Genomic DNA, 57,671 nt, shown 5'->3' on the forward strand with positions numbered 1-57,671 from the left:
GGCTCCCACAGTGGAATGCATTCCAAATGTGGGAGCCGGGCTTGCCCGCTATGGCGATCGCCTTGCTTACAAAGCTTCCAAAGCCATGTTCAAGGCCAGTACGTTTACTACAGGCGGGCCTACCAGAGGGCTTTCGATGTGCTCATCCAGCAACCGCTGCAAGGTCGACACCGGCATATTTCGCGCCGCCGCCACTCGCGCCAGTTGATAGGCAATCGCCTGCGGTGGCAAGTGTGGATCAAGGCCGCTGCCGGAGGTTGTCAGCGAGGCCAGTGGCACCGGGCCCTGGCCAGGCACTGACTGTTTGCCGGCATCCTCGAATATGCGTGTCGCCAAGGCCGGATTGCTGGGCCCCAGGTTACTGGCACTGCTGGACACTGTGGCAAAAGCACCGGCTGACGGGCGTGGGTGAAACCAGCTGTCGCCGGTAAAGTCCTGGGCGATCAGGCTGGAGCCGCGCACCTTGCCGCTGGCGTCGCGCACCAGGCTGCCATTGGCTTGATCGGGGAAGGCCACTTGGGCCACGCCAGTGACTACCAGCGGGTAGGCCACGCCGGTGATCAGGGTCATGAGTACCAGCAGGCTCAGGGCTGGGCGGATGATGTTGGACATTTCAGACTCCTCAATTCAGTGGTGCGGTGGGACGCGGAGCGTCCGGGGTGGCATTCCCACGCGGAGCGTGGGAACGATCAGCGGCCAGATCAAACCAGGTGCAGCGCGGTCAGCAACATGTCGATGGCCTTGATCCCCACGAACGGCACCAACAATCCGCCCAGCCCGTAGATCAGCAGATTGCGCCGCAACAACGCCGCCGCACTCGCGGCCTGCACGCGCACGCCGCGCAGGGCCAACGGGATCAGCACCACGATAATCAGCGCGTTGAACACGATAGCCGAGAGGATCGCGCTCTGTGGGCTCTGCAAGTGCATGATGTTGAGCACGCCCAGTTGCGGGTAGATCGAGGCGAACAACGCCGGCAGGATCGCGAAGTACTTGGCCACGTCGTTGGCGATGGAAAAGGTCGTCAGCGCGCCACGGGTCACCAGCAGTTCCTTGCCGATCTGCACCACGTCCAGCAGCTTGGTCGGGTCGCTGTCGAGGTCGACCATGTTGGCGGCTTCGCGCGCGGCCTGGGTGCCGTCGTTCATCGCCATGCCGACGTCAGCCTGGGCCAGCGCCGGGGCATCGTTGGCGCCATCGCCACACATGGCAACCAGGCGTCCATCGTTCTGCTCATGGCGAATACGCGCGAGTTTCTTCTCTGGCGTGGCTTCGGCCAGCACATCGTCCACCCCCGCTTCAGCGGCAATCGCGGCGGCGGTCAGCGGGTTGTCGCCTGTGACCATCACGGTACGAATCCCCAGCTTGCGCAACTCGGCAAACCGTTCGCGGATACCGGGCTTGACCACGTCCTTGAGATGGATCGCCCCCAGCAACTTGCCATCGGCGCACACCAGCAAGGGCGTGCCGCCGCTCTGGGCGATCTTGTCGATTTCCCGCGACAGCGCAGGCAGCAGATCGCTGCGTTGCTGGCCGATAAACGCCAGTAGCGAGTCCACCGCGCCTTTACGGAACACACGGCCCTGATAGTCGACACCGGACAAACGGGTCTCGGCGCTGAAGGGCACGGCGGTCAACGCCTCCAGGCTCGGCTCGGCCTGGGGGTGCAAGGCGCGCAGGTATTCAACGATGGACTTGCCTTCCGCCGTGTCATCCGCCAGGGACGCCAGCAGCGCGCCTTCGGCCAATTCCCGGCCACTGACGCCAGGTGCGGACACCACGGCCGAGCAACGGCGGTTACCAAAGGTGATGGTGCCGGTCTTATCCAGCAGCAACACATGCACATCCCCCGCCGCTTCTACCGCGCGGCCAGACTTGGCGATCACGTTGAGACGCACCAGGCGGTCCATGCCGGCAATCCCGATGGCCGACAACAAGCCGCCAATGGTGGTGGGAATCAGCGTCACCAGCAGTGCGACCAGGAACACCAGCGGCAAGCTGCCATTGGCAAAGTGGGCGAACGGCTGCAGGGTCACGACCACCAGCAGAAAGATCAGGGTCAGTCCGATCAGCAGAATATCCAGCGCGACTTCGTTGGGGGTTTTCTGGCGTTTGGCGCCTTCCACCAGCGCGATCATACGGTCCAGGGTGGACTCGCCCGGGTTGGCGGTGATGCGGATGAGCAGCCAGTCCGACACCAGCCGCGTGTTGCCGGTGACGGCCGAACGGTCGCCGCCAGACTCGCGGATCACCGGGGCAGATTCGCCGGTAATCGCCGCTTCGTTGACCGCCGCAATCCCTTCGACGACCTCGCCGTCACCGGGGATCATTTCCCCGGCGGCAACACGTACCACATCGCCCTTGCGCAGGCTGGTGGCCGGCACCACCTTGAAGCTGCCATCGGCTTCCTGGCGTCGGGCGCTCAAGCCTTCGCTGCCAGCCTTGAGGCTGTCGGCGCGGGCCTTGCCGCGGCCTTCGGCCAGGGCTTCGGCGAAGTTGGCGAACAGCACGGTGAACCACAGCCACACCGCGATTTGCACCGCAACAAAGGTGGGCACGGTGGTATCGGGCACGAAGCACAACACGGTGGTGAGGATGGCGGTCAGTTCGACCACCAGCATCACTGGCGAGCGTTGCAGTTGGCGTGGGTCGAGCTTGACGAACGCCTGGACCAGCGCCGGACGCCACAGCGCAGAGATGGCGGTTTTGGCAGGCTCCTGGGGTTTGACCGGGGCCGCGTTTTTTGCAGGCATATTCATTTTCATATCCCTTAACTAGAAGCCCATGCTCAAGTGTTCAGCGATGGGACCCAACGCCAGCGTCGGCAGGAAAGTCAGGCCGCCCACCAGCAAAATGGTCACGGTCAACAGGGTCACAAACAGCGCACCATGGGTGGGGAAGCTGTTCTGGCCAATCGGTGCGGCTTTCTTCATCGCCAGGCTGCCGGCCAGGGCCAGTACCGGGAGAATGTAGCCGAATCGGCCGATCAACATGCCCAGGCCCAGCATCAGGTTATGGAACGGGGTGTTAGCGCCGAGGCCAGCAAACGCCGAACCGTTGTTGGCACTGGCCGAGGTGTAGGCGTACAGCAATTGGCTGAAGCCGTGGGGGCCTGGGTTACTGATGGCGCCTGCCGGGCCGGGCAAGCTGGCGGCGATGGCACTCAACACCAATACGCCGACCGGCATCACCAGCAGGGTTACCACCAGCAATTGCACTTCCTTGGCCTGGAGTTTCTTGCCCAGATATTCCGGGGTGCGGCCGATCATCAGGCCGGCGAGGAACACCGCGATCAACACGTTAAGCAACATGCCGTACATACCGGCACCGACACCGCCGAAGATCACTTCGCCGACCATCATGTTGACCAATGCCACCATCCCGCTCAGCGGGCTGAGGCTGTCCTGCATACCGTTGACCGAACCGTTGGAGGCCGCAGTAGTGGTCACCGACCACAGCACGGTACCGGTGGTGCCGAAGCGTATTTCCTTGCCTTCCAACGGTGCGGTTTGCTCCACCGCCGGGTTGTTCAGGGTTGGATTGGGCTGGTACTCGGACCACAGCGACGTCGCGCCGCCGATCAAGAACAACGCCAGCATGCACGCGAGGATCGCCCGGCTCTGGCGCAGGTCCTTGACGTAATGGCCGAAGGTAAACACCAGTGCCACCGGGATCAGAATGATCGAGGCCACTTCAAACAGGTTGGCCCAGGCTGTCGGATCTTCAAACGGATGCGCCGAGTTCACGCCGAAGAAGCCACCGCCGTTGGTGCCCAGTTGCTTGATCGCAATCTGACTGGCGGCCGGCCCCAGGGGAATCACCTGATCCACGCCTTGCAGCGTGACCGCATCAACATAGTGGGCGAAGGTTTGCGGTACGCCCTGCCACACCAGAAACAGCGCGAGCACCAGGCACAACGGCAGTAGGCCGTAGAGGGTGGCGCGGGTCATGTCGACCCAGAAGTTGCCCAGGGTCTGGGCAGATTTGCGCCCGATCCCACGGCACAAGGCGACCAGGACGGCGAGACCGGTCGCCGCACTGACGAAGTTCTGCACGGTCAGGCCGGCCATCTGGCTCAGGTAGCTGAGAGACGCCTCACCGCTGTAGTTCTGCCAGTTGGTATTGGTCATGAAACTGACGGCGGTATTAAACGCCAAGGTCCATTCCTGGCCCGGCAGGTTTTGCGGGTTCAGCGGGAGGGAGCCTTGAAACAACAGAATAGAGAACAGCAGCAGGAAGCCTGCGAGGTTGAATGCGAGCAAGGCCAGCATGTACTTCTGCCAGCTTTGTTCCTGCTGTGCGTCCACACCCGACAGGCGATAACAGGCGTTTTCCACCGGCCCCAGCACCGGGCTGAGCCAGGTGCGCTGGCCCTCCATCACCTTGTAGTAGAACCGCCCCAGGAACGGAGCCGGCACCAGTACCACGGCAAAGAAGGCGATGATCAGCCAATAGTCATAACTGTGCATAGCCCGCTCCTAGTTCCGATCCGCGCGTAACAGCGCAACCAGCAGATAAATGAACAGCGCCACGGCCAATAGCAGTGACACTCCGTCCAAAACGCTCATGGAAATTTCCCCGTCTTGCGGCGATTGCCGCGTGTGGGGGCATTGTCCGCAGGAGCGGTGTAAAGGAACGAGAGCGAGGCACCGGGTGGGGCGTAAAGATGGCGTAAAGAGTGGGTTTATGCGGGGTTTGCCGTGGCTGGGAGGGCCTCTTCGCGGGCAAGCCCGGCTCCCACAGTGAAATGCATTCCAAATGTGGGAGCCGGGCTTGCCCGCGATGGCGGCAGGTCAGACACCATCGCCCTTATCTGGTGCACACCAAGCCACATTCAAACGCCAAACCGTCCCGCAGACGACACAAGCACTGCTTTGCGACAGGGTTTCGTAGCCTGGCATAGGCACTGCAACACCTTGAATCATTCCAAACAGTTCAAGGAGCGCAGCACAATGAACACACAACTCAAACCCACCTTGGGTACCTTGCATCTATGGGGCATTGCCGTGGGGCTGGTGATCTCCGGCGAGTATTTCGGCTGGAGCTACGGTTGGGGCGTCGCCGGTACCTTGGGCTTTCTGGTGACCTCATTAATGGTCGCCGCGATGTACACCTGCTTTATCTTCAGCTTCACCGAACTGACCACTGCGATTCCCCACGCAGGAGGCCCCTTTGCCTACAGCCGTCGCGCCTTCGGTGAGAAAGGCGGCTTGATTGCCGGCTTGGCCACCTTGATCGAATTCGTCTTCGCCCCGCCCGCGATTGCCCTGGCCATTGGCGCGTACCTGAACGTGCAATTCCCGGCACTCGACCCCAAGCACGCCGCCGTCGGCGCCTATATCGTGTTCATGGGCCTGAATATCCTCGGGGTGAAACTCGCCGCCACCTTTGAGTTGGTGGTCTGCGTGCTGGCCGTCGCCGAACTGCTGGTGTTCATGGGCGTAGTCGCCCCGGCGTTCAGCTTCAGCCACTTCGCCCTCAACGGCTGGGCCGGCTCCGACACCTTCGGCGCCCCGGCGATTGCCGGGATGTTTGCCGCCATTCCCTTCGCCATCTGGTTCTTCCTCGCCATTGAAGGCGCTGCCATGGCCGCCGAAGAAGCCAAGGACCCCAAGCGCACCATTCCGAAGGCCTACATCAGCGGCATCCTCACCCTGGTGATCCTGGCCATGGGCGTGATGTTCTTCGCCGGTGGTGTGGGTGACTGGCGCACCCTCTCGAACATCAACGACCCACTGCCCCAAGCGATGAAAACCGTGGTGGGCGACAGCTCCGGCTGGTTGCACATGCTGGTATGGATTGGCCTGTTCGGCCTGGTGGCAAGCTTCCACGGCATCATCCTCGGCTACTCGCGCCAGTTCTTCGCCCTGGCCCGTGCAGGTTACCTGCCGTCTTTCCTGGCCAAACTCTCACGTTTCCAGACACCGCACCGGGCCATCCTCGCCGGCGGCGTGGTGGGCATCGCCGCCATCTACAGCGACGGCCTGATCAACCTGGGCGGCATGACCCTGACCGCCGCGATGATCACCATGGCGGTGTTCGGTGCCATCGTCATGTACATCATGAGCATGCTCAGCCTGTTCAAACTGCGTAAGACCGAGCCGTTGCTGGAACGTACTTTCCGCGCGCCGGGCTACCCCATCGTGCCAGGCATTGCGCTGGTGCTGGCGGTGGTATGCCTGGTGGCGATGGCCTGGTTCAATGCCTTGATCGGGCTGATCTTCCTGGGCTTCATGGCGGTGGGCTTCATCTACTTCCAGCTGACCGCACAAGACCGTGTCGATGCGCCGGCAGATGCGAGGTTGACCGGACAATAGCGCCTATGAGGCAGAACGGGCCTACACTGAACTACTCAGAAAGCCCGTGACTCAAAGCAGTCATTACCGTGGGAAGCTTTCCCACGGACATCTGCCTCAAGGAGAGCCTTATGCCGTGGTATGCATGGTTGATTATGGTAGTAGCGATCGGGTCGATCGTCGGTGGCCTGATGATGCTGCGTGACAGCGCCAACAAAGTCGAACTCACCGACGAACAACGCAAACGCGTGGCCGAGCGAAATGCGCAGGCGGACGCCAAGGATGCGCAAGACAGATAAAACGCGTGTAACCCGGTGGCGAGGGAGCTTGCTCCCGCTGGGCTGCGAAGCAGCCCACCCTACTCCCATTCCGCCTTGGCAATATGCAACCCATGTTGCCCCTTATAGGCCGCACGCTCCGGCTGGCTCCAGCCACTGAGCAACTCATCCTTCAGCCTATAGATCTCAACCCCTAACGGACGACAAACCGTCAACGGGTCCTGCGCCTCCGGCCCCCACATCGGCAGCGACAGATCCCCGCCAGGGCACGTCGACAGCGCACACAGCAGATCAATCTCGGCAAAGAACTCCAGGTAATCGCCCTTCTGCGCCGGACAGGCCTTCATAAAGTACATGTCATCGTGATTGAGCCCGGTGCACTGGAAAATATTCAACACGTCATGCACATCGAACTCCGTCAGCCCATGGGGCAATACCGCACGGGTCAGGTTCGAGTGGCAATGGTGATGAAAGTCCTCCCCCGTCAGCATACGGTTCACATAGGGGTCACAGCGCGTGCCCAACAAATCGTGCAAACGCCCACCGTGTTCATCAATGCCGTAGCTGGCCAGGCTGTCATCGGTAATAGTGACCAAGGGCCTTAGAAAAGGCAGGTTCGACCACAACCGATCATGGGTGCTGACATGGGCGCCTTGAAGCTGCCGAGTGCGCGCGGCCCACAAACGTTCGCGCGGGTCGTTGGCGTTCCACACATTGAAATCCCCCACTTGAGGCCCCACCGGCGTGGTCACACGAAACACATGCCCGGCCGGTACCTTCCACGCCCTTCCCGTGCGGATCGGCACCTCGAACTGTTCGATCAACGTGCGCTGGCTTTTCTGATCACGAATACGCTCATAGAACGCCGTATCCACCTGCAATGCTGAGCCTTTGCTGACCTGGTACGCGGCCGGGTAGTCTTTGTACATGGGGCATGTCCTCTATCAAGGGTGATCAAACAGGGCGAGGGAAAGGTGTTCTGAATCGTCCAGGTACAGGCTCATCGCCTCGCTGGCGGCCTGCGTTTGGTTGCGGGTTAGCAGTGTGTATATCTCATGGTCACGCTCCAGCCAGGGTGATTGGAAACGTTGCTCGTCAGGCGCGGCGCAGAACGCCAAGCGCAACTGGGCAATGACCTGGGCGAAAAACTCATCGAATAGCGGGCTGCCCATCAACGCGACGATCTGTTGGTGGAACATAAGACTGTGGGTGGCCACCGCTCGCCAGTCTTCGCGCTCCCTGGCCAGGGTGGTGGCGTCGATGGCGTTTTGCATATGTGTCGATTGAGCGTCCGTCAGCGGGCCGCTCTGGGCTATGGCCTGCAATTCCAGGGTGCGGCGGACTACGAAGAGGTCGCGTACTTCTGCTCGCTCCAGGCGCCGAACCATCACGCCCTTATTGCGGATATAGCGAGTAAGGCCCTCCTGGCCGAGACGATGCAGCGCCTCGCGAATCGTATTGCGTGATGCGTTGTAAGCCTTGACCAGATCAACCTCGACCAGCGGCATGCCTGGCAATAGCCGTCCACCGATAATGTCGGCGCGAAGCTCCAGGGCGATCTGATCGGCTAAAGACAAAGTGAGTGTCATCGTTACCTCAAGATTGTTGAACAATCACTAAGTAAGAGGTAACCACGTTTCGTGCCAATGCTGCCTGCGAATTACCAGGCGCTAGGTCCGATAAAGAAAAGGCCGGTCAATGACCGGCCTTCTGCGCTTTTATTACATCTTCAATCAATAACCAACCTGTCGCGATTCTTCTCCAGCAACGCCTTGCCGATGCCTTTTACTTCCAGTAACTCATCCACCGCGGTGAACGGGCCGTTGCTTTCGCGATAGGTGATGATTGCCTTCGCCTTGGAAGCACCAATGCCGAATAGATCGCGGCGCAGGGTCTCGGCGTCGGCGGCGTTGAGTTTGACCTTGGTGGACTGCTCGGTCTTGGTCATCTGGGTGGAGATAGGAGTTGGGGGTTCCGGCTTGATGGACGGCGCGGCGGTGGTGGCGACGGAGAGGCTGGTGAGGAAGGCGAAGATGAGGGAGGAAATGTAAAGGTTTTGCATTGGTGACGCTCCATGATATCGGTAAGAGAAAAAAGCAGCTTTTCCGAAGCTGCTTTTCTAACTTAGGTGATTGCTAGAGACTGTCAAAAACTGATAAGTAACTGGGTGTGTTTAAAAATCAGGTCATAAAATTGCACTGGGCCGATCAAACTAGAATTAGTGAGAGAATCACCCAAGCGCTGCGAATCAAATCAATGCCCCCCAACCTCTCGACAATCCCAAGAGATCGAAGAGGTTGGAGGAGAGTTAACTCTAAGCAAACAAAAACTTTTACTTATGAAGTCACCACGAACGCCTGAATTAGAGGAAAAATCAGGGATCAAGTCGTCGTTGCTGATATATCCAATCGACGATTTCACCGTCAGGAGAGTAACCACTGACCGTTTCACGTAGAAGCTGACGTACGCGGCTGTAATCGTCCTTCTCAACAGCATTAAGCAATTCTGTCAGACGTGCCTTCAATATGTCCCAAGACAAATAGTCCTCACTAGCACTCATAATCATCGGGTGCGACGTCATTACAACATTGTCACCAATTAAAAGTTCTTCATAGAGCTTCTCGCCCGGTCGCAGCCCAGTAAACTCGATGGAGATATCACCTTGAGGGGCCTTCTCAGAACGAATACTCAGACCCGATAAATGAACCATTTTTTCTGCCAGCTCAACGATCTTCACTGGCTCGCCCATATCCAGAACAAATACGTCCCCGCCCTGTCCCATTGAGCCGGCCTGGATAACCAATTGAGCGGCTTCGGGAATACTCATGAAATAACGAGTGATTTTTGGATGTGTAACTGTTATTGGTCCACCCGACTTGATTTGCTTGTGAAACAACGGAATCACTGACCCGGAAGAACCCAAAACGTTCCCAAACCGCACCATTGTAAAGCGGGTTTTATTAATATAGGAAACATTGGCTTTATCACCAAACAAGACCGGAGCCATCTCCTTGCTCAATGCCTGCAGCGTCATTTCAGCAAGACGCTTGGTACTCCCCATTACATTGGTTGGACGCACAGCCTTATCAGTAGAAATAAGCACAAAATTCGCTACTTTCGCTCTTAAAGCCGCCTGCGCAGTGCTCAATGTGCCTATCAGATTATTCATTACGCCTTCAGCAATATTGTGCTCAACCATAGGTACATGCTTATAGGCTGCTGCATGATATACCGTATCAACATGCCAAGTATTCATGACATCCAAGAGTTTTTCCTGATTACGGACAGACCCTAGGATAGGTAATAATCTTACAGTCAAAGACTCGCGCAAAACCCGCTGTTCCAACTCTTGCAAAATGCTGTAGAGATTGAACTCACTATGTTCATAAAGCAGTAATGTTGTCGGCTGAAGAGCAAGAATTTGTCGACAGAGTTCCGATCCTATTGAACCGCCGGCCCCGGTTATAAGGACCGACTTCCCCTTGATACAATGTTCCAACAAATCATCTTGCGGGGGCACGGAGTCTCGACCCAGCAAGTCGGCAATATCAACTTCCTGAATATCATCAACCTTCACTCGCCCACTGGCCAGATCCATAAAGCCAGGTACGCTTTGTACGTGAAGGGAAAAACCCTCAAGAAAACTCAATATTTCTCGGCGGCGCCCACGATTGGCAGAAGGGATTGCAAGAAGTATTTGCTGAGCGCCAGTCATATCAACCATCTGTTGGATATGCTTGGGTTTATAAACATGCAGCCCCGAAATGACCCGATCAGCAATACTGCTATCATCATCAATAAACGCGACAGGACGCATGAGTCTACCCATTCGTAAGGCCGCAACCAATTGATTACCCGCTGCGCCAGCCCCATAAATAGCCACCCTCGGTAATCCATCGTCTCGGCTAGTGAACGGAACATGCTGTGCAGCAGCGAACCAATCGCCTAGAAAATATTGACGCATCGCAAGACGTAGGCCGCCAATCATAATCATGCTCAATCCCCAGTAATTGAAGATGACCGAGCGCGGAACGAAGGCTTGTTGATTGTTGTTCCAATAAACTATCAGAGCGAGAATTAATGCTGACAAACTCACAGCTTTAATAATAGCAATTAATGCGTCGTTGCCGAAGTAGCGCATTACCGCGCGGTACATGCCAAAACGCACAAACAGAGGAATAGCAACGATTGTGGCGCTCAAGAACAACCAAAGGTACTCCTTGAACGGATTGATCAACTCATCAACCCCTAAGCGAACAACAAAGGCCATCCACAGAGCAAACCAGACGAGAAAAACGTCGGTCACTACTTGAAAGGCGCGTTTTTGCCGTCGCGTCAGCCCCAATAAAAAGACTCTTAACTTATCCATAACACCCTGAAACACCTCTGCTACTCCTAAGATCACACCTGCGCCTTGTTGGGTAACGGCAAGAAAACTTTTGAAGGATTCTCGTTGACCAAGACGTTAAGAAAATCCTTAAGCATTGGAAAAACACACGCCACCCATGTACTAACCGATTACTCCTCGGTAGCTAGCTGCATGACCGCTTTTAGGACCGAACATGTTTTTTCAACTTCAGACCGCGTCAGCGTTGGATGCACAAGAAACATCATACTCGTTTCGCCGAGTTCCCTCGCCACCGGCAACCGGCTCGCTGGCCGCCAGCCAGTATTGTCAAACGCCTTCTCGAGATAGACCTCGGAGCAGGACCCAGAAAATACCGGAACTTCTCGTGCCGAAATCTCCGCCAGAATACGATCACGATCCCACCCGGCCTTGAGTGCCTGAGGCTCGACAAACACGTAGCACTTATACGCCGCGTGAACACTACCCTCAGGCGCGATTGGCACACGCAAACCCTTGAGTTGGCTGGCGCACTCCCATATCTGACCCGCATTCGCAAGCCGACTGGCTTGCCAATCTGTCATGCGTTTGAGTTGAATCCGACCGATTACGGCCTGAACCTCTAGCATTCTCCAGTTCGTACCGAAGCTTTCGTGCAACCAGCGAAAGCCAGGGGGATGGTCACGTTCATAGACTGCCTCCCAGCTTTTGCCATGATCCTTGAACGACCACATATCCGACCAGAGCTTACGATCGTTGGTTGTGACCATTCCGCCCTCTCCGCCTGTCGTCATGATCTTGTCCTGACAAAAGGACCAGGCTGCGATGTGGCCAATTGACCCCACTGGGCGCCCCTTATAACGAGCACCATGAGCTTGAGCACAATCTTCGATCACTTTAAGATCGAACTCCTCGGCCAAAGCCATGATCGGATCCATGTCACAAGGCCAGCCGGCCAAATGCACACAGATTAGGGCTCGGGTGCGAGGAGTCAGCACAGCGCGGATAGTCTGCGCGCTGAAGTTCTGAGAATCGCGATCCACATCAGCGAAAACCGGAACAGCCCCGGCATTTACAATGCTTGAAACAGAAGCAAGAAAAGTGCGTGAGGTGACAATTACTTCATCGCCGGCACCAATGCCCAAGGCCTTCAAGGCAAGGTCCAGGGCAACCGTTCCGTTGGCCAGCCCGATGGCGAATTCGGTTCCCGCCCATGCCGCGAACTCCTTTTCAAACTCACGCCCCTGTGTACCGGTCCAGTAGTTAACCTTATTGGACAGAACCACATCACGTACGGCATCAGCCTCTTCTTCAGTAAAAGAAGGCCAAGGAGAAAATGGTGAATTCAACACAACCAGTACCCGTCAGTTTTCATTCGAAAATATGAAAGACTCGTCAACATGAGCCCCGTTGCAATTCGCTTGACACGTTGTTCGCGCAGCGACGACTTTTCAAGAACCGTGCAATAACCTGGCCGGTACTCCGGCGACTGTAACCTCGTCTGGCACGTCTCTGACTACTACGGCTCCAGCGCCAACCATGACCTTTGAACCGATGCTCACAAGTTGTCGTACGCAGGCGCCTATGCCTATCCAGCTCATATCCTGAACGCAGACGCCCCCTGCAAGCCGGGCGCCGGGGCTGATGTGCACACACGACCCCAATAGACAATCGTGGTCAACACTGCAGCCCGTATTGAGAATAGCGCCACTGCCAACTCGCGCATCGGCATTCACAACCGCTCCAGCAAAAATCACCGATCCCTCACCAACCGTGGCATACCGGCTGACTGTTGAACCCGGATGGCGCAGCGTAACCAGTTTAGCGCCCGCCGCCTTTAGTTGGCACAGTTTTGCTTGGCGGACCCGATTGTTGCCGATCGCCACCAGCACTCCGTCATATTCATGCACAGCGGCCATCAGCCTCTCGGTGTTGCCTACGACATTCCAGGCACCATTTCGAACCAAGCCAGGCCACGCGTCATCGAAGAACTCAATGATGTCCCATCCACAGCATTCGGCTGTATCCGCGACGACTTTGCCATGGCCGCTTGCACCTAATACCGCAAGGCGGCTCATGACTTGGAGCCCGTAAACTTCGATGCTGTAGCTTCGCCCTCGGCACTGATACCGTCACGTACCAGAACTTTCTTGATCGTCAGGAAAATGACCTTAATATCCAGCCAAAAAGACTGATTATCAACGTACCAAGTATCCAGCTTGAACTTTTCTTCCCATTCGATTGCATTGCGCCCGTTGACTTGCGCCCAACCACTCACGCCCGGGCGCACCTCATGACGACGGTATTGCTCCGCGTTGTAGAGAGGCAGATATTCCATAAGCAGCGGACGAGGGCCCACAAGACTCATATCGCCTTTAACCACATTCCACAACTCGGGCAATTCATCCAGGCTACTGGACCGCAGGAAACTCCCAAAGACTGTCATGCGTTGTGAATCTGGTAAAGGTTCGCCGTTCGCATCATGAGCATCTCGCATCGTGCGGAACTTGATCATTTCGAACGGTTTGCCATGACGTCCTGGACGTACCTGACGAAACAGAACGGGAGATCCCAGTTTCTTGCGGATGTTCCAGGCAATTACTGCTATGACCGGGGAAAGCAGAATTAGTCCAAGCAAGGACGCAAATAAATCAAACCCACGCTTGATCATCTGGCAACACCCTCCAGCCAATCCACAAATCGATCGGCCAACTTGCGTCGATCAAACTCTCTGACCGCCAATTCTCTGCCGCGTGCGCCCTTTTCCAGCAGGTCGTCACGATCATCCGCCGCCTGTATCAAAGCATCTGCAAAAAGCGCAGCATCGTCAGGAGGTACGACAAAACCGCAGTTTTCCTTGGCGATCATCTCAGCAAGCCAACCAGGATAGTTATTTAAAACAGGTAACCCCGAAGCGATATAGTCGAAAAACTTGTTAGGCGACGTACCGTAGTAAAAGGCTGGTACGTTTGCCAATATTTGCAGGCCCAGATCTGCGCTGGCCATCAAACCTGACAACCGGGCCTTGTTCACCGGGTCGTGAAATATCACATTGTCCAAGTGTTCTTGCGCTGCGCGTTTTTGAAGCGCGGGTTTGAGCTTGCCCTGCCCGATCAAAACAAGCCGGATATCATCGCGCTTTCGCAGTTTCAGTTCTCGAGCCGCATCCAGTACCGCATCCAGGTTGTTAGCCACCCCGTGAGTGCCGGCAAAAACCGCAACCAGATGACTTTTATCCACGCCAGCCGGCAACCATGGCTCAGCATGCGTGTTGAAAATATCAAGGTCACAACCGTTTGGAATCATTTCGATTCGATCATGTGCTACACCGCGGTGCGCAATACCTTTCACAATACCGGGCGACAAGCCAATGAGACGGTGAGCCGAACGATAACTCGCCCACTCAAGGAAAGACATGGCAGCAAGGATCACTGGATTACGAATGACGCCCATCGCTTTCGGCAGCTCGGGCCAGAGATCCCGAACCTCGAATATAAAAGGCTTATTGCGAAACCACCGGGCGAATATTCCGGGGATACCAGCTGTCAATGGCGTAGTGGTCGCAAAAACCAGGTCGTAACGCTCGGTTAACGCAATACCGATACTGCGCACGGCAAACTTCAAAAAGCTCAGCGCTCGGACAAACAGGCCATCGCTGTTGGAGTACGCCAAGTCAAATTCGATGATCTCGATACCATCGACCATACCTTGGCGTTTTCCACCAACGAAAGGGCTTTCCAGCCCGGTTTGGCCACCACCATAGCTGCCACAGACCATTGTCACCTGGTGCCCCCTGGCAACCAGACGACAAGCCATCTCATAAGACCGAATACCGGTCGCTCCTTTCGGAGTCGAAAAATGCTGATGAAAATAAAGGACTTTCATGTCTACCAGTGATACTCCGTAGTCAAAACGCCCGCCGAAGTCACCTCAACCTCTAGCACCGGCACTTCAGTTTTTTGTAAGTAGTAACGAGACTCCCAACCCTGGACGAGCTCTCGACGAACGATAGGCATGCTGCCAATGACCGATATTCGATGCGAGCCGTTGGTCAGAACGTCGCCTTCAAGCCGCCAGTCCCCCGGCTGCAAGCGCCATCGTAGAACTGCACGATCCTTGAACCCGGTAAATTCATCTCTGACCTGCAAGCCGGCATCCGTCAGACGGACGTGCCGCTCGTGACGGACTCCGCTACCATCGACATACGTGGCGCCGCATGAGCTGTCGGCAACCTGGTCAACCAGGCTTTCGACCTCTCGCGTTCGCAGCCATTCCCCAAAAAGAAACCGGCTGAGTCTGGGCATCTGGTCTCGCCCATCAAATTGAAGCGTGTTGTGGCTGGCGGTTCCAGGAAAATAACTCAACCACTGCGCTGAGGTGTTGTAGCTGAAAGTACCTGCGTCCCGGAGCAAGTTAATACCTGCACGCCATAGATCCACATGCAGGGCATCTGCCTGGCTGGGCCGAAATCGGAATCGCGGATAGCGCAATACGGCGTAGGTCCGCTCACGCCGTAACAATGCATAACCACCATGATCAAACAGTTGACTAGCTGGCCGTGCCGCTACAGACGATGGACTCGGCAGCAGTAGCCAGCGCAGTGGCAGATCCCACTCACCTGCAGCTTCGTAGGCTCTCTTTCCGGCAAACAACGCCATGGACAACTGGACGGCAGGCCTGAAATCGCGATAGTCCGTATCCGTCAGTGGGAGCAGTCGGGCGCCATCATTTGCGCCAATGTTCGGCGCATCACCCGTATGCTCGTCGACTAACGAAAATAACCAATGCGCGGCTGCGCGAGCCCTGAGCTGGAAGGTGGCAGAGAACGCCGGGAGCGCCAGTTTTTTTCTCCAGACTTCAACCATGGAAAACGTGTCGAGCATCACTCGGTGATAATTGACGGAGTACTGGCTGAAGCTGCCGTCTTGCTCAATCAACCGAGCGGCACGATTTTCAAGCCATCTGCGCCCCAAACGCTGCCAGCGTTCGCCCTCAGGGCGACCACTTAACGTCAACCAACTGCCGCCGACAAAAAGCGCAGCTGCCTCCGAAGTCCCGTGGTTATTATCCTGAGCCATCGCATAGCTCAGCGTCGGCTCTATACGCTGGAGATGCAGCAGAACGAGGTCCACGAGACCTGGCAATGGGCTGGCAAACTGTTCGAGAATGACCGAACTCATTGCCAAGTGCAGGACTCGAATGGACGCCTCCTGGCCGCACTTCCAGTTAGGACCGCAATAGGGAGGATTATTGAAGCACCAATCCGCCAGCCAAGCGTTTAACTGTACAGTTCCCGCAGAGCCGCCAACACAGGACTTCTGGGCAAAGGTCAACGCCCAGTCAAAGCGCGACGCTTCCCAGATATTCTTTATATCACCGACAGCGGCATCAAAATCAGGAATCCGCCACCATTCCCGTCCAGGATCAGGCACTCGAACTCCATTCAGAGGATTCAAATGCCAATCAGGAGGTGCATCAGATATAGGGCATTCCCATGCCCCGAAATATCGGACCTGGGAATCCCATTGGGATGCACACGGTAACGAGGCGGCCTGCCTAGCACTTTCCGCAAAAAACGGTCCCTGGGGAACTTCAGCCCGAAGGCGTCGGACCGGGTTCAAGCCCGTCTTGACCCCAAGCCGGTAGCCCAATGCACGCGCCAGATTGCCAAAACCGAGAGCTAGCGCAGTTTTGGCCTTAACAAGAAGAAGGCTCATTGCTCGCGCAGAATCCGGGCAACTTCAATGCTCACGCGTGCCACTTCGAATATTTCATCAGAGGTGATCGGCGTGACAGTCCCATTTTCCACCGCGGCCAGGAAAGCCGCAGCACACTCGCTTTGCCCCTTGTTCTGCTTCCAGAGATTCAGCTTGCTGAAGCCAGGCCAACCGAAACCTTTCAACTTGCGGAAGTTATCCAATTGCAGGACACGTCCAGCAGCGAAGACTTCAACCCGCTCTTTTGGAAAGCTTGAAGCGCCATTGGCCAGATAGTGGATTGTGCCGAAAGAGCCATCCTCAAACCCGAGGGTAATTGCCGCTTTATCTTCAGTAATGGCTACAGCAGGCGTATCCCCCATTTTACGGGCCTGGATCGAAACAATTTTGCTACCTGCCAGAAAGCGCATCAGATCAATGAAATGACACGCTTCGCCAATAATACGGCCACCGCCGACTGAGGGGTCCTGGGTCCAGTGATTCGAGGGAATCGCTCCGGCATTCATCGTCATGATGAAAGACTTAGGCTCTTTGACAGCCGCAAGCAACGCCTTCATCTTTTGTACCTGAGGCGAAAAACGTCGATTGAACCCAACCATCAAATGTGGCTTGAGCCCTTTTTCAACGGCATTTCGATAGGCTTCTTCAACCGTCACCAGATCCTGGGCTTCAATTGCCAAAGGCTTTTCGACGAAGACATGTTTACCTGCCTCCAACGCCTGGCTGACAAAATGAGCATGGCTGTCGTGACGAGTGACAATTGCGACGGTGTTGATCGTACGCTCGCCAAGCATCGCATTGATATCAGTCGAGGCCTGTGCAAATCCTGCCTTGCTACCGTGAATGACACCATTGATACCGCCGGCAGTAACAATCGTATGGAACTGAGCACCTGCGGCCTTAAATGCCGGTATCAGCATTCTTGATGCATAGTTTCCTGCGCCAATGAAGCCAACAACAGGTTTGACGGGGTCGAAACTGGCCGCCGCACCGGGTGCCAGTACGACTTCCTTGATGTTTCGCTCGGTATCTTGGGAGGTGTATTGAAGAATGATGCCCAGCGCCGAGTTATCCGTCGTAAGCGTCTGATAGGCATCCGCTGCTTCTTCGAATGCAACCCGATGGGAGATCAACGAGTTAACTTCCAACTGGCCGCTGGCGAGCATATCCAGGACGGCTTCGAAGTTGCGCTGTTCAGTCCAACGGACAAAACCTATCGGGAAGTCGTTGCCTTGGTCTTCGTAACTTGGATCATAGCGCCCGGGCCCGTAAGAACATGAAACCTGAAATGTCAGTTCCTTTTCATAGAAGTCAGCTCGACTCAACTCAAGCCCGGTTACCCCGACCAGAACAATACGCCCCCGTTTGCGACACATATGTGCCGCTTGGGTGACAGGATCGGAAGACTTGGTAGATGCCGTGATAATGACGCCATCCACCCCTCTTCCGCGGCTGAACGTCATCCCCGCAGAAACAACATCCTCTCCCTTGCCGGGATTGCAGGTTTCGGCACCATAACTGCGAGCCAAAGCCAGCTTTTGTTCATCGAAGTCAATGGCAAGTACCCGACAGCCTTGAGCCCGCAGGAGTTGAACCGTCATCAATCCGATCAGACCAACGCCGGTGACTACGAAGGTTTCCCCCAGTGTCGGTTGAGCGAGCCGGATACCCTGCAAGCCAATACTGGCCAACACCGTAAACGAGGCGGCTTCATCGCTCACCGAGTCCGGAATCAAGGCACACAGATTCTTGGGAACAACAACGATATCGGCATGAGGACCATTGGAAACAACACGGTCGCCGGGCTTGAAGCCGGTCACATCCTTCCCGACGGCACCCACGACACCTACATTGCAATATCCAAGGGGCAACGGTTGTGCAAGCTTGGAGCGAACGGCTTCGACGGTTGTCGCCAAGCCATCGGTCTGAACCTTTTGCAGAACCATACGAACCTTGTCAGGTTGCTGGCGAGCTTTTTCCAACCAGTTGGCCCGCCCAAACCCTACCAGCATGCGTTCCGTGCCGGCAGAAATCAGCGTATTGGTTGTATTGATCTTTAGCGCGCCACTGCGAACAGCGGGAGCCGGCGCGTTAACCAATGACGTCTCACCGCTAGCCATGTTCTGAACAACCTGCTTCATGCATTCACACCAATAAAGTTAAAAATTCACTCATCACTGAGAAACTTGTATAGAGCTGTCTATCCTACCATCGGATATGGTTGGGGCGTCGGCGCCCACTCAACCGTCGAGGGCGAAATTGCCGTCCAGGTACTGCTTGCACCAGAGTTCCATGCAAACGATGCCGAACAACGTATAGGCAGCGTCTACTCGACCAGAACGATCTGCATCGATCAGATGCGCCACTGCCTTAGGGTCGAAAATCCCCCTCTTAAGCAGGGATGCAGGAGAAAGCACCTCATCGACCAAAGGCTTCAAACGTCCTTGCAACCAGTTGCGAAGCGGCACACCGAAGCCGGTCTTGGGTCGGTAGATAACATCGTGAGGCAGATAGGGTTCCATGGCTTTCTTGAAAATCCATTTCCCCTCCCGACCTTTTTGTTTGATATCCGAAGGCAATGAACCTGCCAGGCGTACCAAATCAAGATCCAGCAGCGGTACACGCACTTCAACGCCCGTCGCCATACCCATTTTATCGGTGTAATTGAGATTGTGATCGGTGAGAAAATGCTTGCACTCCAGAGTGAGCATTTTATCCAGGGGCGTAGCATCCGAAGGTAGCCGCGAGAGTGTTTCTCGCATGGGGGCAAACAGATCATCTGCTGCCAACTCACGTCGCAAGTCCGGGGCTAACAAACTATAAGCCTGATCAGGCTCAAGCCAAAGGAAATAACTGATCAAGCGATCATTTGCCGGCAAGTCCGCGTATCGAAAAGCCTTCCCGAGACGGCGAGACAGCGGAGAGGATGCCGGAAGCAAACTTGAACTACGGGCCAATACCGAGCGCAGCGGGCGAGGCATCCCTCCCCACCAACGCTCTTGCGCCAGAGCGAAATGACGGCGATAGCCGGTAAAAATGTCATCCCCCCCTGCACCGGACAACAGAACCTTGATGCCGTTCTGGCTTGCCAGCTCGGAAATGAACAACGCATTCAGTGCAGCTGGATCCGGCGTAGGCTCATCAAGCAGATAAACCATTTCTGGTAGACGATCCATCATCTCGTCACCGACGCCTACAACATGTAGGTCGACGTCCAGATGCTTGGCAACGCGCTGTGCGTACGGAAGGTCATCCGCGAAGCCTTCGTTTGCAGTGGATCCATTGTCGACACGAATACTGAAGCACTGCAACCGCCCTTTATCGCGTATTTCCTGTGCGGCAAACGCAACTATGGCGCTGGAATCCAAGCCGCCTGACAAGAATGAACCCAACGGTACATCAGACACCAACTGACGCTGGACGGCAGTCCTGACTGCATCGGCGACATCGACAGCGACATCGGCAACCGTTTTTTTCAGAGGTTTCTCTGAAATAGGCAGTTCATAATAGAACCAGCTCTTCTCGATATGCCCATTACGGACACATAAGGCTTGGCCAGGTAAAACTTTTTTGATATCCCGCACAATCGTGCGATCGCCTGGCGACCAAAGAAAACCAAGGTGCGCCAGCACGGCTTGCGGGTCAATTTCAGTTTTACTGAAGCCTCCTCTGATCAAGCCTTTCATTTCACTTGAAAATGCAAAGCAACCATTATTGGAATGGATATAAAGCGGTTTGACACCGAGCTGATCCCGGGCCACCCAAAGTGTTTGAGTATCACGTTCCCAGAATACGACCGCGAAAATCCCGTTTAACCGATTCAAACACTCGATTCCGTAGCGACAGAAGAGCGCGAGCAATACTTCGGAATCTGACTGGCTGGAAAAATGATCTCCCGCAGCTTCGAGATGAGCTCTTAACTCACGAAAGTTATAGATTTCACCATTAAACACCATCACCACTCGCCCATCGGCAGAGACCATCGGTTGATGCCCGGCTGAAGTCGTATCAAGAATGGAAAGGCGCACCTGACCCAGCCATACACCAACGTCGGTATCAGACCAAACACCTTGATCATCTGGCCCGCGACGTCGAATAAACGAAAGCGCTGAAGAGAAATCAATAGACTCTCGCGTTCCGTTATGGATGTAGCCCAAAATTCCACACATATCAATTTCTCTAAATTGGGTTGTTAACAGGCTCGTCGCGCTTTGAGCTCAAGAACAAAAAAGGTATTAATATAGACGCTATGAGAAGAGCGACCGAAGCCAATTCGCCTCGAAAAAGGTGAAGCAGGGAAGCCACCGCCAATGCATATAGACCTAGCGCTCGATCACTTTGAGGGTTATAGATAACCGCGCCATAAAGCCGTCCTCCTATAAGCCCAAGGAAAAAACCGCCAAACAGTACACCTAAGGTACCAAAATTCATGTAAAGCTCACCAAAAATACCCGGTGGCATTGTCGTGCCCTGCAAAAGCCATTTATCTGGCCAAAAGGCTTCTGTAAATACACCCGCGGCAGTGAGCGGCTTATCGGGAAAAAGACCCGAAGGGATCAAAATCAACACGAGCATCAACAGAGTTGTTCCGTTTTGCCATTCAAGCCTTTCAGGCATCGCATCTACCAGCACAGTCATTGTTTGCAACTGCATTAGGTTGCCTGTGAACTGAGTCGCCAAAAAGTGAATGAAGGATAGAAAAACACCTTGCTCTTCGTTAATAAAAAAGAACTTGCCAGCCACAAGAAATTCTTGCTTAAAAAGATGATACGCCATTAAAGAGACAAACATCACTCCGCCAAGCACAGCCCCTTTTATGAGGTTGACACGTTTAACACGATAATGCCTAACGACAATCATCGCCAATACAATAATGAAAATTGTCGACTTCTGACCTTGAAGCGCGCAAATAAACAAACCACTAAAAAAATATAACCAAAAACAAAAGCGTTCGGACAGCGTTCTTTTTTTACTGCCCGTCAGGCGTATAAACCAGGCAAGCGAGACAGACAGAAACAGATTCTGAAGAAGAAACAGGCCGTTCAACCCTGCAAATGCTCTTATTCTATCGCTCGCGCCATAAAGCAGCCCCCATACCCCTCCGAGGATTATAAGAATGGCTGCAAAGGCCAGCAGTGCCATTAACGTAAATATTGTAGACCTTTGAGAGAAGATTCTGGAGCTCACTATGTAGCGAACCCTAACGGGAAAATTCAAGTGAGTCTTTCGCCCTAACCAACAGCCCATTAAAACAAAAACCAAAGCCAGAACATATAACAAAACAGCATAATCTATAGAACTACTTTTATCCGAATAGTTGAAATTCCAATACAGACTAAACCCATCGAACCCCATAATGAATGGATACAGCGGAACGATCACGCCGGCAAACCAGATCACCATAAAGAAAAAACCAAAACCAAAACAATCAAATACTCTCTTTCCAATAGGCGTTCGTAAACGCCCTTGCTCCGAATATTTATCTTCCAAGGCATTATCCTCTAGAGTCATAAATCAGCGAGACGGAGTCTCACCGCAACCAAAAGCAGCATAGAGGACAAAACAACACCCGTTGCATACCCCAAAACACCCGCCCACGCCCCAAAATGCATAATGCTCAAGTATAAAATCAAAGCAACGCTCAGCCCTTCGACTATATTGACTTTCAAACTCAAACTAAATACACGCAATGCAAGCAACATAGTACCACTCACAAGAGCAATAGCTTTCAACGGCAGCGTTAATGCCAGCACAAACATATAGATGGCTGCCTGTTTGTAAACACCTCCCACAAGCAAAAACCATACAAGGGAAATCACCATCAACAACAACGCAACCGACGAGGATATCTTCAACATACTTCTGAAGAACGCATGATGCCTTTCACGCAACATCTCTTTATCGTTGACTACTTCCACCAAATCTGGGATAGCCCTTTGCGCGATGATTGTCAGTGGAAGCAAACCAAGACTAAGACTCAACAAAGCTATACCAAAAAAACCGATCTCATCAATTTTCACATGATAAGCAGTCAACATAAGTACGGGCAAACTATCGACCATCAAACGCACAAATAGACTTGCATTGACAGTCACCCCGGACTTCGCGGTCATCATCAACTCACGCCTGTTTACCAAGCGAAAATCCAGCGCGCTAAAAATATACGACCGCAGCTTCCACCACACAGCAACAAGACAGAGCAACTCTCCAATATAACGAGCCGTCATCCAGCCTTCGATACCAAAAAACTTGGTCAACACAACATGCAGAACAATGCTGACACCCGTAACCAACATCAGTGCGAAGTAAATCTCACGTATCACCTTCGCACCCTGCGCAAACCCCGTAGTTACACGGAGCAAGTTAGTTAACAGCACTAAGCCACAGGTGGTAAACACGTAGGAGCTCATTACAGAGTTCCACACGAACTTATTTGCAACATATATACAGGCAATGACACCGATTGATGCTATAACTACTAGCAGAAAAACCTGTCGAAGCACTTCATTTTTATCAGTAGTGCCATTACTTGCCGCGGTATCACGAATGGCGATACTCTGCATACCCAAGCTACCTGCAAGGATAACAAGAGCAATAATTGTTTCCAGCGAGCGCACCATGCCAACAACTGATGGGTCAACCCAAGGCGTGATTAAAAACTGACTTATTATTACCCCACCTTGAATGCAGGCGGTGATAACAACAAGCTGTAATAGCCTCGAGTTTTCAAACATGCCGATCAGACGACTCAACACGCGGTACCACCATCGACTTTTATGTGTACTCTCACTGGAACTCTCCTTATTTCGCCAGCGACAAGGAATCCAGAACACTTTTCAGCGCCGAACGACGAGCTGCGATGGAATAGTTCGAGGAAATCCATTGGTGTCTGGCTTTGGCGTCTTCAGCACAAACCGGCGTTGCGACAACAGCCTCCATGGCGGATGCAATTTCCTCTGGGCTGTCTGGCTGGACCCAGTAAGCGAAGTCACCCGCAACTTCTGGCACCGCCCCCCGTGGAGAAGTTATAACTCGCGCCCCACACGCCAGTGCTTCACCGATTGCATGCCCGAAACCTTCGTAAAGCGTTGGCTGAACATAGGCCAGGCAATTTCGATAATGGTGCAGTTTCTCTTCATCAGAAATCATTCCGACAAACTCTACCTTCTCTTCTATGCCCAAGCGCTGTGTCAGGGCCTTTAGCTCCTGCAGATAATCACCATGCTTACCAGCAACAACCAGTCGAAGATGGCTGGCACTAGCCGAAACCCGCGCGAACGCCTCTATCGTCGGAATGAGCCCTTTGCGAATGGCATTGGTACGGCTCGTCCAAGTTACCGTGAAAAAATAATCCGACTCAACAGTTGGAGCCTCGCCAGGAGAATAGTAATCGGTGTCAATCGCTAGCGTTGCGTACACTGGATTTCTGACACGCAGGTTAGCGGTAACCTCTTCACACTCTGATCTTGAGATAAACAGGTTTCGATCAGCTAACAACAAAGAGGTACGCAGTACCGCCTTCTGCCACAAAGGCCGATCTAGGTAACAGAGACCCGGAATTTCCTTCCGGCAGGTAGAATAATCAAAAGCTCCAGTCACTATCACCGGCCGACGGCGTAGCTTCCCGGCGAGCAATGGAAGCGGCGAGTGCCCCCACCACCAACAAAAATAAAGATCCGCCTTCCAGTCTAATGTGCCTGGCGTCCCGGACAAAACAACTTCATGCCCAAGCTCCTTGAGAATTCGGATATCCACCCGATAAAACTCGACTTTGTCAAACATCTCGCGCCAATTAGCATGAGCAGACATATTAGCAAAAAAACATATGCGCACTAGAGCACCGACCTGTTACCAGCCACGATATTAAACAAATGCCTTCTGCTGATACATTGATAGCAATGTATCGTGCAAGCTAGGCACATCAATTTTACCTACCGTATCAAAGAGTTTGGCTGGACTGCCGTAAAGTTCTTTAACTTCATCCTCTCTGACAAAGGCAGGATCAACTACAACCGCTGGCCGATAACCTGCGATCTGCTCCATCTCATCAATCACGCTTAACAAGGAAATGCTACGACCCGAGCATATATTTATAAACTCGCTGCGCTGATTAGTCGTCAACAATCTTGTATATGCCTCAACCACGAAACCCACATCAGATAGATCACGAGAAACATCCAGGTTACCTAATCTGAGCTCTTTTTCCCCTCGAGCAAATGCGCCCACGATCTTGGAGAAAACGAACGACTCCGATTGGCCGGGGCCAGTGTAGTTGAAAGGCCGCACTACGAGTATCGGCATACGAGAAAACCACTTGCGAACAAGCGCCTCCATCGTTAATTTGCTCAACGCATAGTGATTAACAGGCTGCGGCTCACTGCTTTCAGAAACAGGCGACGAGATTGCATTTCCGTAAATATTTGCACTGCTCGCAATTATAATTTTTTCTACAACTATCTCCGCCTCCTTAATCGCATTAAGAAGGCTTTCCGTACCCAATACATTGACGCGATAGTATGATAAGGCATCGCTGTCAGTAACATGGGCCAACGCGGCTAAATGAATAATATGAGTAGGTTGAACCTGCTTTATCCAATCACTTAGTCGCTTCGTATCATTAAGATCCGCGTCTAGGTGATCAAACTCACAGGCGAGCCGCACTCCTCCCAGGCCAGCAACGCGCCAGCCGGCCTTGGTGAGATTTTCCGCCAAGTGCTTTCCAGTGAAACCCGAAAGCCCCGTAATCAGCACCGTCCGCTCTTTACTTTGAAGTGCCATTGCGAACCCTTCTTAGATCAGCGTCAACCATCAACTGGCACAGTTGCTCTAGTGTGGTTTCTGGTTTCCAACCCAATCGCTCTTTTGCAAATGACGCATCGCCAATCAACAATTCTACTTCTGCAGGTCGATAGAAGCGCGGGTTGACTTTTACCCTAGTGATACCGGTTCGACGGTCAACACCAAACTCGTTCTCAGCGCTTCCAGACCACTCGATATCAACACCCACAGCTTTAAAACTCATCGAAACAAAATCACGAACGGTTTCAGTGCGATTGGTAGCGAGTACAAAAGTTTCCGGCGTGTCGACTTGCAACATTCGATGCATGCCATCTACATACTCTTTAGCGAACCCCCAATCCCGCTTGGCATCCATATTTCCAAGTTCCAGGACTTGCTGCTTGCCAATTTCGATACTGGCAACAGCATCAGTAATCTTGCGAGTAACAAACTCTTTCCCCCGCAGAGGAGACTCGTGATTGAATAGAATGCCGCTGGTAGCAAAGATATCGTACGACTCACGATAGTTAATCGTTGTCCAATGCGCAAACAGCTTCGCAACACCGTAAGGACTACGCGGATAGAAGGGTGTACTCTCAGATTGAGGAACCGCCTGGACCAATCCAAACATCTCGGATGTCGAAGCTTGATAGAAGCGAATCTTGGGATTTACTATACGGATTGCTTCGAGCAAATTGAGCGCACCGACACCAGTAATCTGTGCCGTTGTGATTGGCTGATCGAACGAAACACCTACAAAACTTTGAGCCGCGAGATTATAAACCTCGTCCGGCGCGCAATTCTGAATTAAACGAATAGCCCCGGACAGATCAGTCAAATCAAATTCTACGAGGTGGAGATCGTCATGCTCAAGAACTCCCAGCTCCTCTAACCGCCAGAAACTTACAGAACTTGTCCGGCGATAAGCGCCGTAGACTTTATAACCCTTGGACAACAGTAGTTCGACAAGGTACGCCCCGTCTTGACCTGTAACACCCGTAACCAGCGCGTGCTTCTGCATCGATACAACTCCTAAAAATTTAAACCCTAAACACGTCCATAAGTATCGTCAAATCGAACGATATCATCTTCGCCCAAATACGTTCCTGACTGCACTTCTATGATCTCAAGAGGAATAGTGCCGGGATTGGAAAGGCGATGAACATGGCCAATAGGGATATAAGTACTCTGATTTTCATTCAACTGAAAAACACGATCTTCACAGGTCACCTCTGCGGTGCCAGACACAACAATCCAATGCTCCGCCCGATGGTAATGCTTCTGCAAACTTAGCGTTGCTTTCGGCTTCACCAATATACGCTTCACCTGAAAGCGCGAGCCGGAATCTATGCTGTCGTACCAGCCCCAGGGTCGATGAACGCGGCGATGGAGCTTTGACTCTGGCCTGACCTTGACATTCAACGCTTCGACAATGGCCTTCACGCCCTGACTGCGGTCTTTATCCGCGACTAACACAGCATCAGGCGTTTCGACGATAACGATATTTTCAAGCCCCACGGCCGTTACTAAACGGTGAGAGGCGTAAACCAATGTATTAGAACTGGAATCTAATATTACATCCCCATGGGTAGCGTTCTGTTTTTCGTCCTTCTCACTCGAACGCCAAACAGCATCCCATGCCCCCAGGTCGGACCAACCGGCGTCCATCGTCAGCATTTTCAACGTCAGGCCGGCTGACGGCGTTTTCGCACAATGCTCGATCACAGCATAGTCAATCGACTCTGGCGGTATCAGGGAAAACGCGTCCAGTTGTGGTCGTATAAACCCGTTATCCTGAGCCCGGCCCTTCCAGGCGGCTTCAGTGGCATCGAAGATGTCTCTTCTGAACGCGCTCAGTGCTTTCAACCAGATTGACGCACGCAGCACGAAAATACCGCTATTCCAGAAATAGCTTCCATCTTCCAAGTATTTTTCTGCAGTTGACCGCCCAGGCTTTTCAACAAACGAATCCACCCTCTTGACGGCAGAGGGGTCTGCAGAATGGATATAACCATAACCCGTTTCAGGGCGATCAGGCTTGATGCCCAAGATTACAATGCTGCCGTCTTTTGCAACGTCTACAGCTTTACTGACCGTATCAGTAAAGGCTTGAATATCAAGAATCATTTGGTCGGCCGGGACCACAACCAGGACGGGGTCAACCTCCATCCCAACTTCATCGCGTGCATAGAGCGCCGCCAACGTAAGCGCAGGGGCTGTATTGCGTCCTACCGGCTCAAGAATGACAACAGCTTTAGAAACATTCATTTCCCGGATCTGATCTAGGCAAAGGAAGCGGTGCTCATCATTCGCAACGATGCAAGGCTGCAGTACCTCGACACCTTGCCCACCTACCTTCAAAACTCGATCAACAGCCTGCTGAAACAAAGTTTCCCGACCTGAAATAGCCAAAAACTGCTTTGGGTAGAGAGTTCGACTAAGAGGCCAAAGTCGGGTTCCCGCCCCCCCTGACATAATAACGGGTAGTATCTTCATACCAGCCAAATTCCACGTGTATCAACAATCTGGCGGCCTTGAAGAGCCGATGCGGGAATAGATTTAAATGGTTTGTGATCTACTAGTAACAATAGAACATCAGCACGAGAAATCGCTTCTTCTGCTGTGCAGAGTTCAGCATTTTTGAGCGAGCCAGGTAAAGAAAGAATATTAGGCTCCACGACTAAAATTTTCCCCGCGTGACGACTTGAAATATTGCGAGTAATTTCCAGAGCCGGGCTTTCGCGCAGATCATCAATATCGGGCTTGAATGCGAGACCGAAGCAAGCAATGACGACGTCTTTCTCAGACTTCTCTGAATGAAGCGAAAGATGATCAGCCACCGCAGCGTCGACCTTGTTCATAACCCACTGAGGTTTCGAATCATTAACCTCCCGCGCAGTCTTGATCAACCTGGCCTGGCCTTCTGCCTGACTTACAATGAACCAAGGATCAACAGCGATACAGTGCCCACCGACACCAGGCCCCGGCTGCAAGATATTGACACGAGGATGTCGATTGGCAAGCTTTATAAGCTCCCATACATCAACATCAAACTTATCGCATATCATAGACAATTCATTGGCAAACGCGATATTAACGTCGCGAAAGCTATTCTCAGTCAACTTGCACATCTCTGCAGTTCGAGCGTTTGTTATGATACATTCGCCCTCCACGAACAACTTATACAATCGTGCTGCGGCATCAGAGCACTTGGGAGTCATCCCACCAATGACACGATCATTTTGTACCAACTCACGTAACACATGACCAGGAAGCACCCGCTCCGGACAGTGCGCGATACGAATATCGGATGCTTCGCCATGAGTTTGAGGAAACGTCAAGTCGGGACGAGCTTCCGCCAACCATAAAGCCATCTTTTCAGTTGCACCGACAGGCGAAGTGGACTCGAGAATGACCAAGTCCCCGCTTTTAAGAACAGGTGCAATAGACTTACTTGCGGACTCAATATAGGAAAGATCCGGAGCGTGATCATCCTTGAAAGGAGTAGGCACAGCTATTAAAAAAGCATCGGCCGGCTCAGGGCTAGTACTAGCGCGGAGATAACCTTCAGTCACGGCGGCATGTACAACTATATCTAAATCAGGTTCAACAATATGAATTTTTCCGTCATTAATAGTATCGACAGCCTTCTGATTAACATCAACACCAACAACTTTCACCTTACGCGCAGCAAAAACGGCGGCGGTTGGCAGACCAATATAACCCAAACCGATGACAGAAACTGTGGAAAAACCCATATTTAAACCTTAATATCAAAATTGGCAAGAGCCGTGATAATACGCGCGCAAGCGTTACCATCACCATAAGGATTATGAGCAAAACTCATTTCCTGATAGGCGTTTTTATTCAAGAGAAGTTCACGCAGATGATGAGTTATTTCCTCTCTATTGGTCCCAACCAACCTGACTGTGCCCGCTTCAACTGCCTCGGGTCGCTCAGTCGTATCGCGCATGACCAAGACAGGCTTACCCAAGGATGGCGCTTCCTCTTGCACGCCACCAGAATCCGTCAAAATCAAGTACGAACGATTCATAAGATAGACGAACGGAAGGTAGTCTAACGGCTCTATAAGGTGAACATTATCGATACCGGCCAATAAACGATTGACAGGCTCACGAACGTTTGGATTCAGATGAACAGGATATACGATTTCAACATCATCAAATTCATGCGCAATCGAAGCAAGCGAACTGCATATTCTTTCGAACCCATCACCAAAACTTTCACGGCGATGGCCAGTAACAAGAATAATGCGGCGCTGGTCGCGCAAAAATGAAAATTGCTCTGAAAATTTCTGTTTAAGCTGATCATCAGATTCCAGCTTCTGCACGACCTCAAGTAGTGCATCAATAACGGTATTGCCTGTCACGTACACGGAACTAGATGCTATCCCTTCACGGAGGAGATTCTGCTGCGATCTTTCGGTCGGAGCAAAATGGAGACATGCCAGGGCTCCCGTCAGCTTTCGGTTGGCTTCTTCTGGCCAAGGAGAATAAAGATTACCTGTCCGCAGACCGGCCTCAATATGACCCACAGGAATCTGCTTATAGTAAGCTGCCAAAGTAGTTGCAAATGTGGTTGCAGTATCACCATGCACCAGTACAATATCAGGCTTATAATTATGAAATACTTCCTTCATCCCTTGAAGAATGCAAGTCGTCACATCAGTAAGATCCTGACCACTCTTCATAATAGCGAGATCAAAATCAGGTTCGAGTTTAAACAACTCTAACACTTGATCCAGCATTTCACGGTGCTGCCCCGTGACGCAGATCTTAGCGTCAAAACGCTCATCTGCGCGCAACGCCAGAGCTAAGGGAGCCATTTTTATAGCTTCCGGTCGCGTACCGAAAACACTCAAAATCTTTAAAGTCATTACCGATGATTCCATATCATAATTTAGTCAGAGAATAAGCTCGAAACTGGCGATCTGAGCATGTTCCTGCCAAACCTACCGGTTATACTGTTCAGGCCATGGCCGCTTCTGCTCGGCAGCATAACATTAACAAGCGTACTGACGACATAACGTCTCTCTTCGAGCAAGCCCATTTCGCACGCCCTCGCAATTCCAGCCATCGGAAACTGGCCGCCGCCTTACCCTCAAAGCTCAAACAAACCCGCGCTCAACCAGTTATATCGATCGCCGCAAGGGCTTTCTGTGAGCAACCAAGCCTCTGACCTACACCATAACGACCTTGGTTACCCCCATGAGATCATTCGCCTATTGGCGATAGTGCCCTCCAGCCAGGCCCAAACCTACGTAGAGAACACACACATTACCCCGAGCCCCATCCAACGCCTCCCAGTCCGACGTGGTCAGCTAGCCAGCGTTCCCTAACACATAAAAAAGTGAGGCCAAACGCCTCACGAATAGCGGATCATTTCGCCAGCAAACTATTACCGCTCCGTGAACGCCGACCGGATAAATCCCCTTCTGTACGAGGGTCAGAACTAGCAATAGAGATAGAATCAACCTTTCCGTTATGCGCGATAATTTTGCCTCCCTGTATTGCCTGCCTGGCGAGCGCAATACATATCGCAAGCACCCCGCCCAGGAGCAAGCCAAGCAGAAGCACCAGCGGCCGATTCGGGCTCGCTGGCGCCAACGGCTCAAGTGCCTGCTGATCGACACTCACCAACTTCAGCTTGGTCATGTCAATATTTAGACTGCTTAGTCGAGACATCTCAGCTCGCAGCGGCTGAACCCCAGCAAGAAAAATTTCTTCATTTTTCCGAGCTTTCAGCACCTCAACTTCTCGATTGGATGCCAATAGCTGAATTTCTTTGGCAATCTGAGCGATACGCGGCTCAGTAAATTCATCCGACACCCGACTTCTTAACTGAGCGAGCTCTGCCTTTAGCGCATCCACCCCCATAAAATATAGAGGCGTTTGCTGGTTATTGATCTCTGTTCGCATTACGCTACCAGCTACAGCACTCCCCGACTCACCCAATGAAGAGGGTGTAGTAGGTTTTTGGATGCCTAAGGACTTGGCTATACCAATTGCCTCATTCAACTGAGCGATTCGATCATTACGAAGCGTTTTCAACTGGGCACGAAGCGCCCTTAACTCATCCTGAAGCTGCGCAAGCCTCAATGAGTCGGCCTCCTGCAACGAGGCTATTTTGGCAGTTTTTTCAATATCATAACCCGAGCGAGCGGCTTCAAGCTTACCCTTCAACTCGCTAAGACGGTTATTGACAATTACCTTCAAGTCGGCAGCAACTTTTTCACGCTCACTGGCGATGGCATAATCGACAAAACCATTAAGAATAGCGACCCCATCAACGCCTTTAGGATAGGTCATTTCAAGTTTTACATAAGCGCTCAGCAAATTCTTCTTTTCAGGCTCTGGAAGAATCAACCGAATAGAGTTTCGGTTGAAATCTTCAAAACTTTGCTCAAGCGTTTGACCCGGACGCACAAATTTTTCGAACAACTTGGGGTTGGCCCTAAAGAAAGCCAATCGAGCATCGTAAGAATCCAGCGCTGCGCCGACCCGGAGTAGAGCTTCGGAGGGTGGCAACTGATAAATCTCAGAGCGATTGAGCGCATCCAACTCATTGATGGCAGCCGGCCGCAGCACAGAACTGACCTTATATTCAGGAGTCGCGAGGAAAGCATAAGAAGCTGCTATTAGCACACAGCTTAAGGTCACCAGAGCCAGCAGCTTTTTTTGCTGCCAAACAGATTGAAACATCGCGACAAGGTCGATCCCGTCGGATATAGGTGCTGGGGGAATACGGAGGCTACTACTCACAACAAAAACCTGCCTTCAAAGAGAAACTGCGGGCTCGTTATGCAGACAAAATTGCGTTTTTTTTATTCTAATTGGGTGACCGCCAAAACCCAGCGTCTCTGCCAAATTTTGAGCGCACAAAATGCCTGTTATCGAGAACAGATTCCATTCTGCCATCTCTTCGACATATTACAAGTCTTGACATGTATGTAGGGCGATTCTGAATTTCCCAAGAGAACTGTCGCAACCAACGGGGATAGGTCCCTACGCAGCTCAAAGCGCTCGACATGATAAGGTTTCTGACAAACGGTCACCAACACCGCTGATCCCCATCACAACTGCCAACCAAGACTTAAACCTTAAGCAACCGCCTTACCCCGACGCCTACGCACAACCATCCCCAACACCGGCCCAATCAACATCCCCAAAATCAAAGCCCCCACCACAAACACCGCCACCGGCATCTGCGCAGTACTCCATCCCAGGAACGACAGTGCCACACCCTGCTGGTTCTCCAGCACAAACGCCAGAACCACCAAAGCCGCAAGCACCGCAATCAAAACCGCAACAACGCGCTTAACCCCACGCATACCCTTCTCCTTACTCAAAAACACTCAGACGCCTTCTTCCTCTTCTTCGTTCACCCGATCGCGCAATTCCTTGCCCGGCTTGAAGTGCGGAACGAATTTGCCGTCGAGACTAACGGACTGGCCGGTTTTTGGGTTGCGACCTACGCGCGGTGCGCGGTAGTGCAGTGAGAAGCTGCCGAAGCCGCGGATCTCGATGCGATCTCCGGTGGCCAGGCATTGGGACATTTGCTCAAGCATGGTCTTGATAGCCAGCTCCACATCCTTGGATGAGAGCAGCCCTTGATGGGTGACAATTCGTTCGATCAACTCCGACTTCGTCATATTTTTCCCTTCTTTTTCAAGCAGCTAGGAAAAGCGCTCCGAAGGTTTTAGCATGAGTTGATGAATTTGAACAGCCCATGTGTCAACTTATCTGAGGCTGAATAAACACGCTCAGCGAGCAGCCAACGCCTTACTTACAGATCACCAACATGGTCCGCGTTACCGCGCCAGCAGGGTTCCAGCCGAACAGGTAGTCGCCCTCTTCGTCCTCTGCATCGCTGGAGCGGGTAATGACCTTGTAGCCCTGCATCTTGCACTCACGGGCGGCGCGCTTCTCGCACTTTTCCCACTTGTTGCCCAGGCCAGAGCAGTCGACCTCTATACCGCTGACGCCACGCTTGGCGTGGGTCTTGGCGCTGGTGGAGGAGCAGCCTGCAAGCATCAGCAGGGCGAGTATTACGATAATTCTGTTCATTCAAACCCTTATTGAGTCAGCAACGCGAAATAGCCGTTTTTAAGACTATAGTCAGTTCTGACATTGGGCTGAATGCCTTGGTTCGATGCAGTTGCTTCATCAAATTTCAGGCACAAAAAAGGGCAACCGAAGTCGCCCTTTTTCTACAGCTTTACAGAACTTAGTTCTGCTTAGCCATTGCCTGGCGCAGCAGTGCCGCCATGGTGGTGTCAGCAGCAGCTTCCGGAGCAGCTTCTTTCAAGCTCTGGATAGCTTCTTTCTCTTCCACTTCGTCTTTCGACTTGATGGAGAGCTGAATCACGCGGCTCTTGCGGTCAACGCTGATGATCTTGGCTTCTACTTCCTGGCCTTCTTTCAGAACGTTGCGCGCGTCTTCAACGCGGTCACGGCTGATTTCGGAGGCTTTCAGAGTCGCTTCGATATCGTCGGCCAGAACGATGATGGCGCCTTTGGCGTCAACTTCTTTCACAGTGCCTTTAACGATGGCGCCTTTGTCGTTCTCTTGAACGTACTCGGAGAACGGATCGCTTTCCAGTTGCTTGATGCCCAGGGAGATGCGCTCGCGCTCTGGGTCAACCGACAGGATAACGGTGTCCAGCTCGTCGCCCTTCTTGAAACGACGAACAGCTTCTTCGCCAACTTCGTTCCAGGAGATGTCGGACAGGTGAACCAGGCCGTCGATGCCGCCGTCCAGACCAATGAAGATACCGAAATCGGTGATCGACTTGATGGTGCCGGAGATTTTATCGCCCTTGTTGAACTGGCCAGAGAAATCTTCCCATGGGTTAGATTTGCACTGCTTGATGCCCAGGGAGATACGACGACGCTCTTCGTCGATGTCCAGAACCATAACTTCCACTTCGTCGCCGACTTGTACGACTTTCGAAGGGTGGATGTTCTTGTTGGTCCAGTCCATTTCGGAAACGTGTACCAGGCCTTCCACGCCTTCTTCCAGCTCTGCGAAGCAGCCGTAGTCGGTCAGGTTGGTAACACGCGCAGTTACGCGAGTGCTTTCTGGGTAACGAGCCTTGATAGCAACCCATGGATCTTCGCCCAGCTGCTTCAAGCCCAGGGAAACGCGGTTACGCTCACGATCGTACTTCAGAACCTTGACATCGATCTCGTCGCCAACGTTGACGATTTCGGAAGGATGCTTGATACGCTTCCAAGCCATGTCGGTAATGTGCAGCAGGCCATCGACGCCACCCAGATCGACGAATGCGCCGTAATCGGTGAGGTTCTTGACGATACCTTTGACTTGTTGGCCTTCCTGCAGGGATTCCAGCAGAGCTTCACGCTCGGCGGAGTTCTCTGCTTCCAGCACGCTGCGACGGGAAACGACAACGTTGTTGCGCTTCTGGTCGAGCTTGATGACTTTGAATTCCAGTTCTTTGCCTTCCAGGTGCGTGGTGTCGCGCACTGGACGAACGTCGACCAAAGAACCTGGCAGGAACGCACGGATGCCGTTAACGTCGACAGTGAAGCCGCCTTTAACCTTACCGTTGATAACGCCCTTGACCACTTCTTCAGCTGCGAAGGCTGCTTCGAGAACAATCCAGCATTCAGCGCGCTTGGCTTTTTCACGGGACAGCTTGGTTTCACCGAAACCGTCTTCAACCGAGTCCAGAGCAACGTGAACTTCGTCACCGACATTGATAGTCAGGTCACCAGCATCGTTGTAGAACTGTTCCAGCGGGATCAGAGCTTCAGACTTCAGACCAGCGTGAACGGTTACCCAGCGAGCTTGGTAATCGATATCAACGATAACACCGGTGATGATGGAGCCTGCCTGAAGGTTCAGGGTTTTTAGGCTTTCTTCAAAGAGTTCCGCAAAGCTTTCGCTCATTTTAATTCCTGTTGATAAGGGCGAAGAATACGCCCATCTCCACACCCCAGACGGTGTGGGTCAGTTTCAGTTAAAAGAAGCCACCGCAGGACTATGACTGGTCCCCTGCGGCCTTCTTGATCACCCGGCGATATCGCGAATGGCGATTTCACTCATGATGCGTTCCAGCACCTGCTCGATGGACAACTCCGTGGAATCCAGCTGTATGGCGTCAGCCGCCGGCTTGAGCGGGGCTACCGCACGCTGGGTATCACGCTCATCGCGTGCACGGATCTCATCTAGCAGACTCGACAGACTAACACCATCGACTTTGCCCTTCAACTGCAAGTAACGGCGGCGTGCCCGCTCCTCGGCGCTGGCGGTCAGGAAAATCTTCAGCGGCGCCTCGGGAAACACCACCGTGCCCATGTCGCGGCCATCGGCCACCAGGCCCGGCACCTCCTGGAATGCGCGCTGGCGCTGCAGCAGCGCCTCGCGCACGGCGGGCAGCGCGGCCACTTGGGAGGCACCCGCGCCGATACTCTCGGTGCGAATCACATCGCTGACTTCATCACCTTCCAGAATAATGCGCTGCAACTGACCCTCGGTCGCCGCAATGAACTGCACATCCAGATGAGCGGCAAGTTTGGTCAGCAATTCTTCGTTGGTCAGGTCCACACCATGGTTGTGCGCAGCAAACGCCAGCAGGCGGTACAGCGCGCCAGAATCTAGCAGGCACCAACCCAGGCGCTTGGCCAGAATGCCAGCGATTGTGCCTTTGCCCGAGCCGCTAGGCCCGTCGATGGTAATCACCGGTGCTTTGATATTCACAATTGAGCCTCTTGGGCAACACGGATGCCGACTTGGGCACACAGTGTCAGAAAGTTCGGAAAAGACGTAGCAACATTGGCGCAGTCAAGGATACGAATAGGCGCCTTCGCCCGCAGGGAAGCTACACTGAACGCCATGGCAATCCGATGATCACCATGGGCGTGCACTTCACCGCCGCCCATCGGGCCACCGTCAATGATAATCCCATCAGGCGTGGGTTCACACTTCACGCCCAGGGCCAACAGACCGTCGGCCATCACCTGGATGCGATCGGACTCCTTGAGGCGCAGCTCTTCGGCACCGCGCAAAACGGTGCGGCCTTGAGCACAGGCTGCGGCAACAAACAGCACGGGAAACTCATCAATCGCCAACGGCACCAGGGCCGCTGGAATCTCGATACCTTTGAGCGCGGCAGCACGCACACGCAAATCCGCAACCGGCTCGCCGCCCACCTCGCGCTGGTTTTCAAGGGTGATATCAGCCCCCATCAGCCGCAGGATATCGATCACCCCGGTGCGGGTCGGGTTGATACCGACATGCTCCAGCAACAGTTCGGAGCCCTCGGCAATCGAGGCCGCCACCAGAAAAAACGCCGAAGACGAAATATCCCCCGGCACTTCAATACGCGTAGCGGTCAACCCATACCCCGACGCCAGCGACGCCGTCGCGCCCTGCACCGCCACCGGGTAACCAAAGCCGCGCAGCATGCGCTCGGTATGGTCGCGGGTCGGTGCGGGCTCGGTCACCGAGGTTTTACCCTCCGCGTACAACCCCGCCAACAACAGGCAGGATTTCACCTGGGCACTGGCCATGGGCAGTACATAGTTCAAGCCTTTGAGCGACTGCCCACCACGAATGCTCAGTGGCGGACGCCCGTCCGGCCCCGTCTCGATGATTGCGCCCATTTCCCGCAGCGGCTTGGCCACGCGGCTCATCGGGCGCTTGGACAGCGAGGCATCGCCGGTCAGCACGCTGTCGAAGCGCTGCGCCGCCAATACACCGGCCAACAGGCGCATCGACGTGCCGGAATTGCCCACGTAGATCGGCCCCGGCGCAGCCTTCAGGCCCTGCAGGCCGACACCGTGAATGGTCACGCGCCCATGGTGCGGCCCCTCGATCACCACGCCCATGTCGCGAAAGGCCTGCAAGGTCGCCAGGGCGTCCTCACCCTCAAGGAAGCCTTCCACCTCGGTCACACCCTCGGCCAACGACCCCAGCATGATCGAGCGATGAGAGATCGACTTGTCACCCGGCACGCGGATGCGCCCGCTCAAGCGGCCACCCGGGCTGGCGATGAAGGTCAAGTCATCGGTGCTCATTGCGGTTTCCATGTAGGCCCGGCGCGCGAGGATCTTGCTGAAATGTTCACGCGCCACCCGCGCACGGGTGAACACGCCCAGCAGTTGATGGCCGTCTCCCGCATCCACCGCGTCGCGCAAGGCGTCGAGGTCACTGCGGAAGGTGTCCAGAGTGCGCAACACCGCTTCGCGATTGGCGAGGAAGATGTCGTGCCACATCACCGGGTCGCTGCCGGCAATCCGCGTGAAATCGCGGAAGCCGCCGGCGGCGTAGCGGAAAATCTCGAGGTTCTCGTTGCGCTTGGCCAAAGAATCCACCAAGCCAAATGCCAGCAGATGCGGCAAGTGACTGGTCGCTGCCAACACTTCGTCGTGACGCTCGACCTGCATATGCTCTACATCCGCGCCCAGCTCGCGCCAGAGACGATCCACCACTGCCAACGCCGTGGGATCGGTTTGCGCAAGCGGCGTCAGGATCACCTTATGCCGACGGAACAACTGCGCATTGGATGCCTCCACCCCGCTCTGCTCGGAACCCGCGATGGGATGGCCCGGCACAAAGCGCGGCGGCATGCCACCAAACGCCAATCGTGCCGCGCGCACCACGTTGCCTTTGGCGCTGCCCACATCGGTAAGGATCGCTTGCCCGAGGTCCATGCCTGCCAGTACCGCCAGCAATTTCTCCATGGCCAGGATCGGCACGGCGAGCTGGATCACATCCGCGCCCTGGCACGCAACGGCCAGATCCGCCTCACAGCGGTCCACCACGCCCAACTCCACCGCCAACGTGCGCGACTGCGGGTCGAGGTCCACGCCTACCACTTCGCCACACAGCCCACTTTCACGCAGGCCCTTTGCGAACGAGCCACCGATCAACCCCAGGCCGACCACCACCAGGCGACCGATCATAGGCACAGCAGGTTGCAATGCAGTGACATCAACCACGGGCCAGAACCTTGGCCAGCGCCTCAAGGAAGCGGCTGTTCTCAGCAGGCAAACCGATGGTGATACGCAGGTGGTTCGGCATGCCGTAGTTGGCCACCGGGCGCACGATCACGCCCTCGCGCAGCAAGCCCTGGAACACCGGCGCAGCCACCTGGCCGAGGTCGACGCAGATGAAGTTGCCCTTGGACGGAATCCAGCCCAGGCCCAGCTCACGAAAACCTTCCTGCAATTGCAGCATGCCGCTTTCGTTGAGACGACGGCCTTCTTCCAGATATTCGATATCCTGCACCGCCGCACAGGCGGCCGCCAGGGCCAGGCTGTTGACGTTGAACGGTTGGCGCACGCGATTCAGCACATCGGCGACCACGGGGGTGGACAAGCCATAGCCGACCCGCAACGACGCCAGACCATAAGCCTTGGAGAACGTACGCGACACCAGCAGGTTCGGGTAGGCCGCGAGGAAATCCAGGCCGTCGGGCAGGTCGCTGCCTTCGGCGTACTCGATGTAGGCTTCGTCCAGCACGACCAGCACATGCGCCGGCACGTCCTGCAGGAATTCGTTCAGTGCCTGCTCGTCAAACCAGGTGCCGGTCGGGTTGTTCGGGTTGGCGATAAACACCACGCGAGTCTGGGGATCGATGGCCGCCAGCATCGCCGGCAGGTCATGGCCCCAGTCCTTGGCAGGAATCACGCGAGCATCCGCCCCCACCGCCTGGGTCACAATCGGGTAGACCGCAAACGCGTGTTCGCTGAACACCGCATTCAAACCTGGCGCCAGGTAGGCACGGCCGACCAGTTCAAGGATGTCGTTGGAGCCGTTGCCCAAGGTCACTTGATTCAACTCGACCCGGCACTTGTCCGCCAATAGCGACTTGAGGGCAAAACCGTTGCCATCGGGATAACGGGTCAGCTCGGCCAGCTCTTCACGAATCGCCGCCAACACTTTGGGGCTCGGGCCCAGCGGGTTTTCGTTACTCGCCAGTTTGACGATCTTGGACGGGTCCAGATTCAACTCACGGGCCAGTTCGTCCACAGGCTTGCCTGGAACGTAAGGCGAGAGTTGTTGCACGCCCGGCTGCGCCAGGGCGAGGAAGTTGCCACTCATGTCAAAGCCTCACAAAACCGCTTTCGGGTAAGAGCCCAGCACCTTGAGTGCCACGGCTTCCTGACTGATTTTCTCCAGCACGCCCTTGACCAGAGGGTCGCGGTGATGGCCCATGAAGTCGATAAAGAATACGTAGGTCCACTTACCGCTGCGCGAAGGACGAGTCTCGATGCGCGTCAGGTCAATCCCGTTGTCGTGGAATGGCACCAGCAGCTCATGCAGCGCGCCGGGCTTGTTGCTCATGGAGACGATGATCGAGGTCTTGTCGTCGCCGGTCGGCGGCACTTCCTGGCTGCCGATCATCAAAAAGCGCGTGGAGTTATCCGGGCGATCTTCGATCTTTTCGGCCAGGCGCGTCAGGCCGTACAGGCCGGCAGCCATATCGCCGGCAATCGCCGCCGAGTTCCACTCACCCTTGACCCGCTTGGCCGCCTCGGCGTTGCTGGACACCGCCACGCGCTCTACATTCGGGTAATGGGCGTCCAACCACTTGCGGCACTGGGCCAGGGACTGGGCGTGGGAATAGATACGGCTGATGCTGTCGGTCTTGGTGTTTTCACCCACCAGCAGGTGGTGATGGATACGCAACTCCACCTCACCACAGATCACCATGTCGTGTTCGAGGAAGCTGTCCAGCGTGTGGTTGACCGCGCCTTCGGTGGAGTTTTCCACTGGCACCACGCCAAAATTCACCGCACCGGCGGCGACTTCACGGAAGACTTCGTCGATGGCCGCCATCGGCTTGCTGATTACCGCATGGCCGAAGTGCTTCATGGCTGCCGCCTGGGTGAAGGTGCCTTCAGGGCCGAGGTAAGCCACTTTCAGCGGCTGCTCCAGCGCCAGGCACGAGGACATGATTTCACGGAACAACCGCGCCATCTCTTCGTTGCCCAACGGGCCCTTGTTGCGTTCCATCACACGCTTGAGCACCTGGGCTTCACGCTCGGGGCGGTAGAACACCGGCACTTCGCCTTCCGCCAGGGACGCCATTTTCACCCGGGCCACTTCCTGGGCGCAGCGCGCGCGCTCACTGATCAGTTCCAGGACCTTCTCATCCAGGCTGTCAATACGTACGCGCAGGGCCTTGAGTTCTTGCTCAGACATTAGCCGTGTTCCTTCTCGAACTCTGCCATGTAGGCAACCAGCGCATTGATGGCGTGGATGTCAACGGCGTTATAAATGGAGGCGCGCATGCCACCCACCGAGCGGTGGCCCTTGAGGTTCAGCAGGCCGCGCGCGTCGGCGCCGGCCAGGAACGGCTTGTCCAGGCGGTCGTCGGCCAGGCGGAACGGCACGTTCATCCACGAGCGGTCGCTGAGGTTGATCGGGTTGCTGTACAGGCCGCTGGCGTCGATAAAGTCGTACAGGACGCGCTTCTTCTCTTCGTTGAGCTTGCCCATGGCCGCCACGCCGCCCTGCTCCTTGAGCCATTCGAACACTAGGCCCGACAGGTACCAGGCAAACGCCGGCGGGGTGTTGTACATCGAGCCGTTATCGGCCGCGACCTTGTAGTTGAGCATGGTCGGGCACAGCGAACGGGCACGGCCCAGCAGGTCTTCGCGGATGATATTGACCAGGATGCCGCTCGGGCCGATGTTCTTCTGCGCGCCGGCGTAGATCATGCCGTATTTGGACACGTCGATCGGGCGCGAGAGGATGTCCGAAGACATGTCGCACACCAGCGGAACGTCACCTACTTGCGGCACCCAATCAAATTCCAGGCCGCCGATGGTTTCGTTCGCGACGTAGTGAACGTAGGCCGCGTCCTTGGTCAGCTTCCACTCGTTCTGACCGGGAATGGCGAAGTAGTCGTAGGGCTTGGCGGTGCCCGCCACGTTGACATGGCCGTAGCGCGAGGCCTCCTCAATGGCCTTCTGCCCCCAGATACCGGTGTCGATATAGTCGGCAGTGCCGCCTTCGGGCAGCAGGTTCAGCGGTAACTGGGCGAACTGCTGGCTCGCACCACCCTGCAAGAACAGCACTTTGTAATTGGATGGGATGTCCAGCAGGTCGCGCAGGTCCTGCTCGGCCTTGTTGGCGATAGACACGAACTCATCGCTGCGATGGCTCATTTCCATCACGGAGAGGCCTTTTCCATGCCAGTCGAGGAGTTCACCCTGCGCACGCTGCAGGACTGCTTCAGGAAGCGCCGCGGGACCGGCACAGAAGTTATAGGCTCTCTTGCTCACATCCAATCTCACTCTGATCTGGTGGGGCTGCAATCATGTCAGCAACGCCCTCGTTCTGGAGCGGACATCTGTGGGAGCTGGCTTGCCTGCGATAGCAGCGCCGCGGTATCACTGAATGACCGAGGCGCCTGTATCGCAGGCAAGCCAGCTCCCACATGGACCGCGTCCAGGCAAAGGGCGCTGTATTTCATACGGGACAAACAACAAGGGGGCGAATCTTCATCCGCCCCCTGTGTGTCCGCTTATTCCTGCGGTTCTTCTTCGTCTGCGGCAGCGTCAAGGGTTGGCTCGTCAACGTTGTCATCGCCAGCTGCGATCACCTCGCCTTCAAATTCCTCACCTTCGAGCTCTTCACCTTCGACTTCCGAAGGCTCCTGCACACGCTCCAGGCCGACCAGTTTTTCGTCCTTGGCCAGCTTGATCAGGGTCACGCCCTGGGTGTTACGGCCCAGGCTCGACACTTCCGCCACACGGGTACGCACCAGGGTGCCCTGGTCGGAAATCAGCATGATCTCCTCGCCGTCGAGCACCTGCACCGCGCCGACAAGACGGCCGTTGCGGTCGTTGCTGACCATGGCGATCACGCCCTGGCCGCCACGCTTGTACTCCGGGAACTCGCTGATGGCGGTGCGCTTGCCATAACCACGCTCGGAAGCGGTGAGGATCTGGCTGCCTTCTTCCGGGATCAGCATGGAAATCAGCTTCTGCCCTTCCGGCAGGCGCATGCCGCGTACACCGCGGGCGGTACGGCCCATGGCTCGTACGTCGGATTCCTTGAAGCGTGTGACCTTGCCGCCGTCGGAGAACAGCATGACTTCGCGCTCGCCATCGGTGATGGCTGCGGAAATCAGCACGTCGCCTTCGTCCAGTTCCAAGGCGATCAGGCCCACGCTGCGTTGACGGCTGAAGGATTCCAGCGGGGTCTTCTTCACGGTGCCTTTGGCGGTGGCCATGAAGATGAAGTGACCTTCGGTGTATTCCTCGACCGGCAGCATGGTGGTGATGTATTCATCACTGTCCAGCGGCAGCAGGTTGACCAACGGACGACCACGGGCAGCGCGGGAGGCCTCCGGGATTTCGTAGGTCTTGAGCCAGTACACCTTGCCTTTGCTGGAGAACAGCAGCAGCGTGGTGTGGCTGTTGGCGACCAGCAGGTGAGCGATGTAGTCCTCATCCTTCACGCCGGTAGCCGATTTACCTTTACCGCCACGACGCTGGGCCTGGTAGGCCGCCAGCGGCTGGGTCTTGGCATAGCCGCCGTGGGAGATGGTCACCACGCGCTCTTCTTCCGGGATCATGTCACCCAGGGTCAGGTCCAGGCGCGCATCGAGGATTTCGGTGCGGCGCACGTCGCCGTATTCGGCGCGGATCACTTCCAGTTCTTCGCGGATCACTTCCATCAGGCGCACAGCGCTGCTGAGGATGCGGATCAACTCGCCGATCTGGTTGAGGATCTCCTGGTACTCGGCCAGCAGCTTCTCGTGCTCAAGGCCAGTCAGGCGGTGCAGGCGCAGTTCCAGGATGGCCTGGGCCTGTTCTGGCGACAGGAAGTACTTGCCTTCACGCAGACCGTATTGCGGGTCCAGGGTCTCGGGGCGGCACGAGTCGGCGCCAGCGCGCTCAACCATCGCGACCACGGCACTGGATTCCCAAGGTGTGCTGATCAGCGCTTCCTTGGCTTCCGACGGGGTTGGCGAGGCCTTGATGAGGGCGATCACCGGGTCGATGTTCGACAACGCAACCGCCTGGCCTTCCAGGATATGGCCGCGCTCGCGGGCCTTGCGCAGTTCGAACACGGTACGGCGGGTGACCACTTCGCGACGGTGACGCACGAAGGCTTCCAGCAGGTCCTTGAGGTTCAGGATGCGCGGGCGGCCGTCGATCAGGGCAACCACGTTGATACCAAACACGCTTTGCAGCTGGGTCTGGGCATAGAGGTTGTTGAGGATCACCTCAGGCACTTCGCCGCGACGCAGTTCGATGACCACGCGCATACCGTCCTTGTCGGACTCGTCGCGCAGCTCGGTGATGCCTTCCAGCTTCTTCTCTTTAACCAGCTCGGCGATCTTCTCGATCAGGCGTGCCTTGTTCAACTGGTAAGGGAGTTCGGTGATGACGATCTGCTGGCGACCACCGACCTTGTCGATGTCTTCGATCATCGAGCGGGCACGCATGTAAATGCGCCCGCGGCCGGTGCGGTAGGCTTCGATGATGCCGGCGCGACCGTTGATGATCGCGGCGGTCGGGAAGTCCGGGCCGGGGATGTACTGCATCAGCTCATCGACGGTCAGCTCAGGGTTGTCGATAAGGGCCAGGCAACCGTCGATGACTTCACCGAGGTTGTGCGGCGGGATGTTGGTGGCCATGCCCACGGCGATACCGCTGGAACCGTTGACCAGCAGGTTGGGAATTCTGGTAGGCATGACAGCCGGGATCATTTCGGTGCCGTCGTAGTTCGGCACCCAGTCCACGGTTTCTTTATGCAGGTCGGCCAGCAGCTCGTGCGCCAGCTTGGTCATGCGCACTTCGGTGTATCGCATGGCCGCGGCGTTGTCGCCGTCCACCGAACCGAAGTTACCCTGGCCGTCTACCAGCAGGTAGCGCAGGGAAAACGGCTGCGCCATCCGAACGATGGTGTCGTACACCGCAGTGTCGCCGTGAGGGTGATACTTACCGATCACGTCACCGACAACACGGGCAGATTTCTTGTACGGCTTGTTCCAGTCGTTACCCAGCTCGCTCATCGCGAACAGCACACGCCGGTGCACGGGCTTCAAGCCATCGCGCGCATCAGGCAGTGCCCGACCGACAATTACGCTCATCGCGTAGTCGAGGTAGGACTGTTTCAGCTCGTCTTCGATATTGACCGGGAGGATTTCTTTGGCCAGTTCGCCCATGAGAAGCCTGATTCCTTTTTCGGGTGAAACCTCGTCACATCCATTCGGGACGAACGAAGCTCGCCGCTGCCGGCACGGTGCCTGACAACGACTTACGACAAATCAACGAGTTATGACACGGATCTGCACGTTATAGGCCACCCCTCGGGGCAGCCCTGGAAACCGCCGGATGTTATCACAATCGCCGCCACGCACCTATCCCCCTGATGCGCATGGAGGCTAGTAATTTGACGGATGACAGGCTTGAAGGGGACGAGAGGGGCTCAGAGGCGCGATGGTGCTTTTTTGCGAGGGTGGAATGCAGACGTTTTATTGACTTCAAGGGCCAATCGCAGGCAAGCCAGCTTCCACCTTTGATGTGTGAACACGGTTGAAGGTGGGAGCTGGCTTGCCTGCGATTGCGCCCCCACAGCCACCGACACCCTCAATGCAGGCGCTTACGGCACATCAACTTGGCCAGTTTGGCAGTGTCTGGCCGCTCGACAATGCCTTTTTCGGTGACGATCACGTCAATCAGGTCCGCAGGCGTCACATCAAACACAGGGTTAAACGCCGCGATATCCAACCGCTGCCCATCAACCTCAAGCAACTCACCAATATCCCGCTGCTCCAGCGCAACATCCTCCCCCGTAGCCATCATCAAATCGAGGGTCGAACTCGACGCCACCACCATAAAACGCACGCCATGGTGCATGGCACACACGGCCAACTGATAAGTGCCGATCTTACTGATCACATCGCCATTGGCCGCAATACAGTCAGCTCCCACCACCACCCAGGTCACGCCTTTGGTCTTGAGGATATGCGCCCCGGCGGAGTCGGCATTCACCGCCACCGGGATCCCCTGGCCCGCCAACTCCCACGCTGTAAGACGGGAGCCTTGCAGCCAGGGGCGGGTTTCATTGACATAGACCTGCTCGACCAGCCCCTCCAGATACGCGGCATGAATCACCCCGAGGGCTGTGCCAACGCCGCCGGAGGCCAACGCGCCGGCGTTGCCATGGGTGAGGATCGCCTGGGCATTGCCCTGGTGCTTGCGAATCCGCTCCATGCCCAACTGGGCCATGACCACGTTGGCCTCCCGGTCGCTCTCATGGATCGCGACGGCTTCGGCTTCCAGCGCCACCAGCGGGTCGGCGTGCTGCTTGAGGCGGTCGAGGCGGTCGCGCATGCGCTGCAAGGCCCAGAACAGGTTCGATGCGGTCTGTCGGGTATGGGCCAGCAAGGCGTAGTCTTCTTCCCATGCAGCCTGCCAGTCACCACCCTCGGCGATACGCTCGCGGGCGGCCAGGACCAAGCCATAGGCGGCGCAGATGCCGATGGCCGGCGCGCCCCGCACCACCATGGTGCGAATGGCGTCGGCCACCGACTCAACGGTACCACAGGCCACCCAGTGCTTGCGGGACGGCAAAACGCGCTGATCGAGCAGGTGCAGCGCGCCATCACGCCATTCGATGGCCTTCACTTTGTCTGCAGCCAACAGTCGGTCGCGCATCCCTTACCCCGCACTCATCAACAAAAGCCGCGGATTATAGCGATCCGCCAGCCAGGACGCTCGGGTATACTTCGCCCTTCTTTTATAGCTGCCTGGGAAGAAGCCTGCGATGACCTCCACTGCCGCCCCGCTCGACTTGTTGCTGCTGCCGACCTGGCTGGTACCCGTCGAGCCCGCTGGCGTGGTGCTCAAGGAGCATGGCCTGGGTATCCGCGATGGCTGCATTGCCTTTATCGGGCCACGGGACGCGGCGTTGAAGCTGGCGGCGCGAGAAGTGCGTGAACTGCCCGGCATGCTGCTCAGCCCCGGCCTGGTCAATGCCCACGGCCATGCAGCCATGACCCTGTTCCGCGGCCTGGCCGACGATTTGCCACTGATGACCTGGCTGGAAAAACACATCTGGCCCGCCGAAGCCAAGTGGGTCGATGAAGCGTTCGTGCGCGACGGCACCAACCTGGCCATTGCCGAGCAGATCAAGGGCGGCATCAGCTGCTTCTCGGACATGTATTTCTACCCAAAGGTCGCCAGTGAGTGCGTGCACAACAGCGGTATGCGTGCGCAGATCGCACTGCCGATCCTCGACTTCCCGATCCCCGGCGCCAGTAGTGCCGACGAGGCGATTCGCCAGGGTATCGAGCTGTTCGGCGACCTCAAGCACCACCCGCGCATCAAAATCACTTTCGGCCCACACGCCCCGTACACCGTGTGCGATGCCAACCTGGAAAAAATCCGGGTGATCGCCGAAGAGCTGGACGCCGTGATCCATATGCACGTTCACGAAACCGCCTTTGAAGTGCAGCAAGCCATCGAGCAGACCGGCGAGCGGCCATTGGCGCGCCTGGCTCGCCTTGGCTTGCTGGGCCCGCGCTTTCAGGCCGTGCACATGACCCAAATCAGCGAAGACGACCTGGCTTTACTGGTAGAAAGCAACACCAGCGTCATTCACTGCCCGGAATCGAACCTGAAACTGGCCAGCGGCTTTTGCCCGGTGGAGCGCTTGTGGCAGGCTGGCGTCAACGTGGCCATCGGCACCGACGGCGCTGCCAGCAACAATGACCTGGATTTGCTCGGCGAAACCCGCACGGCGGCGATGCTGGCCAAGGCCGTGGCCGGTTCGGCCACTGCGCTGGATGCCCACCGCGCCTTGCGCATGGCCACACTCAACGGCGCCAGGGCGATGGGCCTGGACAGCCAGATTGGCTCCCTGGAAGTCGGCAAGGCGGCAGACATCGTCGCTTTTGATCTTTCCGGGCTGGCGCAACAACCGATCTACGATCCGGTCTCACAGCTTATATATGCCACCGGGCGCGATTGCGTGAAACACCTTTGGGTTGCCGGCAAGCCATTGCTCGACGACCGGCAATTGACCCGCATGGATGAACAACAGTTGACCGCCACGGCCATTGCCTGGGGCCAACGCATCAGCGGGCACAGCGAATAACGACGCGGCTGAAGCCTTGGGTTCAGCCGCGACACACCGACTTATCAGATTCAGAGGATTCACCATGAGCAACGTCGACCACGCCGAAATCGCCAAGTTTGAAGCCCTTGCCCATCGCTGGTGGGACCGCGAGAGCGAATTCAAGCCCTTGCACGACATCAACCCACTGCGGGTCAACTGGATTGACGAGCGCGTCAACCTGGCCGGCAAGAAAGTGCTGGACGTCGGTTGCGGCGGCGGCATCCTCAGCGAAGCCATGGCCCAGCGCGGCGCCACCGTCATGGGCATCGACATGGGTGAAGCGCCGCTGGCCGTGGCCCAGTTGCACCAGCTCGAATCCGGCGTGAGCGTGGAGTACCGCCAGATCACCGCCGAAGCCCTGGCCGAAGAAATGCCCGAGCAGTTCGACGTGGTCACCTGCCTGGAAATGCTCGAACACGTGCCAGACCCGTCCTCGGTGATCCGTGCGTGCTTCCGTATGGTCAAGCCCGGCGGCCAGGTGTTCTTCTCCACCATCAACCGCAACCCCAAGGCTTACCTGTTCGCGATCATCGGCGCCGAATACATCATGAAGCTGCTGCCGCGCGGCACCCATGATTTCAAGAAATTCATCCGCCCTTCCGAGCTGGGTGCGTGGAGCCGCCAGGCCGGGCTGACCGTCAAGGACATCATCGGCCTGACCTACAACCCGCTGACCAAGCACTACAAGCTGGCCAACGATGTTGACGTCAACTACATGATCCAGACCCTGCGCGAGGAGTAAGCCTGTGAAGTTGCGAGCGGTTCTCTTCGACATGGACGGTACCCTGCTGGATACCGCGCCGGACTTTATCGCCATCTGCCAAGCCATGCGCGCCGACCGCGGCTTGGAACCGATCAACCCGCAGCACATCCGCGATGAAATTTCCGGTGGTGCGCGGGCGATGGTCGCGGTGACCTTCTCGATGGACCCGGAGTCGCCGGGTTTTGAGGAACTGCGCCAGGAATTCCTGGAGCGTTACCTCAAGGACTGCGCGGTGCACAGCAAGCTGTTCGACGGCATGGCCGAACTGCTGGAAGACATCGAGAAAGCCAAGCTGATCTGGGGCGTGGTCACCAACAAGCCGGTGCGCTTTGCCGAACCGATCATGCAGCGCCTGGGCCTGGCCGAACGCTCGGCCGTGCTGATCTGCCCGGACCATGTGAAAAACAGCAAGCCGGACCCGGAGCCGATGATCCTGGCGTGCAAGATGCTCGACCTGGACCCGGCCAGCGTGCTGTTCGTGGGCGATGACCTACGCGACATCGAATCCGGCCGCGACGCCGGTACGCGCACGGCGGCGGTCACCTATGGCTATATCCACCCGGATGACAACCCACGCCACTGGGGCGCGGATGTGGTGGTGGATCACCCGCTGGAATTGCGCAAGGTGCTGGATAACGCCCTGTGCAGTTGCTGATGGTTCGAAGCAACGTGGGAGCTGGCTTGCCTGCGATAGCGGTCTGCCAGCCAGCACATTTGGCGACAGGTCGTCCGCCATCGCAGGCAAGCCAGCTCCCACAGGATATGGATTCCACTTCGAGAGCTGTATCACCTTGAAATTTGTCGAGGCTATTTATGTTTGAATACTCTGCCCCTCCAGAACTGCTCAAAGGCCGGATCATCCTGGTAACCGGCGCCGGTCGCGGGATTGGCGCGGCAGCGGCCAAGACCTATGCCGCCCATGGCGCCACCGTGCTGTTGCTGGGCAAGACCGAAGCCAACCTGGCCCAGGTGTATGACGAGATCGAAGCCGCCGGCCACCCACAGCCGGTGGTAATCCCGTTCAACCTGGAGACCGCCCTGCCCCATCAATACGATGAGCTGGCAGCGATGATCGAAAAGGCATTCGGCCACCTCGACGGTTTGTTGCACAACGCCTCGATCATCGGCCCGCGCACGCCCATCGAGCAGTTGTCCGGCGAGAACTTCATGCGGGTGATGCACGTCAACGTCAACGCGATGTTCATGCTGACCAGCACTTTACTGCCGTTGCTCAAACTGTCCCAGGATGCGTCGGTGGTATTCACCTCAAGCAGCGTCGGGCGCAAGGGCCGTGCTTATTGGGGTGCCTATGGCGTGTCCAAGTTCGCCACCGAGGGGCTGATGCAAACCCTGGCCGATGAACTGGAAGATGTGGCCGCAGTGCGCGCCAACAGCATCAACCCGGGCGGCACCCGCACCAGCATGCGCGCCCAGGCGTACCCAGGGGAAAACCCGATGGAAAGGCCGGCGCCGGAAGAGATCATGCCGGTGTACCTGTACCTGATGGGGCCGGACAGTGCGGGCATCAATGGCCAGGCCTTCGATGCGCAGTAAGCCCTGACACACCGCAAAACAAAGGTGGGAGCTGGCTTGCCTGCGACAGCATCACCGCGGTGTCACTGAAGCACCGAGGTGTCTGCATCGCAGGCAAGCCAGCTCCCACATTGCGTTGTGGTGTAGCTAAAAACTCAGTTTTTGACCACTTCCTCAAGGGTGAAGCGCCCCAACGGGTTCTGCAGGAAGTTGCTTACGTTCTTGCGTGAGATGTTGATGTAGGGGCTGTAGTACAGGTCAATCCAGTTCACATCCTGTTTGGCCAGCTTCTGCAACTCCACATACATTTGCTCACGCTTGGCCGGGTCTGCCTCGATCCGCGCGGCCGCCACCAGCGCTTTGACCTGGTCGTTCTTGTAGCGGGTCATGTAGTTCTGGTTGGTGTCGTGGCCCAGTACGAAGGTGGTTTTCTGGTCGGGGTCGAGGATGTCGTTGGTCCAGTACATCACCGAAATATCGTATTCACCGTCCACCAGCATCTGCCAGCTTTGGGTGGGGTCGACTTTCTGCAGGTTGGCGGTCACGCCGACCTTGGCTAGCTGGTCCTTGATGATCACCGCGATCTGCTCGTCGGCCTCGTTGCCGGCGTTGACTACGTAGTTGAGCTTCAAGTCCTGGGCACCCGCAGCGGCCAGCAGCTTCTTGGCTTCGGCCGGGTCGTACGGGCGTTGCAGGTTGTTGGCGTAGTGGTACAGCGAGCCCTTTGGAATGTAGGAATAAGCCACGGTGCCTTGACCGTAAGTGACGGCTTTGACCAGCGATTGCTTGTCGATGGCCATGTCCAGGGCCTGGCGCACTTGCGGCTTCGCCAACAAGCCGTGCTCGTGGTTGATCAACAGGTGATCTTCACGAGTGGACGGGTCGGCGTGGATCACCACGTTCTGGTCTTTCTTCAGCTCTTCCACGCGGGAGAACGGTACAAAGATCGCCGTGTCGAGTTCGTTGTTCTGCACCATGCGCATGCGCGTGTTGTCATCGGTCACCGACACCCATTCCACGCCGTCCAGGCTCACGCTGCCGGCCTGCCAGAAATTCGGGTTTTTCTTCAGGATCACGCGGTCGCCCTTGCGCCACTCGTCCACGGTAAACGCGCCGGACGTCACCGGGTTTTCCGAGTAGGCGTCTTCGCCCATCTTGGTCATGGCTTTTTCCGACAGGATCGACACCGTCGGCGACGCCAGTTGCGAGAGGAAGGCCACAGCCGGGGTTTTCAGGGTGACCACCAGGGTCTTGGCATCGCTGGCCGTGGCGGTGTTGATCAGGCTGAACGGGTCGCTCCACAAGGAGGCCTTGTTGTCGCGGATGCGCAGCAGGCTGAATGCGGCGTCGGCGGCAGTGATCGGCGAGCCGTCAGAGAACTTCGCCTCGCGCAGCTTGAAGGTGTAGGTCAGACCATCCTTGGAAATGTCCCAGCTTTCGGCCAGGCCCGGTTCCATCTTGGTGCCCAGGTTATCCACGCGCACCAGGGTGTCGTAGACGTTGGCAAATACCCAGGTGTCGCGGTTTTGCGCGCTTTTGATCGGGTCGAAGGTGGTGCTGTCTTCACGGCAGCCGATGGTGAGCACACCGGCGGCCTGGGCCAGGCCGGCGGTCAGCGACCAGGCCGTGAGGGTAGCGGCGGCGAGCAATTTCAAGTGGCGCGAGTGCATATCACAACTCCTTGTTAATGAATGGCAGAAGGTCAAAGCAAAGGGTCTTCAAGCACGCAACTGTACCGATGCTCGTGCAGGAAATGGGTGGGGGGCAATACCGAGGAACACTTGGCTTGCGCATACCGGCAACGCGGGTGAAAGGCACAGCCTGTCGGCAGATTCAGCGGGCTGGGCGGTTCGCCGGGCAATGGCTGCGCAGGCAATGGCCGGTGCGGATCGATCTCCGGGATGGCCTGGATCAGCGCCGCCGTGTACGGGTGACGGGGCGCGGTGAACACCGCTTCCACCGGGCCTTCCTCGACGATCTTGCCCAGGTACATCACCGCCACGCGGTCGCACAGGCGTCGCACGATGGCCAGGTCATGGGCGATAAACAGGATCGCCAGGTTCATACGCTGTTGCAGTTCCAGCAGCAGGTTGATGATCTGGCCCTGGATCGACACATCCAGCGCGGCCACACATTCATCGGCAATGATCAGGCGCGGCTCCACCGCCAGCGCCCGGGCGATACCCACGCGCTGGCACTGGCCGCCGCTGAGGGAGCCGGGCTTGCGTGAAGCCAGCTCAGGACGCAAGCCGACCAGTTCGAGCAACTCATTCACACGCTCAGGAATCTGCTGCGCCGCCACCTTACGCTGCACACGCAGTACCTCGGCGAGGGTTTCGCCAATGCTGTGCCGTGGATTGAGTGCAGCGTAGGGGTCCTGGAAAATCATCGCGGTTTCATGCCGCAGCCGGGCAATGTCGATGGCACTGCCATGGGCCATGTCGATACCGTCGAACAACACCTGCCCGGCGCTGATCGGGTTGAGGTGCAGAATTGCCCGGCCCAGGGTGCTCTTGCCACTGCCGGACTCGCCCACCAAACCCAGGGTTTCACCGGCAGCGAGGTTCAGCGACACCCCGTTCACCGCCCTCACCCACTGGCGGTTGAGGCCCAGCAGGCCGCTGCCGGACGCGGCAAAGCGCACTTCCAGATCCTTGACCTGTAACAAGCTCATGGGCGCGCTCCCAACGGGTAGTGACAGGCCACGCGTGCGCCCTGGGGCAGCAACTCGGTGCACAAGGCGCCTGCCTGCGGGCAGCGCGGGTGGAAGCGGCAGCCGTCGGGTAATGCATCGAGCAACGGCGGCTGGCCAGCAATGGTGCGCAACAACGCATGCCCGCTGCTGTGGGCCGGCTGGCAGTCGATCAGGCCTGCGGTATACGGATGTTGCGGTTGGGCCAGCAGTTCGTATTTGCTGCCGTGCTCGCACAGGCGCCCGGCGTACATCACGGCGATGGCATCGCAGGTTTGCGCCACCACGCCCAGGTCATGGGTGATCATGATGATCGACAGGCCACGCTGGTCGCGCAGATCGAGCAACAGCCGCAGGATTTGCGCCTGCACCGTCACATCCAGGGCCGTGGTCGGTTCGTCGGCGATCAACACCTTCGGGTTGCAGCCCAGGGCCACGGCGATCATTGCGCGCTGGCGCATGCCACCGGAAAACTCATGGGGGTAGTTGTCGACCCGGGCCTGCGGATCGGGAATCCCGACCTGACGCAATACCTCGATCGCCTGCAAGCGCGCGTCTTTTTTCGACGCGCCTTGATGCAGGCGAATGCCCTCGGCGATCTGCTCACCGATACGCATCAACGGGTCCAGGTGGCTGCTGGGGTTCTGGAAGACCATGCCCAACTGCCCGCCGCGCACGGCGCGCATACCGGCATCATCCAGTGCCAATAGGTCCTGGCCGGCCAACTGCACCGCGCCGCCCTGCACCCGCAGGTTGGGCGATGGCAACAGACGCATCAGGCCGCGACAGGCCATGGTCTTGCCCGAACCGCTCTCGCCCACCAGGCCGAGGATTTCACCCTCGGCCAGGTCGAAAGACACCCGGTCCACCAAGGTGACCTCACGCCCGGCGTTGTTGGCGATCACACTGAGGTCGCGCACCTTCAGCAGGCTCATGAGCGATCCCCCAATACCTGCGCAACACCATCGGCCAACAGGCTGAAGCCCATGGCCAAGGTCACGATGGCCAGGCCCGGAAAGGTACAGATCCACCAGGCGGTGGTGATAAAGGCTTGCCCCTCGGCCACCATCGTCCCCCATTCGGCGGTCGGTGGTTGCACCCCCAGGCCCAGGTAACTGACGGCGGCGCCGTTGAGCAGCACCAGCACCGCGTCGGACATGGAAAACACGATGGAGCCAAACAGCGCATTGGGCAACAAATGCCGGAACAGAATGCGTCCATGGCCAAAGCCCAGGCTCTTGGCGGCCAGGGCGAACTCGCTTTCCTTGAGCACCAGGATCTGCGAGCGAATCAGGCGCGCATACGACACCCAGCCCACCAGCGCCATGGCGATGTAAAAACTCTGTAAGCCCGGCCCGAGGATGGCCATGATCGCCAGCATCAGCACCAGGAACGGGAACGCCAGCACCACGTCGATCACACGCATGCAGACACTGTCGAAGCGCCCGCCGATATAACCCGAGACCGCACCGATAAAGGTGCCAATGATGAACGGGAAGATCACCCCGATAACCGCCAACTGCAGGTCGATGCGCGCACCCCAGATCACCCTCGACAGGATGTCCCTGCCGTAATTGTCCGTACCCAACGGATGGGCAAGGCTGGGGGCCAGCAAACTGATGCTGGTGTCCTGCGCGATGGGGTCGTAGGGCGCGACCCACGGCGCAAACAGCGCCAGGGCCAACCACGCGAACAGGATCAACAAACCCCATGCGGCGGTCAGCCGGCCATTGCGAAAACCAAAGCGCAGGCGCAAGCGCCACGGGGCGATCAGGGGGCGACTGCTCATTGCATCTTCACCCGTGGGTCGAGGGCCACTGTCACCAGGTCAGCCATGAAGTTGACCACCACCGTGGCACAGGCCAGCACCATCGCCACGCCCTGCACCACCATGTAGTCACGGGTAAAAATGCCGCGCACCAGCAACTGACCGATGCCTGGAATCGCGAACAGGCTTTCGATGACCACCGTGCCGCTGATCAGCCAACCGATGTTGACCGCCAGCAGGTTGACCGCCGGCACCAGAGCGTTGGGCAGTACATGCCGGCGAAACACCGCGCCTTCCGCCAGCCCGCGTGCACGTGCGGCGGTGACGTGATCCGCCTGCAACTCCATCAACATGCTCGCCCGCAGGTTGCGCACCAGCACCGCCGACAGCGCCAGGGCGATGGTCAGGCATGGCAAAAGCATGTGGTGCGCCTTGTCCAGCCAAGTGCGCCCGTAACCGGACACCGGGAACAAGCCCCATTTCACGCTGAGCAGCAGGATCAGCATCAACCCCAGCCAGAACGCCGGCATGCCCAGGCCGACCGTGGTGAACACGCGGATCAGCTTGTCCGCCCAACGGCCTTGTTGGCGCGCCGCAATCGTTGCCAGTGGCACCGCTATCAACAACGCGAGCACCACGCTGCCCAGCACCAGCACCAGGGTCGGCTCGATCCGGGTGACGATCAGTTTCAGGGCGTCGACCTTGTACAGCAGCGATTGGCCGAGGTCGCCCTTGAGCAGGTTTTTCAGGAAGTAAAAGTATTGCAGCCACAAGGGCTGGTCGAGGCCGAACTGGGCGCGGATCTTCAGCAGCGCATCCGGCGTGCTGCGCGAACCCAGCAAGGCACGCGCCGGGTCGCCAGGAATCGAGCGCACCAACACGAAGGTGATCAGGCTGATGCCCAGCAGCACCGGCAGCAATTGCAGGGGCCGGGACAACACAAAACGGTAGCGCGCCAGGTTCATGCGTCAGCCTCGGTGGCGAGCGAGAAAGTCCAGCAGCACCGGGAAGTACGCCTGTGGCTCCTCGTAAAAAGGCATATGACTGCTGTTGGGGAACACATGCAACTCGGCGTGGGGGGCCGCGAGTTTCATGCGCATCGCACAGGCGGGGGTGAGTTCATCATGCTGGCCGGTGGTGATCAGGATCGGCATCGTGAACTCGGCCATTTCCTTGAGGCGGTTCCAGTCCTTGAGGTTACCGATATAGAGGAACTCGTTGGGGCCTTGCATGGTTTCGTAAGGCCCCATGTTCCAGTCACCCAGGGACCGCTTGACGGGCTCTGGCCATTCGTCGAGCCGGCACACGTGGCGGTAGTTGAGCAAGGTGATGGCGGCCTGGTACTGCGGGTGGTCCAGGGTGCCCATGGCTTCGTGGCGTTGCATCATGGCCACGGTTTCGCTGCCCAGGGCGCCGCGCAGGCGCTCCAGTTCCTGGGACAGGTGGGGAATGTCGCCGACGGTGTTTTCCAGGATCAGGCTTTTGAGCGCACCGGGATAATGCACCGCATATTCGATCCCCAGCCAACCGCCCCAGGAGTGCCCGAGCAGATGCACGCGGCCCAGGCCCAGCGCTTGGCGCACGGTGTCGACTTCTTCGACATAACGGCGGATTTCCCACAGTGCGGCATCGGTCGGTCTGGCTGATGCGCCCGTGCCAAGCTGGTCGAATGCAACCACTCGCAGGTTATGTGCTTTGAGCCAGCCATGGGCGTCGCGCAGATAGTCACACGGCAGGCCCGGCCCGCCGTTGAGACACAGCAGCACCTCATCGCCTTCGCCAAAGCTGTAGACCACGAGGTTATGGCCGTCGACTTGCACGTTGTACTGCTGGTCGGGGGCAATTTCACGCCACATGCATACATTCCTTGTGTTGTATCGGCCTGGCGGGTAGCGGCCGTTTATCAGGTCAACACTACCGAGGATGCCGTGCGTCCATAACCTAGTATTTCTTATAGGTTTGGCCTGGCAGTCCTTCGCCGGGGCGTGGCATTCTACTTGCAGCAAGTCGAGATTCAAATGAATTCGGGAGCAGAACGGATGCTGGCCAAGCTGACCGCCTTCAATAATCGCCTCATACCGGGCAGGAGCCTGGATGAACAGATGGACAATACGTTTATCCTTGCCCAACAACTGGGCTTCGATGCCCTGGTGTATGACTACTCCCCCGTGCCCATCGACCTCAACGGCGCACTGATCACGCCCTCGCTGTTGCAACTGCGCAACACACCGAGCGATTGGCACGCCTTATGGTGCAGCGAAGGCTTTTACCAGATCGACCCGGTGCAACACCTGGCGCTGAGCACAGTGTCGCCGTTTGTCTGGTCCTATGAGGCCAAGACTGAGACGGCCCTGCAAAAGATCATCGACCCCTGCCACGCCCCCGTTTCTTCTTATCTGCATGAGCGTCAGTTGACCTGCGGCGTCAGCGTGCCGATTCATCTGCCCCGGGGCGGCTTCGCCTCGCTCACCGGCTTACGCACCGGCAAGGCGCGCACGGTATTGAAGGACGCCCAACATACGCTGGCCGATTTCAGCCTGATTACCCATGCCCTCCAGGAAGCGGCGTACCCGCTGTTCAGCAAGGAGGTGCGTGCTTATCCGCACATACGCCTGACCAAGCGCGAGCGCGAATGCCTGAAATGGGCGGCTGAAGGCCTGACCGCCGCCGAAATCGCCACGCAATTGAGCCGCTCCCTGGCGGTGGTCACTCTGCACCTGGCCTCGGCCATGCACAAACTGGGCGCAAAGAACCGTGTTCAGGCGGTGGTTCGCGCCACCCACTACCGCTTGCTGGAAGGTTGAGCTTTCGGTAAAAACCTATCTGTTTTGCTAGTTACCTAAACTTTTTGTTCAGACTATCGTAACCCTGATCCTTTTTTTCAGAGCAGGGTACGAAATGGAATTCATCGAAAAAGTTCGCGAAGGCTACGCGCCCTTTGGCGCCTATCAGACCTGGTATCGCGTCACCGGCGACCTGACCACAGGCCGCACGCCCTTGGTGATCATCCATGGCGGCCCGGGCTGCACCCACGATTACGTCGACGCCTTCAAGGACGTCGCCGCCAGCGGCCACGCAGTCATCCATTACGACCAGTTGGGCAACGGCCGCTCCACGCATTTGCCGGAAAAAGATCCGTCGTTCTGGACCATCGGCCTGTTCCTCGACGAGTTGAACAACCTGCTGGACCACCTGCAAATCAGTGAGAACTACGCGATCCTGGGGCAATCCTGGGGCGGCATGCTCGGCAGCGAACACGCGATCTTGCAACCCAAAGGCCTGCGCGCGTTTATCCCTGCCAACTCCCCCACCTGCATGCGCACCTGGGTCAGCGAAGCCAATCGCCTGCGCAAGCTGTTGCCTGAAG

General features: G+C 56.4%; 49 protein-coding genes (1 of these 49 running past the window's edge). 8 read left to right on the forward strand and 41 right to left on the reverse strand.

Annotated elements, in window-relative coordinates; translation table 11 throughout:
• Positions 1 to 66: 66 nt before the first annotated feature.
• The 4 genes from kdpC to kdpF all read right to left on the reverse strand — a co-directional run bounded on the left by kdpC (position 67) and on the right by kdpF (position 4,568).
• Positions 67 to 612: a potassium-transporting ATPase subunit KdpC gene (kdpC, locus tag AC07S6_RS18030; protein ID WP_057975733.1), complete on the reverse strand. Its 546-nt coding sequence runs from the start codon at positions 610 to 612 to the stop codon at positions 67 to 69.
• An 89-nt stretch (positions 613 to 701) separates the two neighbouring features.
• Positions 702 to 2,759, reverse strand: a complete 2,058-nt coding sequence (gene kdpB, locus AC07S6_RS18035) for a potassium-transporting ATPase subunit KdpB (protein WP_020302492.1) — start codon at positions 2,757 to 2,759, stop codon at positions 702 to 704.
• A 15-nt stretch (positions 2,760 to 2,774) separates the two neighbouring features.
• Entirely contained in the window at positions 2,775 to 4,469 is a 1,695-nt protein-coding gene (kdpA, locus tag AC07S6_RS18040) for a potassium-transporting ATPase subunit KdpA (RefSeq protein WP_495112726.1), read from the reverse strand.
• A 9-nt stretch (positions 4,470 to 4,478) separates the two neighbouring features.
• Complete coding sequence (kdpF, locus tag AC07S6_RS18045) at positions 4,479 to 4,568, reverse strand: K(+)-transporting ATPase subunit F (protein WP_003218754.1); 90 nt, start codon at positions 4,566 to 4,568, stop codon at positions 4,479 to 4,481.
• A gap of 384 nt (positions 4,569 to 4,952) precedes the next feature.
• Here kdpF and eat point away from each other — a divergent pair, with 384 nt between their 5' ends.
• Both eat and AC07S6_RS18055 read left to right on the forward strand, forming a co-directional pair.
• Positions 4,953 to 6,317 (forward strand): ethanolamine permease, encoded by a 1,365-nt coding sequence (gene eat, locus AC07S6_RS18050; RefSeq protein WP_495112727.1) that lies wholly within the window; start codon positions 4,953 to 4,955, stop codon positions 6,315 to 6,317.
• Between the two features lie 110 nt (positions 6,318 to 6,427).
• Positions 6,428 to 6,595: a DUF2897 family protein gene (locus AC07S6_RS18055; RefSeq protein ID WP_003172675.1), complete on the forward strand. Its 168-nt coding sequence runs from the start codon at positions 6,428 to 6,430 to the stop codon at positions 6,593 to 6,595.
• A 59-nt stretch (positions 6,596 to 6,654) separates the two neighbouring features.
• On the opposite strand, the gene AC07S6_RS18060 is transcribed toward AC07S6_RS18055, so the two are convergent.
• The 31 genes from AC07S6_RS18060 to mtnA form a co-directional block, all read right to left on the reverse strand.
• A complete protein-coding gene (locus tag AC07S6_RS18060; RefSeq protein ID WP_495112728.1) occupies positions 6,655 to 7,503 on the reverse strand; it encodes an urea carboxylase-associated family protein in 849 nt (282 codons plus the stop codon).
• 15 nt (positions 7,504 to 7,518) lie between these two features.
• Positions 7,519 to 8,163: a GntR family transcriptional regulator gene (locus AC07S6_RS18065; protein WP_495112729.1), complete on the reverse strand. Its 645-nt coding sequence runs from the start codon at positions 8,161 to 8,163 to the stop codon at positions 7,519 to 7,521.
• 140 nt (positions 8,164 to 8,303) lie between these two features.
• Positions 8,304 to 8,636, reverse strand: a complete 333-nt coding sequence (locus AC07S6_RS18070; RefSeq protein ID WP_127882132.1) for a ComEA family DNA-binding protein — start codon at positions 8,634 to 8,636, stop codon at positions 8,304 to 8,306.
• A 312-nt stretch (positions 8,637 to 8,948) separates the two neighbouring features.
• Positions 8,949 to 10,943 carry a polysaccharide biosynthesis protein gene (locus AC07S6_RS18075; RefSeq protein WP_127882143.1) on the reverse strand — a complete coding sequence of 665 codons (1,995 nt, stop codon included), beginning with the start codon at positions 10,941 to 10,943 and terminating at the stop codon, positions 8,949 to 8,951.
• Positions 10,944 to 11,092: 149 nt separating this feature from the next.
• Positions 11,093 to 12,271, reverse strand: coding sequence for a DegT/DnrJ/EryC1/StrS family aminotransferase (locus AC07S6_RS18080; protein ID WP_495112730.1), 1,179 nt, complete (start codon positions 12,269 to 12,271; stop codon positions 11,093 to 11,095).
• A 99-nt stretch (positions 12,272 to 12,370) separates the two neighbouring features.
• Positions 12,371 to 12,997, reverse strand: a complete 627-nt coding sequence (locus AC07S6_RS18085; RefSeq protein WP_248130582.1) for an acetyltransferase — start codon at positions 12,995 to 12,997, stop codon at positions 12,371 to 12,373.
• A complete protein-coding gene (locus tag AC07S6_RS18090) occupies positions 12,994 to 13,590 on the reverse strand; it encodes a sugar transferase (RefSeq protein ID WP_034126702.1) in 597 nt (198 codons plus the stop codon). The genes AC07S6_RS18085 and AC07S6_RS18090 overlap by 4 nt, the downstream gene beginning before the upstream one ends.
• The gene (locus AC07S6_RS18095) at positions 13,587 to 14,804 is read right to left on the reverse strand and encodes a glycosyltransferase family 4 protein (RefSeq protein ID WP_495112731.1); all 1,218 of its coding nucleotides are present in this window, start codon (positions 14,802 to 14,804) and stop codon (positions 13,587 to 13,589) included. Before AC07S6_RS18095 ends, AC07S6_RS18090 begins: the two co-directional genes overlap by 4 nt.
• Before the next feature lie 2 nt (positions 14,805 to 14,806).
• Positions 14,807 to 16,351: a heparinase II/III family protein gene (locus AC07S6_RS18100; protein WP_495112732.1), complete on the reverse strand. Its 1,545-nt coding sequence runs from the start codon at positions 16,349 to 16,351 to the stop codon at positions 14,807 to 14,809.
• 281 nt (positions 16,352 to 16,632) lie between these two features.
• Positions 16,633 to 18,777 carry a bi-domain-containing oxidoreductase gene (locus AC07S6_RS18105; protein ID WP_495112733.1) on the reverse strand — a complete coding sequence of 715 codons (2,145 nt, stop codon included), beginning with the start codon at positions 18,775 to 18,777 and terminating at the stop codon, positions 16,633 to 16,635.
• A gap of 99 nt (positions 18,778 to 18,876) precedes the next feature.
• Positions 18,877 to 20,805: an asparagine synthase (glutamine-hydrolyzing) gene (asnB, locus tag AC07S6_RS18110; RefSeq protein ID WP_248130578.1), complete on the reverse strand. Its 1,929-nt coding sequence runs from the start codon at positions 20,803 to 20,805 to the stop codon at positions 18,877 to 18,879.
• A gap of 10 nt (positions 20,806 to 20,815) precedes the next feature.
• Complete coding sequence (locus AC07S6_RS18115; RefSeq protein ID WP_230633839.1) at positions 20,816 to 22,126, reverse strand: oligosaccharide repeat unit polymerase; 1,311 nt, start codon at positions 22,124 to 22,126, stop codon at positions 20,816 to 20,818.
• A gap of 17 nt (positions 22,127 to 22,143) precedes the next feature.
• Entirely contained in the window at positions 22,144 to 23,391 is a 1,248-nt protein-coding gene (locus AC07S6_RS18120) for an MATE family efflux transporter (RefSeq protein ID WP_495112734.1), read from the reverse strand.
• A 46-nt stretch (positions 23,392 to 23,437) separates the two neighbouring features.
• Positions 23,438 to 24,418, reverse strand: a complete 981-nt coding sequence (locus AC07S6_RS18125; RefSeq protein ID WP_230633838.1) for a glycosyltransferase — start codon at positions 24,416 to 24,418, stop codon at positions 23,438 to 23,440.
• An 81-nt stretch (positions 24,419 to 24,499) separates the two neighbouring features.
• Positions 24,500 to 25,414 carry a GDP-mannose 4,6-dehydratase gene (locus AC07S6_RS18130; protein ID WP_495112735.1) on the reverse strand — a complete coding sequence of 305 codons (915 nt, stop codon included), beginning with the start codon at positions 25,412 to 25,414 and terminating at the stop codon, positions 24,500 to 24,502.
• Positions 25,398 to 26,435, reverse strand: coding sequence for a GDP-mannose 4,6-dehydratase (gmd, locus tag AC07S6_RS18135; RefSeq protein ID WP_034126695.1), 1,038 nt, complete (start codon positions 26,433 to 26,435; stop codon positions 25,398 to 25,400). The genes AC07S6_RS18130 and gmd overlap by 17 nt, the downstream gene beginning before the upstream one ends.
• A 26-nt stretch (positions 26,436 to 26,461) precedes the next feature.
• Positions 26,462 to 27,910, reverse strand: a complete 1,449-nt coding sequence (locus tag AC07S6_RS18140) for a mannose-1-phosphate guanylyltransferase/mannose-6-phosphate isomerase (protein WP_034126694.1) — start codon at positions 27,908 to 27,910, stop codon at positions 26,462 to 26,464.
• Positions 27,907 to 29,172 (reverse strand): UDP-N-acetyl-D-mannosamine dehydrogenase, encoded by a 1,266-nt coding sequence (gene wecC, locus AC07S6_RS18145; RefSeq protein WP_034126693.1) that lies wholly within the window; start codon positions 29,170 to 29,172, stop codon positions 27,907 to 27,909. The genes AC07S6_RS18140 and wecC overlap by 4 nt, the downstream gene beginning before the upstream one ends.
• Before the next feature lie 2 nt (positions 29,173 to 29,174).
• Positions 29,175 to 30,311: a non-hydrolyzing UDP-N-acetylglucosamine 2-epimerase gene (gene wecB, locus AC07S6_RS18150; protein ID WP_034126692.1), complete on the reverse strand. Its 1,137-nt coding sequence runs from the start codon at positions 30,309 to 30,311 to the stop codon at positions 29,175 to 29,177.
• Positions 30,312 to 30,813: 502 nt separating this feature from the next.
• The gene (locus AC07S6_RS18155; RefSeq protein ID WP_127882135.1) at positions 30,814 to 32,196 is read right to left on the reverse strand and encodes a Wzz/FepE/Etk N-terminal domain-containing protein; all 1,383 of its coding nucleotides are present in this window, start codon (positions 32,194 to 32,196) and stop codon (positions 30,814 to 30,816) included.
• A gap of 338 nt (positions 32,197 to 32,534) precedes the next feature.
• Positions 32,535 to 32,765: a LapA family protein gene (locus AC07S6_RS18160; RefSeq protein ID WP_495112736.1), complete on the reverse strand. Its 231-nt coding sequence runs from the start codon at positions 32,763 to 32,765 to the stop codon at positions 32,535 to 32,537.
• A gap of 24 nt (positions 32,766 to 32,789) precedes the next feature.
• Positions 32,790 to 33,086, reverse strand: a complete 297-nt coding sequence (ihfB, locus tag AC07S6_RS18165; RefSeq protein WP_003189779.1) for an integration host factor subunit beta — start codon at positions 33,084 to 33,086, stop codon at positions 32,790 to 32,792.
• A gap of 130 nt (positions 33,087 to 33,216) precedes the next feature.
• Positions 33,217 to 33,501, reverse strand: coding sequence for a hypothetical protein (locus tag AC07S6_RS18170; protein WP_116665066.1), 285 nt, complete (start codon positions 33,499 to 33,501; stop codon positions 33,217 to 33,219).
• A 160-nt stretch (positions 33,502 to 33,661) separates the two neighbouring features.
• Entirely contained in the window at positions 33,662 to 35,347 is a 1,686-nt protein-coding gene (gene rpsA / locus AC07S6_RS18175) for a 30S ribosomal protein S1 (RefSeq protein WP_003189774.1), read from the reverse strand.
• A gap of 120 nt (positions 35,348 to 35,467) precedes the next feature.
• Positions 35,468 to 36,157 (reverse strand): (d)CMP kinase, encoded by a 690-nt coding sequence (gene cmk, locus AC07S6_RS18180; protein WP_105226209.1) that lies wholly within the window; start codon positions 36,155 to 36,157, stop codon positions 35,468 to 35,470.
• Positions 36,154 to 38,364: a bifunctional prephenate dehydrogenase/3-phosphoshikimate 1-carboxyvinyltransferase gene (locus AC07S6_RS18185; RefSeq protein ID WP_495112758.1), complete on the reverse strand. Its 2,211-nt coding sequence runs from the start codon at positions 38,362 to 38,364 to the stop codon at positions 36,154 to 36,156. Before AC07S6_RS18185 ends, cmk begins: the two co-directional genes overlap by 4 nt.
• A 28-nt stretch (positions 38,365 to 38,392) precedes the next feature.
• Positions 38,393 to 39,505: a histidinol-phosphate transaminase gene (gene hisC, locus AC07S6_RS18190; RefSeq protein WP_495112737.1), complete on the reverse strand. Its 1,113-nt coding sequence runs from the start codon at positions 39,503 to 39,505 to the stop codon at positions 38,393 to 38,395.
• Positions 39,506 to 39,514: 9 nt separating this feature from the next.
• Positions 39,515 to 40,609 carry a prephenate dehydratase gene (gene pheA, locus AC07S6_RS18195; RefSeq protein WP_032902668.1) on the reverse strand — a complete coding sequence of 365 codons (1,095 nt, stop codon included), beginning with the start codon at positions 40,607 to 40,609 and terminating at the stop codon, positions 39,515 to 39,517.
• Complete coding sequence (gene serC / locus AC07S6_RS18200; protein ID WP_197882959.1) at positions 40,609 to 41,694, reverse strand: 3-phosphoserine/phosphohydroxythreonine transaminase; 1,086 nt, start codon at positions 41,692 to 41,694, stop codon at positions 40,609 to 40,611. The genes pheA and serC overlap by 1 nt, the downstream gene beginning before the upstream one ends.
• 242 nt (positions 41,695 to 41,936) lie before the next feature.
• Positions 41,937 to 44,591, reverse strand: coding sequence for a DNA gyrase subunit A (gene gyrA, locus AC07S6_RS18205; protein WP_003189765.1), 2,655 nt, complete (start codon positions 44,589 to 44,591; stop codon positions 41,937 to 41,939).
• A 424-nt stretch (positions 44,592 to 45,015) separates the two neighbouring features.
• On the reverse strand, positions 45,016 to 46,086 hold the full coding sequence (mtnA, locus tag AC07S6_RS18210; protein WP_495112738.1) for an S-methyl-5-thioribose-1-phosphate isomerase: 1,071 nt from the start codon (positions 46,084 to 46,086) through the stop codon (positions 45,016 to 45,018).
• A 109-nt stretch (positions 46,087 to 46,195) separates the two neighbouring features.
• Here mtnA and AC07S6_RS18215 point away from each other — a divergent pair, with 109 nt between their 5' ends.
• From AC07S6_RS18215 to AC07S6_RS18230, 4 genes are all read left to right on the forward strand, one after another.
• Positions 46,196 to 47,527, forward strand: a complete 1,332-nt coding sequence (locus AC07S6_RS18215; protein ID WP_490613621.1) for a TRZ/ATZ family hydrolase — start codon at positions 46,196 to 46,198, stop codon at positions 47,525 to 47,527.
• A gap of 64 nt (positions 47,528 to 47,591) precedes the next feature.
• The gene (ubiG, locus tag AC07S6_RS18220; protein WP_003189760.1) at positions 47,592 to 48,290 is read left to right on the forward strand and encodes a bifunctional 2-polyprenyl-6-hydroxyphenol methylase/3-demethylubiquinol 3-O-methyltransferase UbiG; all 699 of its coding nucleotides are present in this window, start codon (positions 47,592 to 47,594) and stop codon (positions 48,288 to 48,290) included.
• Between the two features lie 4 nt (positions 48,291 to 48,294).
• A complete protein-coding gene (mupP, locus tag AC07S6_RS18225; protein WP_034135125.1) occupies positions 48,295 to 48,966 on the forward strand; it encodes an N-acetylmuramic acid 6-phosphate phosphatase MupP in 672 nt (223 codons plus the stop codon).
• Positions 48,967 to 49,124: 158 nt separating this feature from the next.
• On the forward strand, positions 49,125 to 49,865 hold the full coding sequence (locus AC07S6_RS18230; protein ID WP_495112739.1) for a YciK family oxidoreductase: 741 nt from the start codon (positions 49,125 to 49,127) through the stop codon (positions 49,863 to 49,865).
• A 134-nt stretch (positions 49,866 to 49,999) separates the two neighbouring features.
• Here the strand turns inward: AC07S6_RS18230 and AC07S6_RS18235 are convergent, their stop codons facing one another.
• The 6 genes from AC07S6_RS18235 to AC07S6_RS18260 are packed head-to-tail and all read right to left on the reverse strand — an operon-like array spanning position 50,000 to position 56,160.
• Complete coding sequence (locus tag AC07S6_RS18235; RefSeq protein ID WP_014717612.1) at positions 50,000 to 51,514, reverse strand: ABC transporter substrate-binding protein; 1,515 nt, start codon at positions 51,512 to 51,514, stop codon at positions 50,000 to 50,002.
• Between the two features lie 32 nt (positions 51,515 to 51,546).
• On the reverse strand, positions 51,547 to 52,518 hold the full coding sequence (locus AC07S6_RS18240) for an ABC transporter ATP-binding protein (RefSeq protein WP_020302500.1): 972 nt from the start codon (positions 52,516 to 52,518) through the stop codon (positions 51,547 to 51,549).
• Complete coding sequence (locus tag AC07S6_RS18245) at positions 52,515 to 53,471, reverse strand: ABC transporter ATP-binding protein (protein ID WP_019820646.1); 957 nt, start codon at positions 53,469 to 53,471, stop codon at positions 52,515 to 52,517. Before AC07S6_RS18245 ends, AC07S6_RS18240 begins: the two co-directional genes overlap by 4 nt.
• Complete coding sequence (locus AC07S6_RS18250) at positions 53,468 to 54,325, reverse strand: ABC transporter permease (RefSeq protein ID WP_495112740.1); 858 nt, start codon at positions 54,323 to 54,325, stop codon at positions 53,468 to 53,470. Before AC07S6_RS18250 ends, AC07S6_RS18245 begins: the two co-directional genes overlap by 4 nt.
• Entirely contained in the window at positions 54,322 to 55,269 is a 948-nt protein-coding gene (locus AC07S6_RS18255) for an ABC transporter permease (RefSeq protein WP_495112741.1), read from the reverse strand. The genes AC07S6_RS18250 and AC07S6_RS18255 overlap by 4 nt, the downstream gene beginning before the upstream one ends.
• 3 nt (positions 55,270 to 55,272) lie before the next feature.
• Positions 55,273 to 56,160 (reverse strand): proline iminopeptidase-family hydrolase, encoded by an 888-nt coding sequence (locus AC07S6_RS18260; RefSeq protein ID WP_490613624.1) that lies wholly within the window; start codon positions 56,158 to 56,160, stop codon positions 55,273 to 55,275.
• A gap of 183 nt (positions 56,161 to 56,343) precedes the next feature.
• Here AC07S6_RS18260 and AC07S6_RS18265 point away from each other — a divergent pair, with 183 nt between their 5' ends.
• Positions 56,344 to 57,108: a LuxR family transcriptional regulator gene (locus AC07S6_RS18265; RefSeq protein WP_490613648.1), complete on the forward strand. Its 765-nt coding sequence runs from the start codon at positions 56,344 to 56,346 to the stop codon at positions 57,106 to 57,108.
• Positions 57,109 to 57,202: 94 nt separating this feature from the next.
• A protein-coding gene (locus tag AC07S6_RS18270) for a proline iminopeptidase-family hydrolase (RefSeq protein WP_096144383.1) crosses the window boundary here: on the forward strand, positions 57,203 to 57,671 show its 5' portion. 464 nt of this gene lie beyond the right edge of the window; 469 of the gene's 933 nt are visible here — the first part of the coding sequence; the start codon lies at positions 57,203 to 57,205; its stop codon lies off the right edge, out of view.

Source organism: Pseudomonas sp. GW821-FHT07B01 (genome assembly GCF_059419065.1).

Excerpts from the sequence above, each read along its gene's own strand:
- AC07S6_RS18130 (WP_495112735.1), bottom strand. The coding sequence starts at position 25,414 with ATGGCACTTCAAAGTAAAGAGCGGACGGTGCTGATTACGGGGCTTTCG.
- ihfB (WP_003189779.1), bottom strand. The coding sequence starts at position 33,086 with ATGACGAAGTCGGAGTTGATCGAACGAATTGTCACCCATCAAGGGCTG.
- AC07S6_RS18265 (WP_490613648.1), top strand. The coding sequence starts at position 56,344 with ATGCTGGCCAAGCTGACCGCCTTCAATAATCGCCTCATACCGGGCAGG.
- AC07S6_RS18070 (WP_127882132.1), bottom strand. The coding sequence starts at position 8,636 with ATGCAAAACCTTTACATTTCCTCCCTCATCTTCGCCTTCCTCACCAGC.
- AC07S6_RS18065 (WP_495112729.1), bottom strand. The coding sequence starts at position 8,163 with ATGACACTCACTTTGTCTTTAGCCGATCAGATCGCCCTGGAGCTTCGC.
- AC07S6_RS18090 (WP_034126702.1), bottom strand. The coding sequence starts at position 13,590 with ATGATCAAGCGTGGGTTTGATTTATTTGCGTCCTTGCTTGGACTAATT.
- AC07S6_RS18230 (WP_495112739.1), top strand. The coding sequence starts at position 49,125 with ATGTTTGAATACTCTGCCCCTCCAGAACTGCTCAAAGGCCGGATCATC.
- gyrA (WP_003189765.1), bottom strand. The coding sequence starts at position 44,591 with ATGGGCGAACTGGCCAAAGAAATCCTCCCGGTCAATATCGAAGACGAG.
- kdpB (WP_020302492.1), bottom strand. The coding sequence starts at position 2,759 with ATGAATATGCCTGCAAAAAACGCGGCCCCGGTCAAACCCCAGGAGCCT.
- hisC (WP_495112737.1), bottom strand. The coding sequence starts at position 39,505 with ATGAGTGGCAACTTCCTCGCCCTGGCGCAGCCGGGCGTGCAACAACTC.
- AC07S6_RS18250 (WP_495112740.1), bottom strand. The coding sequence starts at position 54,325 with ATGAGCAGTCGCCCCCTGATCGCCCCGTGGCGCTTGCGCCTGCGCTTT.
- gmd (WP_034126695.1), bottom strand. The coding sequence starts at position 26,435 with ATGCAGAAGCACGCGCTGGTTACGGGTGTTACAGGTCAAGACGGGGCG.
- AC07S6_RS18240 (WP_020302500.1), bottom strand. The coding sequence starts at position 52,518 with ATGAGCTTGTTACAGGTCAAGGATCTGGAAGTGCGCTTTGCCGCGTCC.
- rpsA (WP_003189774.1), bottom strand. The coding sequence starts at position 35,347 with ATGAGCGAAAGCTTTGCGGAACTCTTTGAAGAAAGCCTAAAAACCCTG.
- AC07S6_RS18255 (WP_495112741.1), bottom strand. The coding sequence starts at position 55,269 with ATGAACCTGGCGCGCTACCGTTTTGTGTTGTCCCGGCCCCTGCAATTG.
- AC07S6_RS18060 (WP_495112728.1), bottom strand. The coding sequence starts at position 7,503 with ATGTACAAAGACTACCCGGCCGCGTACCAGGTCAGCAAAGGCTCAGCA.
- AC07S6_RS18160 (WP_495112736.1), bottom strand. The coding sequence starts at position 32,765 with ATGCGTGGGGTTAAGCGCGTTGTTGCGGTTTTGATTGCGGTGCTTGCG.
- wecC (WP_034126693.1), bottom strand. The coding sequence starts at position 29,172 with ATGGGTTTTTCCACAGTTTCTGTCATCGGTTTGGGTTATATTGGTCTG.
- kdpF (WP_003218754.1), bottom strand. The coding sequence starts at position 4,568 with ATGAGCGTTTTGGACGGAGTGTCACTGCTATTGGCCGTGGCGCTGTTC.
- AC07S6_RS18260 (WP_490613624.1), bottom strand. The coding sequence starts at position 56,160 with ATGTGGCGTGAAATTGCCCCCGACCAGCAGTACAACGTGCAAGTCGAC.
- eat (WP_495112727.1), top strand. The coding sequence starts at position 4,953 with ATGAACACACAACTCAAACCCACCTTGGGTACCTTGCATCTATGGGGC.
- AC07S6_RS18245 (WP_019820646.1), bottom strand. The coding sequence starts at position 53,471 with ATGAGCCTGCTGAAGGTGCGCGACCTCAGTGTGATCGCCAACAACGCC.
- wecB (WP_034126692.1), bottom strand. The coding sequence starts at position 30,311 with ATGACTTTAAAGATTTTGAGTGTTTTCGGTACGCGACCGGAAGCTATA.
- pheA (WP_032902668.1), bottom strand. The coding sequence starts at position 40,609 with ATGTCTGAGCAAGAACTCAAGGCCCTGCGCGTACGTATTGACAGCCTG.
- AC07S6_RS18085 (WP_248130582.1), bottom strand. The coding sequence starts at position 12,997 with ATGAGCCGCCTTGCGGTATTAGGTGCAAGCGGCCATGGCAAAGTCGTC.
- AC07S6_RS18140 (WP_034126694.1), bottom strand. The coding sequence starts at position 27,910 with ATGAAGATACTACCCGTTATTATGTCAGGGGGGGCGGGAACCCGACTT.
- AC07S6_RS18105 (WP_495112733.1), bottom strand. The coding sequence starts at position 18,777 with ATGAAGCAGGTTGTTCAGAACATGGCTAGCGGTGAGACGTCATTGGTT.
- AC07S6_RS18235 (WP_014717612.1), bottom strand. The coding sequence starts at position 51,514 with ATGCACTCGCGCCACTTGAAATTGCTCGCCGCCGCTACCCTCACGGCC.
- AC07S6_RS18095 (WP_495112731.1), bottom strand. The coding sequence starts at position 14,804 with ATGAAAGTCCTTTATTTTCATCAGCATTTTTCGACTCCGAAAGGAGCG.
- kdpA (WP_495112726.1), bottom strand. The coding sequence starts at position 4,469 with ATGCACAGTTATGACTATTGGCTGATCATCGCCTTCTTTGCCGTGGTA.
- AC07S6_RS18170 (WP_116665066.1), bottom strand. The coding sequence starts at position 33,501 with ATGAACAGAATTATCGTAATACTCGCCCTGCTGATGCTTGCAGGCTGC.
- AC07S6_RS18075 (WP_127882143.1), bottom strand. The coding sequence starts at position 10,943 with ATGGATAAGTTAAGAGTCTTTTTATTGGGGCTGACGCGACGGCAAAAA.
- AC07S6_RS18125 (WP_230633838.1), bottom strand. The coding sequence starts at position 24,418 with ATGTTTGACAAAGTCGAGTTTTATCGGGTGGATATCCGAATTCTCAAG.
- ubiG (WP_003189760.1), top strand. The coding sequence starts at position 47,592 with ATGAGCAACGTCGACCACGCCGAAATCGCCAAGTTTGAAGCCCTTGCC.
- mtnA (WP_495112738.1), bottom strand. The coding sequence starts at position 46,086 with ATGCGCGACCGACTGTTGGCTGCAGACAAAGTGAAGGCCATCGAATGG.
- kdpC (WP_057975733.1), bottom strand. The coding sequence starts at position 612 with ATGTCCAACATCATCCGCCCAGCCCTGAGCCTGCTGGTACTCATGACC.
- AC07S6_RS18185 (WP_495112758.1), bottom strand. The coding sequence starts at position 38,364 with ATGATCGGTCGCCTGGTGGTGGTCGGCCTGGGGTTGATCGGTGGCTCG.
- asnB (WP_248130578.1), bottom strand. The coding sequence starts at position 20,805 with ATGTGTGGAATTTTGGGCTACATCCATAACGGAACGCGAGAGTCTATT.
- AC07S6_RS18055 (WP_003172675.1), top strand. The coding sequence starts at position 6,428 with ATGCCGTGGTATGCATGGTTGATTATGGTAGTAGCGATCGGGTCGATC.
- AC07S6_RS18215 (WP_490613621.1), top strand. The coding sequence starts at position 46,196 with ATGACCTCCACTGCCGCCCCGCTCGACTTGTTGCTGCTGCCGACCTGG.